The organism is Ponticaulis profundi (assembly GCF_042659465.1).
Lineage (GTDB): Bacteria > Pseudomonadota > Alphaproteobacteria > Caulobacterales > Hyphomonadaceae > Ponticaulis > Ponticaulis profundi.
In genome coordinates this window covers 288,085-344,004 of record NZ_JBHSSW010000066.1, presented here as the reverse complement: position 1 = coordinate 344,004, position 55,920 = coordinate 288,085, and the positions used below count along the sequence as shown (strand labels likewise).

53 protein-coding genes and 5 tRNA genes (2 of these 58 cut by a window edge) are annotated in these 55,920 nt (G+C 54.1%); 20 read left to right on the top strand and 38 right to left on the bottom strand.

Translation table 11 applies throughout. The annotated features are described in order from the left end of the window. The 3 genes in view from ACFQDM_RS17615 to ACFQDM_RS17605 are tightly spaced (at most 26 nt apart) and all read left to right on the top strand, a layout consistent with a single transcriptional unit that may run on beyond the window. Window positions 1-251: the 3' portion of a phosphotransferase family protein gene (locus ACFQDM_RS17615; RefSeq protein ID WP_377381499.1), read on the top strand. The gene continues 754 nt to the left of window position 1, outside the view; the window shows 251 of its 1,005 coding nt (coding positions 755-1,005); the start codon falls outside the window, past its left edge; the stop codon is at window positions 249-251. 26 nt (window positions 252-277) lie between these two features. Next, complete coding sequence (locus ACFQDM_RS17610) at window positions 278-646, top strand: DUF6285 domain-containing protein (RefSeq protein ID WP_377381498.1); 369 nt, start codon at window positions 278-280, stop codon at window positions 644-646. Next, a complete protein-coding gene (locus tag ACFQDM_RS17605) occupies window positions 624-1,484 on the top strand; it encodes a DUF3089 domain-containing protein (RefSeq protein ID WP_377381495.1) in 861 nt (286 codons plus the stop codon). The genes ACFQDM_RS17610 and ACFQDM_RS17605 overlap by 23 nt, the downstream gene beginning before the upstream one ends. Here ACFQDM_RS17605 and rfaE2 read toward each other — a convergent pair. After that, window positions 1,462-2,937, bottom strand: coding sequence for a D-glycero-beta-D-manno-heptose 1-phosphate adenylyltransferase (gene rfaE2 / locus ACFQDM_RS17600; RefSeq protein ID WP_377381492.1), 1,476 nt, complete (start codon window positions 2,935-2,937; stop codon window positions 1,462-1,464). The genes ACFQDM_RS17605 and rfaE2 overlap by 23 nt on opposite strands. A gap of 147 nt (window positions 2,938-3,084) precedes the next feature. Between rfaE2 and ACFQDM_RS17595 the strand changes: the two genes are divergently transcribed. The 4 genes from ACFQDM_RS17595 to ACFQDM_RS17580 are packed head-to-tail and all read left to right on the top strand — an operon-like array spanning window position 3,085 to window position 7,873. Next, entirely contained in the window at window positions 3,085-4,512 is a 1,428-nt protein-coding gene (locus ACFQDM_RS17595; protein ID WP_377382496.1) for a cryptochrome/photolyase family protein, read from the top strand. A 2-nt stretch (window positions 4,513-4,514) separates the two neighbouring features. Beyond that, window positions 4,515-5,843, top strand: a complete 1,329-nt coding sequence (locus ACFQDM_RS17590) for an NAD(P)/FAD-dependent oxidoreductase (RefSeq protein ID WP_377381490.1) — start codon at window positions 4,515-4,517, stop codon at window positions 5,841-5,843. A 6-nt stretch (window positions 5,844-5,849) separates the two neighbouring features. Then, complete coding sequence (locus tag ACFQDM_RS17585) at window positions 5,850-6,653, top strand: DUF1365 domain-containing protein (protein WP_377381488.1); 804 nt, start codon at window positions 5,850-5,852, stop codon at window positions 6,651-6,653. Then, window positions 6,650-7,873, top strand: coding sequence for a class I SAM-dependent methyltransferase (locus tag ACFQDM_RS17580; RefSeq protein WP_377381485.1), 1,224 nt, complete (start codon window positions 6,650-6,652; stop codon window positions 7,871-7,873). Before ACFQDM_RS17585 ends, ACFQDM_RS17580 begins: the two co-directional genes overlap by 4 nt. Window positions 7,874-7,882: 9 nt before the next feature. Here ACFQDM_RS17580 and ACFQDM_RS17575 read toward each other — a convergent pair whose 3' ends face one another. After that, on the bottom strand, window positions 7,883-8,548 hold the full coding sequence (locus ACFQDM_RS17575; RefSeq protein WP_377381482.1) for a DUF6134 family protein: 666 nt from the start codon (window positions 8,546-8,548) through the stop codon (window positions 7,883-7,885). Between the two features lie 166 nt (window positions 8,549-8,714). Here ACFQDM_RS17575 and ACFQDM_RS17570 point away from each other — a divergent pair, with 166 nt between their 5' ends. Genes ACFQDM_RS17570 through metC form a run of 3 tightly spaced genes read left to right on the top strand, consistent with a single transcriptional unit; the run spans window position 8,715 to window position 11,754 of the window. Continuing rightward, entirely contained in the window at window positions 8,715-9,716 is a 1,002-nt protein-coding gene (locus ACFQDM_RS17570; RefSeq protein ID WP_377381481.1) for a cysteine synthase A, read from the top strand. A gap of 17 nt (window positions 9,717-9,733) precedes the next feature. Further along, entirely contained in the window at window positions 9,734-10,585 is an 852-nt protein-coding gene (locus ACFQDM_RS17565) for a sulfurtransferase (protein WP_377381478.1), read from the top strand. Continuing rightward, window positions 10,582-11,754 carry a cystathionine beta-lyase gene (gene metC / locus ACFQDM_RS17560; RefSeq protein ID WP_377381476.1) on the top strand — a complete coding sequence of 391 codons (1,173 nt, stop codon included), beginning with the start codon at window positions 10,582-10,584 and terminating at the stop codon, window positions 11,752-11,754. Before ACFQDM_RS17565 ends, metC begins: the two co-directional genes overlap by 4 nt. A 7-nt stretch (window positions 11,755-11,761) precedes the next feature. On the opposite strand, the gene ACFQDM_RS17555 is transcribed toward metC, so the two are convergent. From ACFQDM_RS17555 to ACFQDM_RS17500, 12 genes are all read right to left on the bottom strand, one after another. Beyond that, a tRNA-Arg gene (locus ACFQDM_RS17555) sits at window positions 11,762-11,838 on the bottom strand. Window positions 11,839-11,846: 8 nt separating this feature from the next. Continuing rightward, on the bottom strand, window positions 11,847-12,155 hold the full coding sequence (locus ACFQDM_RS17550) for an ETC complex I subunit (RefSeq protein ID WP_377381473.1): 309 nt from the start codon (window positions 12,153-12,155) through the stop codon (window positions 11,847-11,849). A gap of 19 nt (window positions 12,156-12,174) precedes the next feature. Further along, window positions 12,175-12,251 (bottom strand) — tRNA-Pro (locus tag ACFQDM_RS17545). Between the two features lie 44 nt (window positions 12,252-12,295). Further along, entirely contained in the window at window positions 12,296-12,733 is a 438-nt protein-coding gene (locus ACFQDM_RS17540) for a PaaI family thioesterase (protein ID WP_377381470.1), read from the bottom strand. Continuing rightward, window positions 12,730-13,263: a DUF192 domain-containing protein gene (locus ACFQDM_RS17535; RefSeq protein WP_377381468.1), complete on the bottom strand. Its 534-nt coding sequence runs from the start codon at window positions 13,261-13,263 to the stop codon at window positions 12,730-12,732. Before ACFQDM_RS17535 ends, ACFQDM_RS17540 begins: the two co-directional genes overlap by 4 nt. Window positions 13,264-13,340: 77 nt before the next feature. Continuing rightward, the gene (locus ACFQDM_RS17530) at window positions 13,341-13,862 is read right to left on the bottom strand and encodes a cold-shock protein (protein WP_377381466.1); all 522 of its coding nucleotides are present in this window, start codon (window positions 13,860-13,862) and stop codon (window positions 13,341-13,343) included. An 81-nt stretch (window positions 13,863-13,943) separates the two neighbouring features. Beyond that, window positions 13,944-14,018 (bottom strand) — tRNA-Glu (locus tag ACFQDM_RS17525). A 56-nt stretch (window positions 14,019-14,074) separates the two neighbouring features. Continuing rightward, window positions 14,075-15,862, bottom strand: a complete 1,788-nt coding sequence (gene recJ, locus ACFQDM_RS17520) for a single-stranded-DNA-specific exonuclease RecJ (RefSeq protein ID WP_377381464.1) — start codon at window positions 15,860-15,862, stop codon at window positions 14,075-14,077. Window positions 15,863-15,869: 7 nt separating this feature from the next. Further along, window positions 15,870-16,823, bottom strand: coding sequence for a class II fructose-bisphosphatase (gene glpX / locus ACFQDM_RS17515; RefSeq protein WP_377381462.1), 954 nt, complete (start codon window positions 16,821-16,823; stop codon window positions 15,870-15,872). 20 nt (window positions 16,824-16,843) lie between these two features. Further along, the gene (locus tag ACFQDM_RS17510; RefSeq protein ID WP_377381459.1) at window positions 16,844-18,130 is read right to left on the bottom strand and encodes a homoserine dehydrogenase; all 1,287 of its coding nucleotides are present in this window, start codon (window positions 18,128-18,130) and stop codon (window positions 16,844-16,846) included. 5 nt (window positions 18,131-18,135) lie between these two features. Beyond that, a complete protein-coding gene (locus ACFQDM_RS17505) occupies window positions 18,136-19,335 on the bottom strand; it encodes an LL-diaminopimelate aminotransferase (protein ID WP_377382493.1) in 1,200 nt (399 codons plus the stop codon). 31 nt (window positions 19,336-19,366) lie between these two features. Next, on the bottom strand, window positions 19,367-19,696 hold the full coding sequence (locus tag ACFQDM_RS17500; RefSeq protein ID WP_377381458.1) for a hypothetical protein: 330 nt from the start codon (window positions 19,694-19,696) through the stop codon (window positions 19,367-19,369). Between the two features lie 80 nt (window positions 19,697-19,776). Between ACFQDM_RS17500 and ACFQDM_RS17495 the strand changes: the two genes are divergently transcribed. Beyond that, a complete protein-coding gene (locus tag ACFQDM_RS17495) occupies window positions 19,777-21,696 on the top strand; it encodes a PHA/PHB synthase family protein (RefSeq protein ID WP_377381456.1) in 1,920 nt (639 codons plus the stop codon). Between the two features lie 13 nt (window positions 21,697-21,709). On the opposite strand, the gene argC is transcribed toward ACFQDM_RS17495, so the two are convergent. The 3 genes from argC to rplM form a co-directional block, all read right to left on the bottom strand. After that, window positions 21,710-22,765 carry an N-acetyl-gamma-glutamyl-phosphate reductase gene (argC, locus tag ACFQDM_RS17490; RefSeq protein WP_377381454.1) on the bottom strand — a complete coding sequence of 352 codons (1,056 nt, stop codon included), beginning with the start codon at window positions 22,763-22,765 and terminating at the stop codon, window positions 21,710-21,712. Window positions 22,766-22,831: 66 nt separating this feature from the next. Beyond that, entirely contained in the window at window positions 22,832-23,317 is a 486-nt protein-coding gene (gene rpsI / locus ACFQDM_RS17485) for a 30S ribosomal protein S9 (protein WP_377381451.1), read from the bottom strand. A gap of 3 nt (window positions 23,318-23,320) precedes the next feature. Continuing rightward, complete coding sequence (gene rplM / locus ACFQDM_RS17480) at window positions 23,321-23,788, bottom strand: 50S ribosomal protein L13 (RefSeq protein ID WP_377381448.1); 468 nt, start codon at window positions 23,786-23,788, stop codon at window positions 23,321-23,323. Window positions 23,789-23,808: 20 nt separating this feature from the next. Here rplM and ACFQDM_RS17475 point away from each other — a divergent pair, with 20 nt between their 5' ends. After that, entirely contained in the window at window positions 23,809-24,837 is a 1,029-nt protein-coding gene (locus ACFQDM_RS17475; RefSeq protein WP_377381446.1) for a hypothetical protein, read from the top strand. Here the strand turns inward: ACFQDM_RS17475 and ACFQDM_RS17470 are convergent. Continuing rightward, on the bottom strand, window positions 24,834-25,877 hold the full coding sequence (locus ACFQDM_RS17470; protein WP_377381443.1) for a COX15/CtaA family protein: 1,044 nt from the start codon (window positions 25,875-25,877) through the stop codon (window positions 24,834-24,836). The two genes, ACFQDM_RS17475 and ACFQDM_RS17470, sit on opposite strands and share 4 nt — an antisense overlap. Window positions 25,878-25,957: 80 nt before the next feature. Between ACFQDM_RS17470 and ACFQDM_RS17465 the strand changes: the two genes are divergently transcribed. Beyond that, window positions 25,958-26,167 (top strand): DUF2842 domain-containing protein, encoded by a 210-nt coding sequence (locus ACFQDM_RS17465; protein ID WP_377381441.1) that lies wholly within the window; start codon window positions 25,958-25,960, stop codon window positions 26,165-26,167. On the opposite strand, the gene ACFQDM_RS17460 is transcribed toward ACFQDM_RS17465, so the two are convergent. Both ACFQDM_RS17460 and ACFQDM_RS17455 read right to left on the bottom strand, forming a co-directional pair. Then, entirely contained in the window at window positions 26,164-27,171 is a 1,008-nt protein-coding gene (locus tag ACFQDM_RS17460; protein ID WP_377381439.1) for a phosphatidylserine decarboxylase, read from the bottom strand. The genes ACFQDM_RS17465 and ACFQDM_RS17460 overlap by 4 nt on opposite strands. Window positions 27,172-27,180: 9 nt before the next feature. Beyond that, complete coding sequence (locus ACFQDM_RS17455; protein WP_377381436.1) at window positions 27,181-29,022, bottom strand: ABCB family ABC transporter ATP-binding protein/permease; 1,842 nt, start codon at window positions 29,020-29,022, stop codon at window positions 27,181-27,183. Window positions 29,023-29,116: 94 nt separating this feature from the next. Here ACFQDM_RS17455 and ACFQDM_RS17450 point away from each other — a divergent pair, with 94 nt between their 5' ends. Further along, window positions 29,117-29,677 (top strand): LOG family protein, encoded by a 561-nt coding sequence (locus ACFQDM_RS17450; protein ID WP_377381433.1) that lies wholly within the window; start codon window positions 29,117-29,119, stop codon window positions 29,675-29,677. A 5-nt stretch (window positions 29,678-29,682) separates the two neighbouring features. Here the strand turns inward: ACFQDM_RS17450 and gltX are convergent, their stop codons facing one another. The 3 genes from gltX to ACFQDM_RS17435 form a co-directional block, all read right to left on the bottom strand. Continuing rightward, entirely contained in the window at window positions 29,683-31,041 is a 1,359-nt protein-coding gene (gene gltX, locus ACFQDM_RS17445) for a glutamate--tRNA ligase (protein WP_377381430.1), read from the bottom strand. Window positions 31,042-31,137: 96 nt separating this feature from the next. Further along, window positions 31,138-32,802: an NAD+ synthase gene (locus ACFQDM_RS17440; protein WP_377381428.1), complete on the bottom strand. Its 1,665-nt coding sequence runs from the start codon at window positions 32,800-32,802 to the stop codon at window positions 31,138-31,140. 40 nt (window positions 32,803-32,842) lie between these two features. Further along, window positions 32,843-33,754: a Gfo/Idh/MocA family protein gene (locus tag ACFQDM_RS17435; RefSeq protein ID WP_377381425.1), complete on the bottom strand. Its 912-nt coding sequence runs from the start codon at window positions 33,752-33,754 to the stop codon at window positions 32,843-32,845. 213 nt (window positions 33,755-33,967) lie between these two features. On the opposite strand from ACFQDM_RS17435, the gene ACFQDM_RS17430 reads away from it, so the two are divergent. Then, window positions 33,968-34,876, top strand: a complete 909-nt coding sequence (locus tag ACFQDM_RS17430) for a cobalamin biosynthesis protein CbiG (protein ID WP_377381422.1) — start codon at window positions 33,968-33,970, stop codon at window positions 34,874-34,876. Between the two features lie 95 nt (window positions 34,877-34,971). Then, window positions 34,972-35,238 (top strand): HU family DNA-binding protein, encoded by a 267-nt coding sequence (locus tag ACFQDM_RS17425; protein ID WP_377381419.1) that lies wholly within the window; start codon window positions 34,972-34,974, stop codon window positions 35,236-35,238. Window positions 35,239-35,266: 28 nt separating this feature from the next. Here ACFQDM_RS17425 and ACFQDM_RS17420 read toward each other — a convergent pair whose 3' ends face one another. From ACFQDM_RS17420 to glmU, 5 genes are all read right to left on the bottom strand, one after another. Then, window positions 35,267-36,634, bottom strand: coding sequence for an MATE family efflux transporter (locus ACFQDM_RS17420; RefSeq protein ID WP_377381417.1), 1,368 nt, complete (start codon window positions 36,632-36,634; stop codon window positions 35,267-35,269). A 21-nt stretch (window positions 36,635-36,655) separates the two neighbouring features. Continuing rightward, window positions 36,656-38,035 (bottom strand): class II 3-deoxy-7-phosphoheptulonate synthase, encoded by a 1,380-nt coding sequence (locus ACFQDM_RS17415; protein ID WP_377381415.1) that lies wholly within the window; start codon window positions 38,033-38,035, stop codon window positions 36,656-36,658. Between the two features lie 227 nt (window positions 38,036-38,262). Next, window positions 38,263-39,645: a glutathione-disulfide reductase gene (gene gor, locus ACFQDM_RS17410; protein ID WP_377381413.1), complete on the bottom strand. Its 1,383-nt coding sequence runs from the start codon at window positions 39,643-39,645 to the stop codon at window positions 38,263-38,265. 12 nt (window positions 39,646-39,657) lie between these two features. Then, complete coding sequence (rpiA, locus tag ACFQDM_RS17405; RefSeq protein ID WP_377381411.1) at window positions 39,658-40,365, bottom strand: ribose-5-phosphate isomerase RpiA; 708 nt, start codon at window positions 40,363-40,365, stop codon at window positions 39,658-39,660. Between the two features lies 1 nt (window position 40,366). Continuing rightward, the gene (gene glmU, locus ACFQDM_RS17400) at window positions 40,367-41,713 is read right to left on the bottom strand and encodes a bifunctional UDP-N-acetylglucosamine diphosphorylase/glucosamine-1-phosphate N-acetyltransferase GlmU (RefSeq protein WP_377381408.1); all 1,347 of its coding nucleotides are present in this window, start codon (window positions 41,711-41,713) and stop codon (window positions 40,367-40,369) included. Window positions 41,714-41,797: 84 nt separating this feature from the next. On the opposite strand from glmU, the gene ACFQDM_RS17395 reads away from it, so the two are divergent. Next, entirely contained in the window at window positions 41,798-42,475 is a 678-nt protein-coding gene (locus tag ACFQDM_RS17395; RefSeq protein ID WP_377381405.1) for an HAD-IA family hydrolase, read from the top strand. On the opposite strand, the gene ACFQDM_RS17390 is transcribed toward ACFQDM_RS17395, so the two are convergent. Further along, entirely contained in the window at window positions 42,472-42,729 is a 258-nt protein-coding gene (locus ACFQDM_RS17390; protein WP_377381402.1) for a hypothetical protein, read from the bottom strand. The genes ACFQDM_RS17395 and ACFQDM_RS17390 overlap by 4 nt on opposite strands. 271 nt (window positions 42,730-43,000) lie before the next feature. Between ACFQDM_RS17390 and ACFQDM_RS17385 the strand changes: the two genes are divergently transcribed. Beyond that, window positions 43,001-43,075: transfer RNA gene (locus ACFQDM_RS17385), tRNA-Val, on the top strand. A 91-nt stretch (window positions 43,076-43,166) separates the two neighbouring features. On the opposite strand, the gene ACFQDM_RS17380 is transcribed toward ACFQDM_RS17385, so the two are convergent. The 7 genes from ACFQDM_RS17380 to ssb form a co-directional block, all read right to left on the bottom strand. After that, a tRNA-Lys gene (locus tag ACFQDM_RS17380) sits at window positions 43,167-43,242 on the bottom strand. A 135-nt stretch (window positions 43,243-43,377) separates the two neighbouring features. Continuing rightward, window positions 43,378-44,502, bottom strand: coding sequence for a tRNA guanosine(34) transglycosylase Tgt (gene tgt / locus ACFQDM_RS17375; protein ID WP_377381400.1), 1,125 nt, complete (start codon window positions 44,500-44,502; stop codon window positions 43,378-43,380). Next, a complete protein-coding gene (queA, locus tag ACFQDM_RS17370; RefSeq protein WP_377381397.1) occupies window positions 44,499-45,557 on the bottom strand; it encodes a tRNA preQ1(34) S-adenosylmethionine ribosyltransferase-isomerase QueA in 1,059 nt (352 codons plus the stop codon). The genes tgt and queA overlap by 4 nt, the downstream gene beginning before the upstream one ends. Before the next feature lie 7 nt (window positions 45,558-45,564). Next, a complete protein-coding gene (locus ACFQDM_RS17365; RefSeq protein ID WP_377381394.1) occupies window positions 45,565-46,461 on the bottom strand; it encodes a peptidylprolyl isomerase in 897 nt (298 codons plus the stop codon). Beyond that, entirely contained in the window at window positions 46,458-46,952 is a 495-nt protein-coding gene (gene coaD, locus ACFQDM_RS17360; RefSeq protein ID WP_377381391.1) for a pantetheine-phosphate adenylyltransferase, read from the bottom strand. Before coaD ends, ACFQDM_RS17365 begins: the two co-directional genes overlap by 4 nt. Before the next feature lie 17 nt (window positions 46,953-46,969). Beyond that, window positions 46,970-49,723, bottom strand: a complete 2,754-nt coding sequence (gyrA, locus tag ACFQDM_RS17355) for a DNA gyrase subunit A (protein ID WP_377381388.1) — start codon at window positions 49,721-49,723, stop codon at window positions 46,970-46,972. Window positions 49,724-49,863: 140 nt separating this feature from the next. Next, window positions 49,864-50,337: a single-stranded DNA-binding protein gene (ssb, locus tag ACFQDM_RS17350; RefSeq protein WP_377381386.1), complete on the bottom strand. Its 474-nt coding sequence runs from the start codon at window positions 50,335-50,337 to the stop codon at window positions 49,864-49,866. 200 nt (window positions 50,338-50,537) lie between these two features. On the opposite strand from ssb, the gene uvrA reads away from it, so the two are divergent. After that, window positions 50,538-53,447, top strand: a complete 2,910-nt coding sequence (gene uvrA, locus ACFQDM_RS17345) for an excinuclease ABC subunit UvrA (protein WP_377381383.1) — start codon at window positions 50,538-50,540, stop codon at window positions 53,445-53,447. A gap of 123 nt (window positions 53,448-53,570) precedes the next feature. Here the strand turns inward: uvrA and ACFQDM_RS17340 are convergent, their stop codons facing one another. Then, window positions 53,571-54,101 carry a hypothetical protein gene (locus ACFQDM_RS17340; protein ID WP_377381380.1) on the bottom strand — a complete coding sequence of 177 codons (531 nt, stop codon included), beginning with the start codon at window positions 54,099-54,101 and terminating at the stop codon, window positions 53,571-53,573. Between the two features lie 159 nt (window positions 54,102-54,260). On the opposite strand from ACFQDM_RS17340, the gene ACFQDM_RS17335 reads away from it, so the two are divergent. Then, window positions 54,261-55,361: a hypothetical protein gene (locus ACFQDM_RS17335; protein ID WP_377381377.1), complete on the top strand. Its 1,101-nt coding sequence runs from the start codon at window positions 54,261-54,263 to the stop codon at window positions 55,359-55,361. Here ACFQDM_RS17335 and ACFQDM_RS17330 read toward each other — a convergent pair. Continuing rightward, window positions 55,358-55,920, bottom strand: the 3' portion of a protein-coding gene (locus tag ACFQDM_RS17330) for a hypothetical protein (protein ID WP_377381375.1). Its footprint extends 313 nt past the window's final position; the window shows 563 of its 876 coding nt (coding positions 314-876); the start codon falls outside the window, past its right edge; it ends in the stop codon at window positions 55,358-55,360. The genes ACFQDM_RS17335 and ACFQDM_RS17330 overlap by 4 nt on opposite strands.

Sequence of the window (55,920 nt, the reverse complement as noted above, 5' to 3'; positions counted from 1 at the left end):
ACAAACGGGTTGGCGGCGTTGGTCATTTAAGTGAATTGCTCGAAGCTTATGAAGCTGCAGGTGGTGTCGCCATCACCGAGTCTGAGATCGACTATTGGGAATGCCTTGGGTCTTTCAAATGGGGCATTATGTGCACGATGATGTACGAAGCATTTCGCTCCGGCAGTGATCCAAGCATCGAACGCGGCTCCATCGGTCGTCGTGCGTCAGAAACAGAAATCGATCTCATGAACATTCTGGAGACAGTCTGATGCAGGATTCGCCTTCTTCATCTGAAATGCTGACAGCGATCATTTCGCTCCTTTCAGACCGGATCATGCCGAAAATCGAAGGCCATGATTCATACGCCTTACTTGTTGCGATAAACGCATTGAAAACAGTCAAACGCGAGTGCGATCACCGGGACGAGTTTGAATCTGCGGAAAAACAGCGGCTCACCGATTTGCTTGGTCACGACGGTAGTGTGTCTGAGCTAAACGCTGAACTCTGTGAAAAAATACGCAGCGGAGACTTCACCTTGAACGATAAGAATGTTCTTGAGCATTTAAAACAAACAGCGATTGACCAGGTCCGTATCGATCAGCCACGGTATTCTGGTCTCGCTTATGCTCTGGAACAGAAGAATGTCGGATCAACCCGAAGCTAGCCCACTCACCCGCCTTGTCCCGGTTTTCGCAATCGTCGCTCTCGTCGCTATGATTGCAGCAGCGATCTTCCATGTCGCAACGCTCAACGAAGAACCCGCGCCGGGCTTTGATCGGGCGACCGCGCCTGCCGAGCCAGACTATTCTGCGTCCACGTCCTGGCTGACGAGACCTGAGAGCGAAACGCCAGGCGGCTGGGAACGTCCGTGGGGCGTCGACGTGCTTTGGTATTCTGAACGCATAGAGAGCTATCGCGGCGGCTGGAACGCTCCCATCGATTGGGTTGGAACAGAGGAAACCGCGATGACCGGTGATGCGTGGCTAAACGCAACGCCGGATCAAGTGAAGGTATTCGCGCCAAAACGCCGCTACACATCTGCGTTCGAAACGCCGGAAGAAGACAGGCGCGCCGCTCTTGAGCTTGAAAACGAGGATGTTCTGTCGTCGTTTGACTATTACGCTGACAATGACCACCGTTTGCGTGGTTTGTTTGTCGGTGGACGTGGGAAAGGCGTCGAGGCGGCCATCTCCATCATGGAGGAGCGCATTGTTGGTACCGAGCCCTATACAAGTCTTTTTGGCGGCCTGATTATTGCGCCAGGAACATCCCTGTCCGACGACGCCAATATCGACCTACCAGCCTGTTCGAGAGAAACCCCCGCTTACCCATGTCTACTGGACTTAAGCGCTCTGGACGAAACGGCGGCGCAGGAAAGCTTCAATTCAACAATGTCGGCGTTCAGCCAATGGCTGGATGAAAACGTGGCAAAACCTGCGGCACCATTGCCGCCAATTGAGACCATCCAGATTGCGCCCATTAATCGGCCGGACGGCCAGTAGCGGACTTTTCAATCGCTCGCGTGGTGGAGCGGCCCGCGAGCAATGGTGCAATTAGCACTTCGCCGCCTGACGCTTTGACGAAATCTGAACCAACCACGGTGTCCGGCGTGTAGTCCCCACCTTTCACGAGCAAATCTGGTTTCACCTTCTCGATGAGCTCCTTTGGTGTATCTTCCTCAAAAATCAGAACGCCATCGACCGGTTTTAATCCCTGCAACATTGTGGCCCGGTCCTGTTCCCCATGGATGGGACGGGTTTCCCCCTTCAGGCGTTTGACCGAGGCATCGGAATTCAATCCGACGACAAGCCGATCGCAATGACTTGCCGCAAACTCCAGCAGGCTCAAATGCCCCGCGTGAAGGATGTCAAAACACCCATTCGTAAAGCCAACACGCAACCCGCGAGCTCGCCATGCCTCTATTCGATCGTAGAGTTCTCGATCACTTGTCGAGCCGGTTGATGAGCGTTTCTCGGTTCTCTGACGCAAAGCCGCCTGGATTTCTGATTGCGTAACTGCAGCCGTTCCGATTTTGCCAACAGCGACACCTGCGGCAATCATGGCGAATTCAGAGGCGGGTTTGAGATCTGCTCCAGACGCTATGGCCAGCCCCAGCGCAGCAAGACTGGTATCTCCAGCACCTGATACATCATAAACTTCGCGCGTTTCTGTCGGCACATGCTGCACAATTTTACCATTTTCCAGGAATGACAATCCCTTGGCCGAGCGTGTCACGAGAAGCGATGATACGTCGAGGCTGTCGAGAAGGTTTGCAAGTGCGCTCTCAACATCCGAATTTGTATCCACGGGTAAACCAGTCGCGGCCGCGAGTTCACTCGCATTCGGCTTGATCAGAGTTGCGCCGTCATACTTTCCGAAGTCGGTTCCTTTAGGGTCTACGATGAGCGGAATATTCCGCTCCTTGGAAACGCTGACACAGGTCGCAATCACCGCATCCGTTACAAAACCTTTCGCGTAGTCGGAAAGTAGAATTGCGCGGCATCCTTCGGCAGAGGCTCGGATCTTTTCACAAACGCGTGTCTCAGCATCCAGTGACAAGGCGTGTTTGTCTTCGGCATCGACACGTAGCAATTGCTGGCCGTTGGCAATGTATCGAACCTTCAACGTTGTGCGGCGGTCGGCCAGCTCGATCAGATTGCCTTCGATACCTGTCTCTCTGGAAATGCATTCCTGGAGCGCGGCTCCCTCCTCATCGGTACCGATGGCGCTGACAATAATCGCCCGCCCGCCCATGGATGCGACGTTTCGAGCAACGTTTCCGACAGCACCCAGCATGGTGAGAACATTGTCTTGTCGCAAAACCGGTATGGGCGCTTCCGGCGAAATACGGTCGACCTTCCCGTACACGAAGCGGTCCAGCATAATATCGCCGACGCAAAGAATATTCAGGCCAGAGACGGCTGTGCTGATCGAGGTGAGGCTCGCTTCTTTCAAAACAATCTCTTTCTGTAAGCTGCTGCTTCTCATATGTCAGATAAGCGCCAATTCTCAAATGCTTAGTGTGATCCAGTCTGCGGTTCGCTGCGTAAACAGAAAGCAACTGAAAAGGTGGTTCCCATTTCCAGACAGAAGATATCATTGGTGTGGTTTCGTAATGATTTGCGGCTGAAGCATAATCCCGCATTTCATGCGGCTGCGACATCCGATCTGCCTGTGCTGTGTCTTTACATCCTCGAAAACGGACGAACAGATTTTCGCGCGATGGGGGCAGCCTCGAAATGGTGGGCCGATAAGAGCATCGCATCTCTGGATCGTGCCCTAAAAGACCGCGGCGGCTCTCTTCACCTTCGGTCTTCGTCGAGTGAAGACGACACCTACGCAATTTTCAAAGACCTGACTAACGCCTTTGACGTTCAGAATGTGTTCTGGAACAGACGGTATGCAAAATATGATCGTGACTTTGATGCCTCTGTAAAATCTGAACTGAAGGATCTCGGTGTAAACGTCTGTACGTTCAACGGAAACCTTCTCATGGAGCCTTGGCAGGTCACGACGAAAGACGATCAGCCATACAAAGTGTTCACACCATTCTGGAAATCGTTGAAAGGGCAGTTTGAGCCGAACCATCCACAGCGAACACCCGATTGTGAACTCGTGAACCACAAGGGTGAAGCGCTTGAAAGCTGGAAACTTCATCCGACTTCACCGGACTGGTCGGACGGTCTGGAAGATGCGTGGACGCCCGGAGAAGATGGCGCAATGAATCGGCTATCCAGCTTTCTGGATGGAGACATCTCCGGATACCCGACCGAGCGGGACCGCCCTGACCTTCGTTCAACGTCCCGGCTTTCTCCTTATCTCGCTTTTGGGGAAATTTCCCCCCACCAGATCTGGCGCTCGACACAGGCAGCAATGGAAACTGGCAAGGTATCTGATACAGATGGCTGGGCCTTCCTACGAGAGGTCGGCTGGCGAGATTTCTCCTACTCTCTGATATTTCAGGCAGATGCCCTCCATAGGAACAACTGGAATGACCGTTTCGACGGCTTTGAGTGGGGCCGCAACGAGTCAGCTCAGACAGCCTGGCAAAAAGGACAGACCGGTTACCCCATCGTTGATGCCGGCATGAGGGAACTCTGGCAGTCAGGCTGGATGCACAATCGCGTCAGGATGATTGTCGCGTCATTTCTGATCAAGCATCTGATGATCGATTGGCGTGAGGGCGAAGAATGGTTCTGGGATACCCTCGTTGATGCCGATTGCGCGAACAATCCGGCGAGCTGGCAATGGGTCGCCGGCAGCGGCGCCGATGCTGCGCCATATTTCCGGATCTTCAACCCAATCACGCAGGGGCAGAAATTCGACCCGAACGGAGACTATGTCCGAAAATGGATTCCTGAGATCGGGAATCTGCCAACCAGGTATCTGCATGCGCCATGGGAGGCGTCTGGAGCGGTTTTGAAAGACGCAGGCATCACGCTTGGTAAAACGTATCCAAAACCTATCGTCGAACATAAGCGCGCGCGAGAACGCGCTCTAGAAGCATATGAAGCCACGAAAGCGAGCTGAGAATGAATAAAAAGATTGCCGTTATTGGCTCTGGCATTTCTGGTTTGTCTGCAGCCTGGGCGCTTCGCGATACCGCTGATGTGACCTTGTATGAAAAGGCGGACCGCCTGGGTGGACATGCTCACACGGTAGACATCGAAATCGGTGGAGCAACCCTGCCCGTAGATGTTGGCTTTATCGTCGCAAACCCACTCAATTATCCCAACTTCATGGCCTTTATGGAATCGCTCTGTGTTGAGACGATCCAGAGCGACATGAGCTTTTCTGTGAGCGATCCAAATGGATATGAATGGTCGAGCAATCCTGGTGGTTTGTTTGCACAGAAGCGAAATCTGTTCCGATTGAGCTATTTGAAGCTCCTGCAGGAAATTCTCAAATTCAACGAAACTGCGCGACGCGATGCTGATGCCGATAATGTTCCGATCGGAATGTCGCTCGGACAGTATCTCGATGGATTGAACGCGACGGAGCGCTTCCGGACCAACTATATCCTCCCGATGGGCGCCGCAATCTGGTCGACCCCGGAAGCGAAGATGCTCGATTATCCCGCGCGCTCTTTTCTGAATTTCTTCAACAACCATCGGCTGCTGCACACCGAGCGACCGAAATGGCGAACGGTGCGGGATGGTAGCATCAGCTATGTGAGAGAAATCGCAAAAGATCTGGGAGACCGCGTTCTTCTTGGAAAAGAAGTCACACAAATCCGAAAGACGCGCGATTTCATCGAAGTGTGGACGGATGACGGTGAGACCATGTTCGATGAGGTCATCCTTGCCTGCCATGCCGATGAGGCGCGCGAATTACTCGGCGATGGCTATGAGCATCAAAAGAGCATTCTTTCAGACATTCATTTCATCGATAATACCGCCTATTTGCACAGCGATCCGTCTTTAATGCCGAAACGAAAAGCTGCGTGGGCGTCATGGAACGTTCTGAAGTCCGGGCAAAAAGCGGTGAGCCTGACATACTGGATGAACAAGCTTCAGAAGCTGAAAACCGACACCCCAGTTTTTGTTACACTCAATCCTTCGCATGCTCCGGCTACTGACAAACTCTACCAAACGTTTGAGTTTACCCACCCGGCTTTCGATCTTGCCATGAATGACGCCCGGGACCTTCTTGAGCGCGCAAACGGTCGCAATGGGCTGTGGTTTGCCGGTGCATGGCTCGGTCATGGCTTTCATGAGGACGGCTTGAAATCCGGTCTACGGGTTGCGCTTGAGTTGGGGGGACGAATTCCCTGGACGCCGGTCGGTATAGCGCCCTTCCCTAAATCAGACGAAGAGACTAGTTTCAGCACTGTCGAAAACATCACAGCTGCTGCACAGTAAGCTGCAATGATGGATGCAATTTACCTCTTTAAAGGCCAAACCCGGCACAAGCGGTTCCATCCAATGGAACACGCATTTCGCTACGGTCTTACCCTGATCGATCTCGATGTAGATGAACTGGAAGCGGCTGACGGTGTTTCGTCGATTTTTTCAATTGATCGGCACAATTGGGTCAGCTTTGATTCGGCTTCACGCGGGTCACTTGGTGAGGAGCCACTGGGAACATGGGCGCGTCGAGCCTTTGAAAATGCCGGCATTTCATCAAACGAATGCCAGATTAGATTGCTGACATTTCCAAGAACCGAATTCTACAGTTTTGCGCCGATATCTGTCTGGCTTTTGCTGGACCGGAATGAAACCCTTCGTGGCCTGATCTACGAAGTGAACAACACCTTTGGAGAGCGCCACAGCTATGTCGCCCGTGCAGAAGGGCATGTGAGCCGCCATGAAGCGCAGAAATCGTTTCACGTTTCTCCGTTTTTCGATGTCACCGGTTCGTATCGTTTCTCCGTGAAAAATGAAGAAGATCGTTTCTCTCTCACAATCGAGAACATCGTCGACGGCGAGATAACGCATATCGCTACGCTGTCCGGTGAGAGACACAAAGCAACAACTTCGCGTTTTATCGCGTTGCTATTGGCTTCGCCTTTTTCGGGGTTTGGTGTAACATTAGCCATCCACTGGGAAGCATTGAAGCTTTGGTTGAAAGGCGCAAAGTACCGCTCGAAGCCTCCAGTGCCAGACCGGCCGATAACGAAAACCCGGTCCTGCAATGAGGCAGTTGCGGCCTGCAAGAGGAACGCACAATGACTGCTACACACGTAAGAACGACAAAAGATGTTCGGTCGATCGCGAATCTTCCCACTTCCGTTAGGCTGGCCTTTCTGGCGCTGACGAAAACGAAAATTGGTTCGCTCATTATTGAACTTCCAGATGGACGCAGCTTCCTGTTTGATCAAGGCAAGGCCGGTCCCTCCGGAAAGATATGTGTCAGAGATACAAAAATGGCGGGCCGCGTTCTGAGTGGCGGGGATGTCGGTTTTGCTGAAAGCTATATGGATGATCAGTTCTCGACACCGGATCTTGCTGCCGTTCTGGAATATTTTGCCGTCAATTTCGAAGCAGCTGGTCGACTCTCAAGAGGTTCGCCGATCCGGAACGCGGTCACAAAAGTGCTTGATGCACTGCTGAAAAAGAACACCAAGCGCGGCTCGAAACAGAATATCCTCGCACACTATGATCTCGGCAATGAGTTTTATGCCAAATGGCTCGACCCGACCATGACGTACTCGTCTGCCATCTATACGCCCGGTGAAGACATGGTGCCGGCCCAGCAGCGCAAATATGAATCTATTGCTCAGAAGATCGAAGCGGGTCCCGATGCCCACATTCTGGAAATCGGTTCTGGCTGGGGTGGGTTTGCGGAGCATACGGCAAAAGAATTTGGCTCTCGTATTACGACGATTACAATCTCCGATGCGCAGCATGCCTATGCGAGCAAGCGGATCTTCGAAGCCGGCCTGGCAGAACGTGTGAAGGTCGAACTGAGAGACTATCGTGATGTCGATGGCCAGTATGACGGTGTTGCGTCTATCGAGATGTTTGAAGCAGTCGGAGAGGAGTACTGGCCGGGCTATTTCGACAAGGTGCGATCTGTACTCGGCGACGGAAAGCGTGCTGCACTGCAGATCATAACGATCGATGATGCCTTGTTCGAGAGCTATCGCAAACGTGTCGATTTCATTCAGCGTTATGTGTTTCCAGGCGGCATGCTGCCGAGCATTGATGCCTTGAAAGATCAGTTCAGCCGCGCCGGTCTCGCCTTCGAGCAGGCTCAGATGTTTGGGCAATCCTACGCTCAGACACTCAACAGCTGGGCGACTTCATTCCGCGATGCATGGCCGGAAATCGAACGCATGGGATATGACCGGGCGTTTCGAAATCTCTGGGAGTATTATCTGTGCTACTGCGAAGCTGGTTTCAAAACCGGCCGAACAGATGTCGGCCAGTTCGTTGTCAGGCGCTCCTAGCGCCTGACCCTACCCTTTGAGGTGATATTCGATCGATTGCCCGCGGGCCTCGAACTGACATTTTACCCAACGACCAGATTGATCATACCAGAGGTCTACGGTGAGGTCTGACACAAGTCTGTAGCGGTCAGCCGTCAGGGTCTCGTCACCGACTTTGACGGTTTCCGTACCGACTTTTTCGACTTTAACGTCGAGGATTTCACCATTTTCAGAAGACAAAATCTTTTGAGATTTGATCTGGTTCAGATTCCAATGGCTCGATGGCACGATGTCCGAGGGAACCTCGCCTTCATAACCAGACCCGTCTACCAGGAGAACGTCACCTTGTGCTTCGACATCGAGGGTGAGTGTATCGCCATCCTTTTTTGTGACGCCGTCCATCTGTGACAGGCGGCCATTGACCCATATTTCATCGCTTTCATGGGCATAGTAGAAAATGCGGATTGGCCCCAGAGATGCTTCCAGCTCAATGTCATTTCGTACTTTGATTTCGCCATCTGACACAGCGAAACGGACGGTATGCTCACCGAAGGACTTCCCATTTCGAGTCACGTCAAAATCAAGAACTTCACCATCTGAGGGAGACCAGGGAAGTTGTGAATCCGGCTCGGCGAAAGATTGCGGTGCCAGCGCGAGAACGAAGGCGGCGATAACGGGTCTTAAGGCAGGAAGCATCTGATTCTCCTGATGATTAGAGGATTTCTAAACTCTCTTTAGAGCGGGTTCCTTTGACGATGCAGCTTCCTATCTTCTACGAAACCAACGCGCCTCTGGATTGGTAAATTCCATTGATAGGGCCGTTCACTCGCACTAGTCTGACGGAAACAGGGAGACGCTGAAGATGACCATCCACCAAAGTGTCGTTGACGCAATCGGCAATACGCCACTCATCAAGCTGAAACGCGCATCGGAGGAAACTGGTTGCACCATTCTCGGGAAAGCTGAGTTTTTAAATCCCGGCCAATCCGTCAAAGACCGTGCAGCACTTGGCATTATCCGGGATGCCGAGGCGTCAGGCCGTCTTCGTCCGGGCGGCACCATTGTCGAGGGAACCGCAGGCAATACCGGAATCGGGCTAGCACTCGTAGGAAACGCGTTGGGCTATAAGACCGTCATCGTCTTCCCCCGTACCCAATCGCAGGAAAAGCGAGACGCGATCAATATTCTGGGAGCGACCCTGATTGAGGTCGACGCCGTCCCATACGCAAACCCAAACCATTACGCGCGCTATTCCGGTCGGTTGGCTGAAGAGCTGAATGAGACTGAACCAAATGGAGCAATCTGGGCGAACCAGTTCGACAATACAGCAAATCGCAAAGCGCATTATGAGGGCACCGGCCCAGAGATCTATGATCAACTCAATGGGAAAGTAGATGGGTTCATTTGCGCCGTTGGATCTGGTGGCACATTGGGCGGTGTTTCAATGGCGCTCAAGGAACGGAACAAGGACATCAAGATCGGCATCGCTGACCCGGGCGGCGCTGCGCTCTACGGCTATTATAAGGATGGCGAACTGAAATCCGAGGGGACGTCCATAACCGAAGGCATCGGTCAGGGACGTATTACAGGCAATCTGGAAAATGTAGAGGTCGACCTCGCCTATCGTATTCACGACGCAGACGCGCTGAAAATACTGTTCAGCATGGTGCAGGAAGAAGGTCTCTGCCTTGGGGGCTCTGCCGGTGTGAATATTGCCGGTGCGATCGAAATGGCAAAAGAGCTCGGGCCTGGCCACACCATTGTAACGGTGCTGTGCGACTATGGTAACCGGTATCAGAGCAAACTGTACAACCCAGAATTCCTGCGCTCGAAAGATCTGCCTATTCCGCCCTGGATGGCCTAAACCGGAAAGGAAAAGCCATGCCCATTGAAGATCCTATGGTCTCTGCCGACTGGCTGAAATCTCATCTGGAATCGCCAGACATTCGCGTCATTGATGCCAGCTGGATCCCGCCATGGTCTGAGGCTTCTGCTCCCGGCGCTGCCAAGCGTCTTTATTCACAGGCGCATATTCCGGGTGCGGTCTATTTCGATATCGATGACATCGCAGACGAAGACAGCTCCCTTCCGCACATGTTGCCGAGCCCCGAAAAGTTTTCCTCCCGCGTCAGAAAACTGGGCCTTGGCGATGGGCACAGGCTTGTCGTTTATGACCGGTCGGGTTTTATGGCCTCTGCCCGCGTGTGGTGGATGTTCCGGGTGATGGGACATTCCGATATCAAGGTCCTCGATGGCGGCTGGCAGGCATGGGAAGCGTCAGGCGGCCCTGTTGACGACATGCCGCCTATTCCAGGCGAACGACACTTTACAGTTCGGTTCCAGAACCAGCTCCTGAAGAATTTCACTCAGGTCCAGCAGGCCTCTTCGGACGAGCAAACGACCATTCTGGATGCGCGTCCTGAAGGACGTTTTTCTGGCAAGGATCCAGAACCTCGTGAAGGTTTGTCCTCCGGCCACATTCCGGGATCTTTCAGCACACCGGCAACCACACTGGTCGACAGCTCAGGCTGCCTGAAATCCAAACAAGAGCTCGAAGACATTCTTGGATCGCACTTGTCGGCGCCGCACCTTGTTACAAGTTGCGGTTCAGGCGTCAGCGCGGCTCTCATACTCTTGGCGCTGCACCGATTGGGGCGCGATGATGCTGCACTATATGATGGCTCCTGGACGGACTGGGCTTCGCAGCCGAACCCGGATATCGCGACAGCATGAGCGCTGACGGGAAAAAACTTTCGACGCGACTGGTTCACGCTGCAAGATCTGCGGACGCGTTTGATGGGGCCGTCAATCCGCCCATTCAGCGTGCCTCAACGCTTCTCACTGAGGACGTTGATAAACTCTATTCAGGCACAAAGTCTTTGTACGGACGAATGGGCCTGAAATCTCATCAGGTTCTTTCTGATGCGATGAGTGAACTTGAAGGCGCGTCCTACACACAGCTGGCAAGTTGCGGCTTAAATGCCTGCGCCCTTGCGCTCGCTGCCGCGGTCGAAGCGGGCGACCATTTGATCGCGTCTGATTCGGTCTATGGGCCCACACGGCGTTTCTGCGAGCGACGTCTCAAGGCGATGGGTGTTGAAGCAAGCTTTTTCAATCCGAGAGATCTCGAACAACTCAAAAGCCTGATCCGCCCAAATACAAAAGCCATCTTTCTGGAGGGGCCTGGCTCGCTCACATTCGAGCTGCATGATGTCGAACCGATTGTTGAACTCGCACGCCAGGAAAATATCTTCACCATCTTTGATAACACCTGGTCTGCGGGCGTCTTTTTCAAGCCGCTGGACTGGGGGCTCACAGCTTCAGTTCAGGCGCTGACAAAGTATGTCATAGGCCATTCCGATGGCTTTGGCGGAGCTGTCATGACAAACGACCGGACGTTCGAAAGACGCCTGTTCGAAACAGCCTCTGACTGGGGCATTTCCATGTCACCCGATGACGTCTATCTCGCCCAGCGTGGTCTACGCAGTCTGGAACTACGGATCCGGGAACAAGGGCAAAAAGGCATCGACCTCGCTCATTGGCTGGAAAAGCACCCAGCTGTTGAAACCGTACACCACCCGGCTTTGGCATCACATCCCGATCACGAGATATGGACACGCTATTATAGCGGCGCCTCAGGCCTGTTTGGCTTCACGCTCAAGCCCGCTGAAAAACCTGCATTGAAGCGCTTTTTCGATTCGCTAGAGCTTTTCGGTTTCGGTTTTTCATGGGGTGGCTTTGAAAGCCTCATGATCCCGTGTGACCCTCAGTTGAAACGAAGCGAGTCGCCGGACTGGAAAAGCCGCGACCGCGGCGCGCTCATTCGCGTCAGTGTGGGGCTGGAATCAATCGATGACCTGAAAGCTGACCTGCGACAGGCGTTTGACAGAATGGCGTCGTAGCCGCGCATGGCGACCCCTGCAGGACTCGAACCTGCAACCGTCGGATTAGAAGTCCGGTGCTCTATCCAGTTGAGCTAAGGGGCCGGAGCGACCTAATGCGTCCAGGGTTGTTTTCTGTCCGCAGAAAAATTGGCGCTGTAGGATTTCACCAGGCGCTTGGCATCACGTGGCTCTTCCACTGAGAAAACGAGATTCTCACGCTTTGCGTAGGCAATTGCCTCATCGCGCGTGTCGAATGTGAGTTTTACCTGAGAGCGCGTGTCGCTGTTGGAAACCCAGCCCATCAGTGGGTCTGTGGTCCGGCTGGACGGCGGCGTAACGTATTCCAAAATCCAGTCTGTCGACTTTGCCTTGCCAGATTGCATGGCGGTCTTAGCTGGTCTGTAGATACGCGCTTCCATACCTAACCTCTAAATCTAATGGTCGGAGTGGAGAGATTCGAACTCCCGACCCTCTGGTCCCAAACCAGATGCGCTACCAGACTGCGCTACACTCCGACGAGGCGCCCTGAATAATGCGGTCTGGCGCCGAACTCAAGGGGTCATTTTGCTTTTCGGCGCAGAAGATTGAAAACACCCACTGCATGGGCCGCAATTTGTTCGTTATTACGCAGAAGATCTGCCTCCACGTGAACAATTTCGCCCCTTGTTTCAATGTGTTGGGGCTTGGCGACCAGCCAATCACCGATTCGGACGGTTTCCAGAAAATCGAGTGACAAACGCATCGTGACAGACGAGCGCTTGGTTGCTTTCCAGACGGCCCAGGCCAGCGCACCATCGGCAAAGGCAGAAATCATACCGCCGTGCAAAAAGCCCAGTCCGTTACAGTGACGCTCAAGAATATGAAGTCCGACTTCCAGTGTCTGGCCGTCATCCTTGCGATAGATCGGGCCATTATGCGTTGTGAACGGACCGCGACCTGCATCCGCAAAAAAGCCTTCTGGCGGCACAAATTCTATGTCGCCTGACGGATCGCTCATTCGTCTGTCACATCGATGTCTGACGTGTCAGATTCCGGCTCAACGACATCCAGATCGATGATGTCTTCGCTCACATCTGAATTGAACATTGGATGCTGAACCATATCGCCCGGCTCAATGGCAAAGGCTTTCACCTGCCCTGCAGCAAGTTCCAGAACCCCTTTCACAGGTATGCCAGGATTGATGAGGCGCTCTGAGTAAGGCTGAACATGTTGTGCGATCGCCAGAACTTCGCCGTCTTCGTCAAGAAACAGCATATCCAGGCCGAAGGAGACATTCCGCATATACATATTGGCTTCACGCGGATCACCAAAGTCAAACAGCATGCCGCGATCCGCTGCAATTCCATCGCGGTACATCAGGCCCGTCGCCAGTTCGTCTGGATCGTCAGCCAGTTCGACGGTGATCGTCGTCTCAGCGTCGTCCGTGACGATCACAAGTTCGGATTCCGGCAAGGATTGCGCCTGGTCCTGGGCAAACGCACCAAACACCAGACCGGATGACAGCAACAGCGGCAAGACGTATTTCATGACTGATCCCTAGCGCGAAGGCCGAATGCCAGCAAGCATTCTCAGCTGCTGGCTATGGTGCTTTCTCTTGGTCGCCTTCAGGACGCGAGCTTCAGAAACTCGACATGCTGGCCCTTCGGGCCGTCAAGAATCTGTGCCTGAAGCAGCTGACCCTCCTGAAGGTCTTCAAGACCGGCCTTTCGGACGGCGACCATGTGGATGAAAATGTCTTTCTCGGCTTCGTCCGGACGCACGACGAAGCCGTAACCTTTTGCTCGGTTAAACCATTTCACCTGCACCGTTTCGAGATCACTTTCCCCGGAAGAGATCGTCTCGATTTTTGCAGGTTCGTAGGATCGAATCTCAACCGCCTGCAAGCCGCGTTCACGCCGGATTGCAACGCAAGACAAGCGACTTCCTTCGACCATTGATGATAATCCAGCCTGCCGCAAACAACTGACATGCACCATGACGTCTTCACCACGTGCAACCGTGGGAGCCGGATCTGGTGTCAGGAACCCATACCCCTTGACGGCGTCGAACCATTTCACAACGCCTGAAAGTTCCAGTTTTTCGGTGTCAGTTGTTTCGGCTTCCTGATCAGGAAAGCCTTCCTTCATAGCCCCACTTACTACCCTCTAAGTCCGCAATGGACCAAGGTTAGCACAGCTTGTTCGGATGACCAGAGAGAAAGAGAAAGTTGGCACGCCCTAGGGGAATCGAACCCCTCTTTCCAGGTTGAAAACCTGGCGTCCTAACCGATAGACGAAGGGCGCGCTCGGTGGAGAACCGGGATATATAGACCTGCTTTCTGGGATGCAAGCCCTATTTTTCACTTTATGTGAATTGCATCGAAAATTTCGAACTGAACACTGCTTCGCCCCTGCCAGGTGTTGCGTTCAACATAGCCCAGCACATCGATAACGTTGTCTTTGACGAGCACATCACCCAGTGGGCGACCATCAACCCGCCAGGCAACAGCGTCGATTTTCCCGGTCCCGTCATGCAACAGGACTTTTTTGTGATTTTTTCCGATGATTTTCGAAAATTCGACCCGGGCATTCCTGATTCTGATCAGTGGTTTTGGCGATTCAGCGCCGTATGGCCCTGCTTTTTCGATGATTTCGATGAGGTTCATGTCTAATGCCGATCCGAATACGTCGACATCAATCTGGACCTCGCGGGCCTGAGCCAATTCTTCTGTGAATAACTCTGGGTTCTGATTCAGATAGCCCCGCAGTTCATCGATTCGATTGCGTTCAACGCTCAGGCCGCCAGCCATGGCGTGTCCGCCGCCAGCGGCAAGAATGCCTGCCTCAGCAGCTTTCGAAATGGCGCTGCCGAGATTGATACCAGGAACAGAGCGGCCTGACCCTTTTGCAAGTTCACCGAACTCCTCTCCCCAGCCGATCACGATAACGGGGCGATGAAACTCATCCTTCAGACGGCCTGCCGTGATACCAATCACTCCCGGATGCCAGCCTTCCCCTGATGCAACGAGGATTTGTGTGTCAGGTGCCTCTGCCAGCGTATTTTCGATCTGGTGACGCGCTTGCTGCAGAATGTCGTGCTCGACCTGCTTGCGGATTTCGTTGAGCGAGAAGAGCTGTTCAGCGATACCAAGAGCTTCATCCATGCGCTCCGACGCAAGAAGACGCGTTGCTAGCCAGGGATCACCGATTCGTCCGCCAGCATTCATCTGCGGCCCTATACCAAAAGTAAGATCGGTGACGCTGCGCGGCGCGCTTCGCCCTGAAACCTGAGAGAGCGCCAGCAAGCCGACACTTTCATCGCGTTGAAGGATTTTGAGCCCCTGCACCACGAAGGCTCGGTTCACGCCTTTCAGAGGTGCCATATCGCAAAGCGTACCCAGCGCGCACAGATCAAGAAACGAGAAGAGGTCCGGCAGCTCGGATGGTGCTTTGCCTCTTTTGCGAAGTTCACGGTTCAGCGCGGCAAGAAGCACGAACACGACGCCTGCTGCTGCCAGATGCCCCTGCCCCGACGCACAATCAGGTCGATTTGGATTCACGAGCGCTGCGCAGGCCGGAACGGCTCCATGCATCAGATGGTGATCCAGCACGACGACAGGCAGGTCGATACGATCCGCATGCGCAAGCGCATCGAGCGCAGCGGCGCCGCAATCGACAGTGATGACCAGGTCCAGCCCTTCATCCTTCAGATGCTGAAATGCATCCGCAGAAGGCCCATATCCTTCCTTGATACGGTCCGGCACGTAAAGGACGAGCTCTTGCCCAAAGTGGCGAAAATACTTGATCAGCTGCGCCGCGCTGGTCGCGCCATCGACATCATAATCCGCGAATACCGCGATACGCTTTCCCGACAGCAAACCGTCAATGATCAAGCTGGCCGCTTTATCCATATCCGCAAAGCTGGAAGGATCCGGAAAGAGTGCCTTCAGGCTTGGGTTCAGAAACCCATCGACATCGGCCGAAGATACGCCGCGAGACAGGAGCAACGCACTCAGGGTGTCATCAAGTCCACTTTCGCGGGCGAAGGTGGATACAGATTCCGGGTCTAAGGCAGGTCCGTTCCAGTAAAGACCACGACAGCTAATCGTTCGGTCATTCGAGACACGTGATTCGTTTTCAGCATTCATGCTATTGTTATAGCGGACGGCTGGTCCTGACGCGACGTGTCGCCCCATCATAAGACGTCATGATGAGCGTTTCGGTTTCAACGCGGCCATCCTTTCGAATGACACCATCCAGCAAACCGCCACGTGTTACGCCTGTGGCACAGAATACCGTTGGCAGTGAAACCATCTCATCCAGTTTATAAATCCGGCCAAAGTCCTTGATTCCGGCGCGGGCGGCTCGTGCTTTCTCGTCTTCATTGCGGAAAAAGAGACGTCCCTCCATCTGGCCGCCAATACATTTCATGGCAGACGCAGCGAGAACGCCTTCAGGTGCGCCGCCCTGACCAAGATACATATCGATCCCGGTCGCTTTGTCTGTCGTGTTGATCACACCGGCAATATCACCATCCGTAATCAGGACGACTCGTGCGCCCACTGATCGACATGATTCGATGATTTTCTCATGGCGCGGACGGTCGAGAATGCAGACGCTGATATCTTCAGGCGCGACACCTTTGGCCTTTGCCAGAGCAAGCACATTGTCACTCGGCGACTGATCCAGGGTGACAAGGCCCGGCTCATAACCCGGTCCAACCGCAATCTTGTCCATATAAACGTCAGGCGAATGCAGCATGCCGCCCCGAGGCGCGATTGCGAGCACAGAAAGCGCATTCGGCATGCACTTTGCTGTCAGCGTCGTTCCTTCGAGTGGGTCTAGCGCAATGTCGATTTCCGGGCCGTCGCCCGTGCCAACCTCTTCGCCAATGTAAAGCATGGGTGCTTCATCGCGCTCGCCCTCGCCGATAACGATGCGCCCCTGCATCGGTATCTGATTGAGGGCTTCACGCATGGCGTCGACAGCTGCCTGATCGGCCTGCTGTTCGTCTCCACGTCCCGCAAGATCGAAGGCCGCGATTGCTGCGGCCTCGGTTGCGCGGATGATTGCGTTGGCAAGAATTGGGTCCATGAATCGTTCAGGCATGATCGCCCCGTGATTGAAACTTACCCTGCTTCGATACGGATCGTTCGCGCTGGGTCAACCACCGCAGGAAGTGAATCGATACGTTTCTTGGCATCATGCACAGCGGCGTAGGTGCATTTGTGGGTCTTGATCGCAATCGGAGCATACTCCTGATCGCCAGCCGAATCCTGAAGTAACTCGTCGACGGAAACATCTGACACAGCAAGAGCGTCGGTCAGGCTGGCCAATGCGCCGGCACGGTCAGCGAGGTCGACGCGAATGAGATACTTCGACTCAGACTTCGAGACATCTTCAGGCGCACACAGAGTCGTATTGAGCGATCCAACATCATGACCGAGCACCTTACGGTTATCGCCGGCAATCAAAGCAGAGATGTCACCAAGCACCGCACTGGCTGTCGGACCTGCGCCCGCACCAGGGCCTGTGAAGGTCATTGGTCCGGCGTGAACCGTTTCGACCATCACGGCGTTCAATGGCCCGTCAATCTGAGCGAGAGGCGACTTCATCGGCAAGAGAACCGGTTCTACCCGGCAGATAACACCATTCTCAGTGTTCACGCCCTCGGCAATCAGCTTGATCTTGTGATCGAGCTTTTTGGCGAACTGGAGATCTTTAAGCTGGATTGTATCAACGCCGCTCAGACTGATTTTTGAGAAATCCAGTGGAACTCCAAAAGCTATCGTCGCCAGAATGGCGATCTTGTGAGCCGCGTCGGTGCCAGAGACATCCAGGAATGGATCAGCTTCGGCATACCCGAGCTTCTGAGCATCAGAAAGGACGTCAGCGTACGGTGCGCCAGTGTTGAGCATTTCGGTCAGGAGATAATTGCACGTGCCATTCAGAATGCCACGGACAGACTTGATCTCTGCACCTGCGAGCGACTCACGCACAGCACGGACAATCGGAATGCCACCGGCAACAGCCGCTTCAAAAAGCAGTGGCGCGCTGTTTTCTTCGGCCAGTTTGGCGAGCTGTTCACCATACTCAGCGATCAGGGCCTTGTTCGCCGTAACAACGGGCTTTCCAAGTGAGAGTGCCGCTTCGACGGCCAACTTTGCCGGACCGTCCGAGCCGCCGATCAATTCAACGAAAACGTCGACATTGTCATCTTTGGCAAGCGCGACCGGATCGTCAAACCATGGATACGGATCGATCGGGACCGGGCGTTTGCGCGACCGATTTCGGGCGCTGATGCCTGCAATTTCGACGACCCCGCCGAGCCGGAGTTTTTCCTGTTCAACGAGTCTTTCGATAAGACCTACGCCCACATTGCCGAGACCAGCAATGCCGAGTTTCAGAGTTGTCATGTCTTCTATCCTGTTGCGGTCTTTTGGTCGCTGTACTTCGACAAGAACTTACGCACATTGCGCGCGGCCTGCCTGATACGCTGCTCATTTTCGACCAGGGCGATGCGAACATACCCTTCCCCGTGTTCACCGAACCCAATGCCAGGAGCAACGCTGACATGTGCTTCATTCAAAAGGGCCAGTGAGAAATCCAGTGATCCCATATGGCGGACTGATTCCGGCAGCGGCGCCCAGGCGAACATGGACGCATCTGGAACCGGTATGTCCCATCCAGCCTGCCCGAAGGATTCAACCAGTGCATCACGACGCGAGCGATATGTTGCGCGCAGTTCGTCAATGCAGGTTTGATCGCCGTTCAGTGCTTCACAAGCTGCCACCTGAATCGGCGTGAAGGCGCCATAGTCCAGATAAGACTTCACGCGTGCGAGTGCACCGATGAGGCGCTCATTACCCGCCGCAAAGCCGACGCGCCAGCCAGCCATATTATAGGTTTTACTGAGTGTGGTCGTTTCGACGCAAATATCCTTTGCGCCGTCGACCTGAAGAATGGATGGAGGCGGATCTCCGAAGTAGATCTCGTTATAGGCGAGATCCGACAGGATCCAGAGCTCATGCTTACGCGCGAAAGCAACCGCTTCCTTGTAGAAATCGAGGTCTACGACATGCGATGTTGGATTGCCGGGATAACAAAGAACCATCGCGGTCGGCGCGGGAACACAGTAGCGCACTGCCCGCCCTAGGCCGGACAAATACTCTTCAGGAGATAAGGCTCGCACGTGCTGGACGGTAGCCCCTGCAATGATGAACCCAAAGGAATGAATTGGATAAGAAGGGTTCGGCGCAAGAATCACGTCGCCAGGTGCAGTCATCGCCTGCGCAAGGTTCACGAATCCTTCTTTCGACCCGAGAGTCGCAATGACTTCGCGATCAGCATCGAGTGTCACACCGAAGCGGCGTTTGTAATAGTTTACATGTGCACGGCGCAGTCCCGGGATACCGCGGGATGCGGAATAGCGGTTCGTCTTCGGCTTCTGAGCGGTCTCGACGAGCTTCTCAACGATATGAGGCGGTGTCGGGAGATCCGGGTTGCCCATTCCGAAATCGATGATATCCGCGCCAGCCGCGCGAAGGGCGGCTTTATTTCGGTTCGTTTGTTCAAAAACGTAAGGAGGCAGGCGACGGATTTTGTGAAATTGAGTCGGGATCATGTTCTGAAAATTCTGTTTGAGATCGGCTTTAGTAAGGCTCTTCGCCCTGGGCGACAAGACGCTGTTGCTCTCGTGCCCACGCGCGCATTTCTTCCGCGGAAACAAAGTCTACCGGCCCTGTCTCCGCGATCATCGCTCGTTGCGCTCGCGCCAGATCTCTTTGCATGGATTCCCATGGTGCCAGACTGTTTGCTTCGAAGTTTTGCTTCGATACACGCTCAAGATCCGGATAGTCCGAACCGGCCAATGCCTCTCTTCGTGTTTCAAACCATTCAGGGCCTGTTGCACTCGCAATGGACGACGCAGACTGACAGGCGCTCACGCCCATAGCAGCGGCAAAAATAAGCACTAAACGCATGCAACTGTCTCCGGCTAAGTCTTTTAGTCATCTCATTCTGATATTATGCTTACTCGTGGGCCATAATGAGGCAAAAGACAATGGCGAGGAAAGTCGACAAGCCATCTCCCGGGACAGCTGACGCGCCGGAAAAATCAGCCAATGAGTCTTCGGCTTCTGCACAGAACAAGGCAGCCGACACTCATAAGGCGCCGGATAAACCGAAGAGTCTCAGCGACATTCTTGCTGAGGCAAGCCCTGCGAAACTGGAAGCCTTATCCAAGAATCTTTCCGATGCCCTGCTGGAGAGTCAGCAGATCCTCATGTCGATGGGATCCTATCAGGCGAAATCTCAGCTTGGCGCGCAAACGGCAGATCCATTCGGCTTTGGCGAAGCCTGGTCGAAGATTGGTGCTGAGTTTGCCCGGCACCCTGAAAAAATGTTCTCCGCACAGATGAATCTCTGGGAAGGACACCTGAACATATGGCGCTCTTTTCTGACCCATCACGAAGAAAAACCCAGCGCTGACAAGAAGTTTTCGGACCCTGAGTGGAACACCAATCCGTTCTTCGAGATGATCCGAAAATCATATGAACTCAACAGTCAGTGGATGCTTAGCCTGGTCTCCGCATCGACAGAAATTGATGAGCATACACGGCGCAAAGCCACCTTCCTCGCCCGGCAAACTGCAGAAGCTTTCTCCCCAACAAATTTTTTCTCAACCAATCCTCAGGCGCTTCGAGCCATGCTGGAAACCGGCGGTGAAAGCCTAATTCAGGGTTTGCGTAACATTCGCAAGGATATTGCGCGCGGCCATGGCCGACTGCTGATCAGTCAGACAGATGCCAGCGCCTTTGAAATCGGGAGGAATATAGCGACGGCGCCCGGCAAGGTCGTTTTCAAGAATGAACTTCTCGAACTCATCCAATATGCACCTACGACGGAGACGACTTTCGAAGTACCGCTGGTCATCTTCCCGCCCTGGATCAACAAATATTACATTCTCGACCTGAAAGAAGAGAACTCAATGATCCGCTGGCTGACCAGTCAGGGATATTCTGTGTTCATCGTTTCCTGGCGATCTGCTGACCATTCTATGAAGGATGTCACCTGGGACGATTATGTGAAGCTCGGTGCGTATGATGTGACACGTAAAGTGTGCGAGCTCATGTCCGTCGAAAAGGTCAATGTCGTTGGGTATTGCATTGGCGGCACAATGCTTTCCTCCGCGCTGGCGCATATGGCAACACATGGCGAGGATCATATTGAATCTGCAACCTTCTTCGCCTCTCAGGCCGATTTCGAAGAAGCTGGCGATCTGCGTGTGTTCACCGACGAGCACGCCCTCTCCTATATCGAGAGCCGAATCGATCTGCATGACGGTATTATGGCTGGCGAAGATATGGGCGAGACGTTCAATTATCTGCGTCCGGCGGACCTCGTCTGGCGTTATGTGATCGACAATTACATGCTCGGCAAAACGCCGAAACCGTTTGACCTGCTGTACTGGAATTCAGATCAGACGAATATTCCGGGCAAGACCCACAAAACGTATCTGGAATGTCTGTATCGCGACAATGACTTATCAAACGGTCAGTTCAAGGTGCAGGGTGAGAAGGTCTCTCTTGCCGACATTCAGCTCCCCTGCCTATTCCAGGCCGGACGGGATGATCACATTGCACCATTTCGTTCTGTCTATCGCACAGCAAAGCGCTTTGGCGGAGACTGCGAACTCGTTCTCGCTGGCTCTGGCCATATTGCGGGTGTGGTGAACCATCCAGACGCGAAAAAGTATCAGCACTGGGTAAACCCGGACCTCGGCGACTCGATCGAGAGCTGGCTGGAACAAGCCGAAGAACACAAGGGGTCCTGGTGGCCGCATTGGGGGAACTGGCTTGAGAAACGCTCAGGCGATCGCATTGCGGCACCCAAGGTAAAGGATGCGGGTCTCGGAGACGCACCTGGCGATTATGTCCGGATGCGCCTTGAAGATCTGGGTGTGGGCGCCTCAGCGAAATAGGCGCCTCACGTCATTACGGGAAGAGCGGCGTAAGGAAGTCGAGCCCCTTTGTTTCATCCAGGCCAAACATCACATTTGCATTCTGCAGGGCCTGACCGGAAGAGCCTTTGATCAGATTATCGATGGCGCCGATAATGATCACGCGACCTTCGGCACGATCCTTGAAGACTGCGATGTCGCAACGATTCGTGCCGCGTACATGACGCGTGTCGGGCGGCAGGTCTCCCAATGGACGGACGCGCACAAACGGTTCATCTTTGAACTGTTCGCTCAACGCTGCGTGTACGGTTTCCACAGTCTCGCCAGCTGACAATTCGGCATAGATGGTAACCAGCTCACCGCGCGTCATCGGAACCAGGTGCGGCGTGAAGGTTACAGTCAGGTCTGCGTCGAATCGTGTCGCGAGCTCCTGCTCAATCTCTGGAGCATGACGGTGCGTACCAACGGCGTAGGAGTGCAGCCCTTCAGCAGCTTCACAGAAGAGATTGCCTTCCTTGAGGCCGCGACCTGCACCGGAAACACCCGATTTGGCATCAATAATGATGTTCTGCTTCGAGATGACACCTGCTGCGGCAACCGGCAGAAGACACAATAGCGTCGCGGTTGGATAGCAGCCAGGACAGGCAACAAGCTCTGCATCCTTCAGAGACAGCCTCGCAAACTCGGTCAGACCATAAATGGCACTCCGAGTCGCTTCGGCATTCAGATGCTCGCGGCCATAGACCGAAGCATAGAGGTCAGCATCGCGAAACCGATAATCTGCCGACAGATCGACGACGCGACAGTTGGACGGTAATTCAGCGATCGCATCCTGGCTCGTGCCATGTGGCAAACAGCTGAAGGCAATGTCCACGTTTGAGAAATTTGCATCTTCCAGACGGACCATCTCGCCATCAAACACACCATTCAGATGAGGAAAGACACTTTCCAGTCGTCGACCCGCCAGAGAATTGGCCGTCGCCGCTGTAATCGTCATATCGGGATGCATGGCCAGAAGGCGCAGCATCTCTGCTCCAGTATAGCCGCTCGCTCCGAGCACAGCAGCGTTCAACTGAGCTGTCTTTCCCATGGTATTTGCTCCAATAAAAAAGGCGCTTCGTACGAAGCGCCTTTGGTAATCGTGTGAATGTCGCGATTAGCGCTTCGAGAACTGGAAGCTGCGGCGCGCTTTTGCACGGCCATACTTCTTACGTTCAACGACGCGAGGGTCACGAGTCATGAAGCCGTAAGGCTTCAGAACAGCACGAAGACCTGGCTCATAAGCGACGAGCGCACGTGAGATACCGTGACGAACCGCACCAGCCTGACCAGACAGACCAGAACCCTTCACTGTACAAATCACGTCAAACTCAGTGCGACGCTCAGCAGCATTCAGAGGCTGCTCGATCACCATCTGGAGCACTGGACGGGCGAAGTACTCAGCCTGGTCCTTGCCGTTTACAGTGATTTTGCCAGAGCCAGGTTTGATCCAAACACGAGCAACAGCAGATTTACGGCGGCCTGTGCCATAAGCACGACCAAACTCGTCGATCTTAGGCTCAACAGGCGTCGCATCAGCAACTGCACCGGTTTCGCCGTTCAGCGTGTTCAGATCTTCAAGGGTCTCAACGGTATCAGACATATGTTAAGCCGCTTTCAGATTCTTAGAGTTCATGGATTTGAAGTCGACCACTTCAGGCTGTTGCGCCTCGTGCGGATGCTCTGACCCAGCATACACGCGCAGTTTTGAAAACTGCTGACGAGCGAGCGAGCTCTCGCGTGGCATCATACGTTTAACGGCGAGTTTCATAACACGCTCAGGAAAACGTCCACGGAGAATGGCATCAGCAGAAAGCTCTTTGATACCGCCCGGGTAACCCGTGTGACGGTAATAGTTTTTCTGCTGGCGCTTGCGACCAGTGAAAACTGCCTTGTCGGCATTGATCACGATCACATGATCGCCGCAATCAACATGCGGTGTATAGTCAGCGCGATGCTTGCCGCGCAGGCGTTTCGCGATGTATGACGCAAGGCGTCCGACAACAACGTCGGTGGCGTCAATCACGACCCACTTGTTTTCGACTTCCGAAGACTTGACCAAATAGGTTTTCATTGCTCCACCCGGAGCCTTTCTTGAGGTTTGTTAAAATGGCAGAGCGCGCGTCACTAAAGCGTACTTACTCACTTGTCAATCGAGTAGCAGCATTCTCTACATTTTTTATTCTAGCATCATGCGGTAGCGGCTCTGAGAAATCTGAAGTTTCCAGCACGAAGAATATCAATGTCCCGATCGTCTGGCAAACATCCGATTTACCGGAATCACTTAGCGGCTTTTCCATTTCGGATGAAGCGCCCGTTCAGATACTCATCGGCATTGGCGGCGAAGTCCGACTTATTGATGTTGATGGCGCACCGGTCGCTCAAAATGGCCCTTACGGCGCAGCCGCTTTCGGAAGCGGTGTCGAAGCTACGATCGAAGACGCTCAGCTTCGTATGTTCCCGGCAATTTCCGCCTCCAATGATGAACTCACACTATATACATATGGTGCAGGCCTCGTTGCGCCTATTGAACTTGAGCTTAATCCCGGCCTGGAAGACAAAATCAAAGGCCTGTGCGCTGCGCCGGCAAATGATGGCTCAGCTCTTCTTCAAACAGCGCACTGGACGGCGCTCGATCCGGCAACGCTCGTATTGGGAGAGATTCGAAACGAGGACGGCGCCATCAGCTACCAGCGCGGCGCAACCATTCCTTATGAGAAGTATATAACGAGCTGCGACATCGATGGCGAATACGTCGCAACGGGTGGCGGCTTCGGTCTAGCGATCCAGAAGGTTGGCGAAGAACCTACGATGATCAACGCGCCTGGTGTTCCAACCCATGTCGCCCTTCAGGCTGATGAAGAATCAGCGTTCGCGATCATGACCCTGTCCGGCGGTAAAGTGATGGCATCGAATCTTGATGGACAAATGGCGTCCATCAATTTTGCTCCAGGTCTTTCAAGTCACCCTCTGGAAGAAGCAGGCGCTCTTGCGGTCAGTTCTGTCGGCACAGTCGGCGGTTTGCCAAACGGCTTCGTAGCGATCGAAAACCAGAAGGGTGATTCGACCCAAATCATTTACAGCGATCTGGGTCTCATCAAAGAAGCACTCTCCAGCGATTAGTAAGACTGCGCTGATCGCCAGACAGCTCGAACCGAGCTCAACAACACCAAGACGCCTAGCCCCTGGTGAACCAGCGCCAGGGGCAAAGGTGCCGCATGAACAAGCGTATAAATGCCCCATGCGACCTGAAGCGCGACCAATCCCAGAACGAGACCGAATCCATTTCTTGCCCGATCTGCTAATGACTGGAACGCAATCCAGAGGGTAGCGACTGTAATCACGTAAGCAAGAATGCGGTGATTGAACTGGGCTGTGGCAACATTTTCAAAAAGGTTGCGAATACCAAGATCCGACTGCCAGTAGCCGGTTGGAACGAACTCGCCAGCCATCATAGGCCAGTCTGTATACGTTCGTCCGGCATCAAGCCCGGCGACAAGCGCTCCCGAAGCCATCTGCAGGAAAATCAAAGCCGCGAAGACACCGAGCACGAGCGACGCATTCGTCTTTGCTGCCTGCACCTTTCGGCCAAGATCGAGCCAATACCAAAGAATGATCACGAGAATCAAAAGCGCGAGACAGAAGTGAGTCATCAAACGATAGGGAGCCACATCCACGCGAGTCGTCTCTCCAATGCCACTTGCAACCATCCACCAGCCGATTGCCCCCTGAAGACCACCAAGCGCGATAAGAACGATATATTTCCAGCCAAGCCCCTGCTTCAGCCAACCAAGTCGCCAAAATGCGATAAGGCCGATAATGGATATGAGACCAATGAGCCGGCCAAAGAGTCTGTGCCCCCACTCCCACCAGTAAATGTACTCGAACTCGGCCAGAGACATGCCGGCGTTCTGTAATTTGTACTCGGCTGTCTGCTGATACTGTTGAAACAGGCTCTGCCATTCAGCGTGAGACAGAGGCGGTAGCGCGCCGGAGATCGGTCGCCATTCTGTAATGGACAGTCCGGAATCGGTCAGACGTGTTGCGCCACCGATCAGGATCATTCCGTAAACGAGAACACCAAGGAGCAGCAACCACGCTCGCATCCAGCGCCGCGCACTCGTCGATAAAACTGGATCACCAGTGTGGATTTCAGTAGTCATGCGCTCTAAATGCTTGAACACCACAATTTGGCAAGTGTGGTTCTGTCGCACCGCCCCCAATAAAGGCTCCTGAGCGCGCTATGAGAAAGTTCCTGGCCATGTTGGCCGTTTGCATCATTATCGCAGTTTATGCGGCAATTGCCGCTACGATCGGCGGCAAACTCGTCGGTCTGCCGCGCTGGCTTCAGATTGTGTATTACGCGATCGCTGGCGTCCTGTGGGTGCTTCCGCTCAAGCCTCTGATGTCTTGGATGAACAAAGCACCCCAGAAGGACAGCCCAACAGATTAAGCCTTCGGCTTTGGCTTCGTGGTGCGCGCACGAGGCTTGCGCTTAGGCTTCGGTTTTTCTTCCGCGACAGCGGGCTTTTCTTCTTCAACCGGCTCGCTTGCAACGTCGCCTGGCTCAGCATCCGGAGCGACGCTATCTAGAACTTCCGGCGTTTCTGGCTCGACTTCAATCGCTGTCGCCTTGCTGTCGCTTTTTTCCGGTTCTGCAGGATCCACATCCGGCGCAACAGTTTCCAGCACAGAGTCTTCTGCAACAGGCTCTTCAATTTCCGCAGGAACGGTTGGTGCAGGCGGCGTATAAGGTGTGTGCTCATAGGCCACATATTCGAGCGAAGAAATAATCGTTTCACCGCCAATAACCGTCTGCCCCGTCAGGAGCCGCGTCTCGGCGCCTATCGGCAGAAATACATCACACCAACCTCCGAGACGGCGAACGCCAATCTTCCGACCGATACGGACATTGTCTCCTGCTTCCAGATCAATATCGAGGCGTGGACCAAGCCCACCAGTCGCGAGCCGAACACCTGCAACACCGTCATCGCCGGTCACGAGAATGAAGGCTTCACGCAAATCAGATTCATCTGGATCTGAAGCAAGCGCCGAAGGCGCGCCCTCTTCCTCAATGAAGCTCTCAACGGAGCCGCTGAGCGGGGAACGCATACCGTTTGCCGTAAATGGGGATGACGCAATGCGGATACGGAAGACTTCCGGAACATCCCAGCGAAGCTCACGAGGGGGCGCAACTGTTGCCACATCGGTCACAATACCATCGCAAGGTGCCACGACGACTTTTGTCATGTCGGGCGGGGTTCGTTCAGAATCTCTGGAAGCCAGCAGAATGGCGACCAGCGCAATCCAGCATATCAATGAGAGAAGCCATCCGATCAGTGGAATGCCACTCACAATGATGGCCAATGCGAGCGCAAGACCACCAAAACCGAGACCCTCAAGATCGAATTTCGCTTTGTACCAGATTGGTAGAGAGTTGGAATTCTTCTTCGCCATCGTATTCCCCTAGTCTTCTGAGACTGCCAAACTTTGATACTCGGCTACCGTGTTACTCTGCTTTCTCCACATATCAGCATAGAGCCCATTTTGCGAGAGAAGCTCGGCGTGATTGCCGCGTTCTACTATTCGCCCATCATTCAAGACCAGAATTTGATCAGCATGGATAACGGTCGACAAACGGTGCGCGACTGTCACACTTGTCCGACCTGCTGACGCATTCGCTATCGCTTGCTGCACGAGGCTCTCCGTCTGGCTATCGAGCGCAGAGGTTGCCTCATCAAGGACCAGAATTTTGGGGTTATTCACGACAACGCGCGCCAGACCGACACGTTGCTTTTCTCCGCCAGAAAGTTTCAGACCACGTTCGCCGACACGTGTTTCCCATTTCTGCGGCAGGCTTTCCACGAAATCGAGCAGTTGTGCTTTCGCTGCAGCAAGGCGCAGCTCGTCTTCTGTGGCATTGGGATTGCCGTACAAAATGTTGTTCCGGATCGTGTCATTGAACAAAACCACATCCTGCGGAACGAGTCCCATTTGCTGGCGCAAGCTGGTTTGGGTGACGTCCCGAATATCCGTGTCATCTATTCTGACGGCGCCATTGCTGACATCGAAGAAGCGGAACAAGAGCTTCAGAAGTGTGGATTTCCCCGCGCCAGACGGCCCCACAATGGCAAGGTGCTGACCGGGTGTCAGCGCAAAGGAAACATCGTTCAATCCGTCCGAACGGCCTTCGTGCTGATAGGAAACATGATCAAATTCGAGTGCGCCTTCAATATCAGAAAGTTTGCCCGCATGCGGCTTGTCCTCAACTTCAGCCTTTTGCGACAATAGGCCGAACACCTTTTCGAGATCGATCACGCCTTGTCTGATCTCTCTCCATCCCCAGCCAAGAATATTCAAAGGGCGGTACAGGTTCAGCAGCATGGCAAAGACGGCAGCGAGCGCGCCGACTTCAAGTTCGCCTTGCGCCACAAGCCAGCCCGTCACCACCAGCATGACGCCCAACCCGGCGTTCATGATGAACTCCTGCCCCGTATTCAGAAGGCTCAGGGATCGGGCGGTTTCAATATAATTGTCCGAATAGGTGCGGAACGCTCGATCGAAATTGTCCGTTTCTCTTTGCTCAGCCGCAAAAGCCTTCACGGTCTCGAAATTGGACAGGCTATCAATGGAACGCGCGCGGAGCTCAGTATCCGCCACGTTCAGCGTACGACGCTGACGTGCTCTCCATTCGGTCACAATGCCAGTGAAAATGACGTAGACGATGATCGTCGCAATCGCGATCAGAGAGAGGATGGGTGTGTAGGCGACAGCAAGGACACCAGCCGCGAGAATCAGCTCAATCACCGTTGGCGAGATGTTGAAGACGAGGAAGCGCAAAATCACATCGACAGCGTTTGAACCCCGCTCAATGATCCGGTTCAGAGCACCAGAGCGCCGTGTCTGGTGGAAGTTCAGCGAAAGCGACTGAGCTTTCTCGAACGTCTTCACGGAAATGAAGCGCTGAGCATCCTGACTGACCGGAGCGAAGATGAGATCTCTCATCTGCGGAACGGCCGACGACAGGAATCGGACACCGGCAAACAACGCAATGGCGCTGATCAGACTGACGATGGTGCCATCAACGTCCTGTTGAGACGCCAGAGTGATGGCTTCGCCGAGGAACAATGGCGCGGACACACTCAAAAGCTTGGCACCAATCGTGAGGACGATCGCAACCACAATCCGAAAGCGCCATTTCGCCAAGTCTTTCTCGAGAAGGATCTGCGCCACTCGCTTGAGGGCTGCAGGAATTCCACCGGATGCCGTTTCGATCTGATCGGTGTCTGCGCTTGAAAAATGCTTCATGTGTCTGAGATAGTCTCCTGACCGCTGACTTGCCAGACGGTTCAAATCATGCCCATGCAATTTCTGCATTTTTCTTGAGGAAACGGGAAACGAGATGCCTGCACTGAAGTCGATTTGCCTGTTTTGCGGCTCATCCAATGATGTGGAACAGCGGTTTCTGGACCTGGCGACTGCGCTGGGTTCTCGTCTTGCTGAACGTGGCTATCGTCTCGTCTATGGTGGTGGTGGCGTGGGTCTTATGGGGGCTGCGGCTTCTGCAGCCCATGAGGCAGGCGGCGACGTTCTCGGCATTATGCCGCGTTTTCTTTTGTCGAAGGAACGGATCTTCGACTCGGTCGAGCACCGCATCGTGGAAACCATGCACGAACGCAAGCAGATGATGTTCGAAGAGAGCGATGCCTTTATCGTTCTGCCTGGCGGCATTGGTACACTCGAAGAAGCTGTCGAAATCCTATCCTGGGCGCGCCTCAATCTGCACGCTAAGCCAATGGCTTTTCTGGACGAAGGTGATTTCTGGAAACCGTTTTTCGAATTGATGGACCACATCGTAAAAGGCAAATTTACCCCGGAAGAGTTCCTGGAGCAGTTTGCCCACACGACGACGCCAGACGCAGCAATCGACGCACTGGAAGATCGCTGCGTTCAGCTGCAGTAGAACGACTAGTTCAGAGCGGCCTGCATGCGTGCGCGAGCGCGCTCAGCGCCCATCAGAATCAGGACTCGATCCATTTCAGGCCCGTGCTCCTGCCCGGTCAGCGCTTTGCGAAGCGGCATGAAGAGCTTGCGCCCCTTCCGCCCGGTTTCTGACTTCAGATGAGAGGTCAGCTCACCCCAGCTTTCTTCTGTCACCGTCGTTTCCGGTAGAGCTTTCAGTGCTTCGGCGATGAAATCTTTGTCTTCGTCATCAACGATGCCGGATTGATCACCATACAGAATGTCAGCCCATCCGGCAGCTTCTGATACCGTCGTCACATTGGCGCGAATGGTTTCCCAGAACAGAGGCAGGTTATCGCATGCTTCGAGCTGAGCGATACCGCCAAGGCGGGTTTTCACATCGTCGATAGACATGTCCGCAACCAGCATTGCATTCAGCTTATGCAGTTCTTTTTCGTCGAAACGTGCAGGTGCGCGACCGATTTTATCGAATGAGAACTCATCTGAGAGCCGTTGCAGGCTTTCGCGAACCTCAACGTTATCGCTTGTCCCGATTTTTGCGAGCAGAGAAGCGATCGCCATCGGTTCAAAACCCTCGGCGCGCAACTGATTGATCGACAGAGAACCGAGACGCTTTGAAAGCCCCTGCCCGTCGGCACCGATCAGCAATGGCGTATGAGCCATGTCAGGTGCACTTCCGCCCAGCGCCATGAAAATCTCGATCTGCGCGCCAGAGTTCGTGACGTGGTCTTCGCCACGGACGACATGCGTGATGTTGTACTCAATATCGTCGACAACGCTCGGCAAGGTATAGAGATAACTTCCGTCACCACGCACAAGAATCGGGTCGGATACAGAGCTTGTGTCGATGCTTTGCGGCCCACGTACGAGATCGTTCCACTCAACGCGGTTGCCAGACAGTTTGAAGCGCCAGTGCGGTTTGCGACCTTCTGCTTCAAAAGCGGCGACCTCTTCGGCAGATAGGTTCAAAGCTGCACGATCATAGACTGGCGGACGACCTCGGCTCAGCGCGATCTTGCGCTTGCGCTCGAGTTCTTCCGGCGTCTCGTAGCACGCATACAGCAGCCCTTTTTCTTTCAGCGCTTCAACGGCCGCGTCATACTTTTCGAAACGGGCTGACTGATTGAACGTGTCATCCCAGGAAAGTCCGAGCCAAGTGAGGTCTTCACGAAGCCCGTCTTCATATTCCTTGGTTGAGCGCTCAAGGTCTGTGTCGTCTATGCGGAGCAGGAATTGACCACCCTGCCCCTTCGCAAACAACCAGTTGATGAGCGCGGTGCGCACATTACCGACATGCAGTCGGCCAGTTGGAGAAGGTGCAAATCGTACGATGGGTGTTGTCATCACTTCAGCTCGATTGGTTCAGGCCAGAACAGCCCGGGTTTGATTGAATAGACGGCTAGAACAGCTTTTCTGCGCTCAACGCAAGAATTGTTATGCTCAAGATTCGAAATTCCGGTCGCGCCAGCCTGATGTAATCGGATAACGCCGGTCACGTCCGAAGTTTCTTGGACCGATTTTCGGGCCTGGTGGCGCCTGTCGACGTTTATACTCAGAAACATACAGCAAGTGCTCGATCCGCTTGACCGTTTCCAACTCGTGCCCGCGCGCACAAATTGCCTCCACCGACAGTTCGTAATCGACCAACCCCCGCAGGATATCGTCGAGCACCTCATAAGCGGGAAGACTGTCTTCATCTTTCTGGTCTTCGCGAAGCTCAGCACTCGGCGGCTTGGTGATGATCCGTTCCGGGATCACACGCCCCTGCGGCCCCTTAAGGCCTTTCGCATGGCCTTCGTTCCGCCACCTGCAAATATCGAACACTTCTGTTTTGTAGAAGTCTTTCAGCGGATTATAGCCACCACACATATCGCCATAGAGCGTTGCATAGCCAACCGCCATCTCAGACTTGTTTCCGGTCGTGACAACCATCTGTCCGAACTTGTTGGACAATGCCATCAGGGTCACGCCGCGAAGCCGCGACTGAATGTTTTCTTCTGTCAGGTCGTGGGGCTGGTTTTCAAACGCGGGACCCAGCATATGCTCCAATGCGTCAACGCCAGGCGAGATACCAATCGTGTCGTATCGCACACCCAGCATCTCTGCACATGCCTTGGCATCTTCAAGGCTGTGATCACTGGTATATTTCGACGGCATCATGACACACCAGACGCGGTCGGCGCCGAGCGCATCGACGGCAATCGCCGCTGCGAGGGCGGAATCAATACCGCCAGACAGACCAATCAGAACACCTTTAAAGCGGTTCTTCCGAACATAATCGCCAAGTGCGAGAACGGCTGCCTGATAGTCTGCGGCAGACCCCTCAAGCGGGCCTTGCTCTGAATCCCCGTCGAAGGTCGCGGTTTCGAAGTCATAAGAAATGGTTCGAACGCCCGGCTCAAAATCTGGAAAGAGCCATTTGTGACGTTCACCTTCCGTCCAGGCATAGCTCGCACCGTCGAAAATCAGTTCATCCTGAGCACCGAACTGGTTGATGAACAGATATGGCAGCTCGGCACATTCCCAGATCGCAAAAGCTGTACGTCGCTCTCTATGAATGGTTCGACGCCACGGCGACGCATTCACCGCCAGCATAAAGTCTGCACCTTCCTCTTTTATTCGGGAAGGAATGTTCTTGAACCAGATGTCCTCGCAGATGGCGACGCCGATTTTCTTGCCCTTGAGATCGAAGCACAGATCATCTGCACTCCCCTCAACGAAAACGCGCTTATCGTCAAACACACCATAGTTGGGCAGTTCGTGTTTATCGAAACGTTTCTCGACACGACCATTTCGCAGCAGGAAGACACTGTTAAAGACGCCGATTTCCGCACGTCCCGGAGCACCGATGAGAACAGCCGGATCGTTCGGACCGAGCTGACTTGCAAGTGACTGAATGGCGGCTTCGCAAGCGTCCAGCACCGCCGGCTTCCGAACGAGATCTTCTGGCGGATAAGACAATAGAAAAAGCTCGCTGAAGACGACGATATCCGAACCGTCTTCTCTTGCTTTCGCAAGCGCGTCTTCAGCTAGCTTGAGATTGCCCGAAACATCGCCGACAACCGGATTAAGCTGCGCAACTGTAAATTTGAGGGTCTTATCCATAAGGGCGCAATACACTCAGAGCGGAAAAGAGCAAGCCCCATCACACAAGGGCGATGGTCTCTGCTGCCTCCGCCATGGCGACAGCCGTCACGGCACCATGCCCCGGAATGGCGCTATTGGTTTCACCAAGGCATGCCGAAAAGAAGCTCTCATCGGCCGCGCCCAGCGGGTCCGGCAGTGTTGCTGAGACATCCACCTGAATGTCATACGGGGTCGTGTTAATCACTTCGCGCGTCAGAAAGTCGACGCTGATTTCTCCCGACGGGTATACGACACGCATTGTTCGCTCGCGCGCCTCTGCCGCACGGCTCGCTTTCAGAATGGCTTTCGCGCCACTTGAATAGCTGAACTCGGCTTCGGCCACATCAAGGTGATCGGAATGGATTTTCCGTCCTTTCGCCTTCACGCCTTCGAAGCGTCCTTCAATCAGGCAGCCTGCCAGATCGAGATCATGGATCATCAGATCCCAGATGACGGATACGTCGCCTGCACGCCCTTCAGGCGAAGGTGGCGAGTAGCGAACCGATTCCATCAGGATCGGCGCTTCCTCGATCCGGAACATCCCCATGGCTTTGGCAACGAACCGCTCCTGGTGTCCGACCTGTAGGATTTTTCCACGCGTAATGGCTTCACCTGCGAGACGACGCGCCGTTTTTGCTCGCAATGCTAATGGCTTTTCAACAAGCACATGCCGATCAGCGATCAGCGCCTGCTCGGTCAGTTCAGCATGATATGTCGCCGGGACCGCAACGATAATCGCATCGCTTTGTTCGATCAGTTCTTCAAACTGTGAATATGCGGCCACGCCGAAACCTGATGCGCGTTCTTCCGCGCGGTTGATATCGACGTCGAATATGCCTGTGAGTTTGGTACGTGCGGATGCCGCAGCTTTCTGCGCATGATAATTTCCGAAAACGCCAGCACCGGCGACGCCAACCTTCAAGGCATCCATGAATCTACTCCACTGAATCAGTCCGATGCGCAGTATCAGCACCCGTCACGGGAACCCAATCACACTCTATTGCATATTCCTACACAGTTGATTGGAACAAATCCCCATAGGGACCCGTGAAGCGGTTGAACCGAACCGAATTGATACTTACTCATAGTGTATGTTTGACCGGGCGCTGTTTGCAGGCCCGGTTTTCTTTTTGGGCTACGAGTTATGCGTAAGATTTTTGATAGCTACATTATGGTGGACTGGAGCGCCGCTTCCAAACCGACCACCGGTTCTGATTCCATCTGGATTGGCGCGCTCACACCGGACGCCCGGATGAAACTGAAATTTTCATCCAGCAACCCCGAAACACGCGAGAGAGCCGTTCAACAGCTAAAGGCCGCAATAGAGCGTCTCACAAAACGCGGCGACCGGGTGTTGGTCGGTTTCGATTTCTCTCTGGGGTTCCCAGGAGGTACGAGCGCGGCTTTGAACATCAGTTCAGACGAGCAATCCCCATGGGAAGCGCTGACGACCTTTCTTTCACGGGAAATGAAAGATCGTCCCGATAATTCCAACAATCGGTTTCCGCTCGCCGCTAGAATGAACCGCCTGATATCTGACGGCCCGTTTCCGTTCTGGGGCTGCGCCAGAAAAGACGAACTGACCACGCTTACGGTCAAGAAAGCGCGTGATCACCAGGAAGACGATGTGCCAGAATTTCGTCTGACCGAGACACGTTGCATCGAGCAAAAACGAGGTCGACCGCAACCTGTCTGGAAGTTATCTTATGCGGGTGCCGTTGGAGGGCAGACTCTGACCGGCATTCCGCGCGTTCTGGAGCTCAGAAATCAGTTCGCCGACAATTCTGCGATCTGGCCACAGGAAACCGGATGGATCGACAGCGCGGACCAGTTTCCGCAGGTTCTGTTCAGCGAAGTGTACCCATCACTGGTGCAGGCAAAACCGCGCGCCGGCCAGACAAAGGACGAATCTCAGGTCGAATCACTGTGTTTCGAATTCTCAAAATTGGATGAAAACGGGAAGCTTTCTGAGCTATTTCGCCAGCCGGAGGCAATAAATGAGGTGGAATCTGAGGTGATTTGCAGGGAAGAAGGCTGGATTCTGGGGATTTAAGGCGTTTTTTCGCGGTTCCCGCCTTGCCTTTCGGTGAAAGATTCTACTTGGCTTACGTCAAGGCACCACAGCGTGCTTTCATGAGGAGTGTAATTATGAACAAATCAGAGCTTGCTAAGGCTATCGCTGAAAAGACCAGCATGCCTCCGAAACAGGTTGCGAGCGTTCTCGACGCAGCATTTGACGAAATCATTTCTGTCCTGAAGGCGAAAGATTCTGTCGCGATTGCTGGCTTCGGCACATTCGCAACCAAAGACCGCGCAGCTCGAGAAGGCATCAACCCTTCTACGCGCGAAACAATTCAGATTCCTGCGAAAACCGTTGCTGTTTTCAAGCCTGCAAAAGGCCTCAAGGAAATCTAAGGTTTGTTGGCAAGCTGATGCGAAATGCTCAGCTTGCCGCAACTTTTCTCCGGGACAGATATTCCAGCAAGATAACTTGCGTAATGCCTGCGAGACACGAAGCAATCAGCACACCCATCACGACGCCGCCGACACCTTGCTCAAGGTGCAAACCGAAATACCAGGCGAGCGGCAGCATGATGAAGATATAGCTGGTGATGTGCACCACGGATGGTGACCAGACGGCCCCAAGCGCGCGACTGGCCATTGACGCAACGTTCTGCAATCCATCAAAAATGACCACCATTGCCGAGAATGCGACCAGTCCACTTAAAGCCGGATGCAGCTGAACGGCGTTGAGAACCTCGTCCGTGCTGACGAACACATTCGCCACCCTATCTGAACCGAAATACATCACAAGCGCACACATGGCACCGACAAGTATGCTGGTCACGACACCGAGACGCGCTGCATTCTGGGCATTCTGTGACTCGTTCCGACCAAGTGCCTCCGCAACGCGTACAGACGTTGCCGTCCCGATCCCGAGAAACGCCATGAACACAAAACCAATTGTGTGGATCACCATGCCATAAAGCGTTCCGGCCACGAGGCTGATCCAGGTTGCGATCACAAAGGTAAAGTTGAAGGCACCCCACTCAGCGATGCTGCTCGCCGCCATTCCATAGCCGAGCTCGATCTGATGGCGCGCTTCTCCTTTCGGCGCGGGCTTTGACCGTTTGAAACCCGGAGTCGCCAGGAAGACAGCGACAAAGAGCAGCGCAGTGATGAACCACCTCGTCCCTGATGTCGCGATGGCAACACCATCAGCGCCAAGCTGCGGCATGCCCCAGAAACCCGAGACAAAGGCGAGATCGAAGCCCAGGTTTACGACGACGCCGAAATACATCACGACACTGACGAAGATCGGACGTCGCAAAGCTTCCAGGTAATTGCCTGCGGCCGTGGACAGCATATGCGCAGCGATTCCGTACGCCATGATCTCACTTGCTGACGTCACACCGGCCAGCAAAGCACCTTCGAAGCGAAGCGCCTGAAAAAGCGGACCTGCTCCAAAATAAACGACGACGGTCGCGATCCCACCAAAGAAGAGCGACAGCCAGACACCGCGTCGGAAAATGCGGCCGGTATCCTCCTGCTCTCCCCGGCCCGCCATCTCGGCTGTCAGAATGGAGACACCAAGCAACAGGCCTATGGCGACGCCAAGGCAAATGCCGAGCGGCAGCCAGGAGTTCAGAATATATGGAAGCTCTTCGGGAGCATTGCGCGATAGCACAATCGTATCCGTCAGACCCATGAGCATCATGGAAGCCCGAGATACGGCAATAGGACTTGCCAATCGCAGAAGATCGACAACATCAGTTGGCCGCGCCCAGGCGGGCCAATCCCACCTGGACATGACCTGTTTTCCTAAATCAACTTACGCAGACGCAGCGTTCTGCAGAACCTGGCCCTTATTCATGGTCTGCAGCTTTTCTGCAATCATGAATGCGAGCTCCAGGGCCTGTTCACCGTTCAAACGTGGATCACAATGTGTGTGATAGCGCGAGGACAGATCCTGCTCTGAAATGGCCTGAGCACCACCAATGCACTCCGTAACATCCTGACCGGTCATCTCGAAATGCACACCACCTGGATACGCGCCTTCACTCGACACGATGTCGATGAAATCCCGAACTTCCGAGAGAACGAAATCCACCGGGCGCGTCTTGAAGCCACTGTCGGTCTTAAGCGTGTTGCCGTGCATCGGGTCGGAAGACCACACAACGGTTTTGCCTGCATTCTGGACGGCACGCACGATTGGTGGAAGGCCTTTTTCAATGCCCTCTGCACCGAAACGAGCGATCAGCACGATACGTCCGGCCTCGTTCTCCGGATTGAGCGTATCGATCAGGCGCAGCAATTCGTCTGTTTCCAGACCTGGTCCGCACTTGATGCCGATCGGGTTCTTCACACCGCGACAGAATTCGACATGCGCATGATCCACCTGACGCGTTCTGTGGCCAATCCAGAGCATATGGGCTGAGGTGTCATACCACTCGCCCGACGTTGAATCGACGCGGGTCATCGCCTCTTCATATCCGAGAAGCAGAGCCTCGTGGGACGTGTAGAACTCGACCTGCTGCAGCATTGGCGACTTTTCAGGTGTCACGCCGCAAGCGCGCATGAACGCCATGGACTTGGAAATCTGATCTGCAAGTGCCTGATAATGCTCACCCTGAGGCGAACGCTCAATGAAGCCCAGCATCCATTTATGAACGTTGGTCAGATCGGCGTAACCACCCTGAGAGAAAGCACGAAGCAGGTTCAGCGTCGCTGCGCTCTGAGAGTAAGCCTGCAGAAGACGAGTTGGATCTGGCAGTCGCGCTTCTTCGGTGAATTCCATACCGTTGATGATGTCACCGCGGTAAGAAGGCAGTTCGACACCATCAATGGTTTCGACCGGGCTCGACCTTGGCTTGGCGAATTGTCCGGCAATACGACCAACCTTCACGACAGGCTTCTCGGCTGCGAACGTCATGGCAACCGCCATCTGCAGGATGACCCGGAACGTGTCGCGAATATTGTTCGGATGAAACTCCTTGAAGCTCTCCGCACAATCGCCACCCTGAAGCAGAAATGCATTGCCAGCAGCCACATCCGCAAGACGTGATTTCAGACGACGCGCTTCACCTGCAAAAACCAATGGCGGATAAGATGAAAGCGTCTGCTCCACCTCGGCCAGTTTTGCAGGATCTGGATAATCCTCTGGAATGTGTTTCGCTGGCTTCGAGCGCCAGGATGATGGCTGCCAAGTCATACTCTTCTCCTTGAAGGGCGCGAAAAGACCACAAAGGTTGCGGCCAAGCAAGTTTTTTTCGCAAAGGGCGCCATAGCCCTCCCGGCCCGCAAGTTTCTTGCTCAAACCGGACGAATTCGAACTAACCTAAGTTCGGTTCGCTTATGATTGATCGACCGAGAATGTCAAACATCAAACACACGACATTCGCATGTTCTAGACGTTTGCTACTTCACCCTAGATGCAGCTTAAGACAGCTCAGGTGGAATGTATTTCTCGCGCATTGTCACAAGCTCTTCGGCCGTCGAAGGATGAAGCGCGCATGTCCGGTCAAAATCGTCCTTGGTGGCACCCATTTTCACGGCAATCCCAACAGCCTGAATGATCTCAGGCGCATCCGGTCCGACAATGTGGCAACCGACAACGACCTGATCTTCTTCACGAACGATCAGCTTCATCAGCACCCGCTCTTCACCACCTGAAAGGATTTCTTTCATCGTACGGAATGTCGTCTTGTAGATGTCAACTTTTCCGTATTTGTGGCGGGCCTCTTCTTCCGTGATGCCGACGGTGCCCACAGGTGGCTGAGAAAATACAGCCGTCGGAACATTTTCGTATTCAAAATAGGACGGATTGTCGTTGAATACAGTTTCCGTGAACGCTTGTCCTTCGCGTATCGCGACCGGTGTCAAATTCATCCGGTCCGTCACATCGCCGACAGCCCAGATGTTATCTACATTCGTCTTGGAATATTCGTCGACGATGATCGCGCCGCTTTCCGCTTGCTTCACACCAACGTTTTCAAGACCAAGTCCGGCAACCGCTGGCTCGCGACCAACGGCCATCAGGACGACATTTGCCTCAATGTGAGCGTCATTGCTCAGGGAAACCCGGAAATTGTTCTCACCCGTTTTCTCGATTTCGGTGAAGATCGCCTGCGTGACCACATGAACGCCCTTGCGCTTCAGCTCTTCATGAACATGCGTACGGATGTCGGCATCAAATCCACGAAGAACGGTCTCACCTCGGTAAACCAGAGTGGTCTCCACACCAAGGCCTGCAAAAACGCCCGCAAACTCTACCGCGATATAGCCACCGCCAGCGATAACGATTTTTTCGGGCAATGCTTCCAGATGAAACACTTCATTTGACGTGATCGTATGCTCGACCCCCGGCAGATCCTCTTCGCTGGGACGCCAGGGCGTGCCGCCTGTCGCAATCAGAATTTTTTCCGCTGTGACGGTCTTTCGCGCGTTTACGAGTTTCAGCGTGTGCTCATCTTCAAAAACAGCGCGGTCTTCAATGACATCGACACCCGCATTACGCAGATTCCGTGTGTAGATGCCTGAGAGACGATCGACTTCCTCGTGCAGCGCTGTCATGAACTTTGCGTGGTCATAGCGCACATTATCCACGGACCAGCCATAGTGCTTCGCGTGCTCAATCGAGCGGCCGAATTCGCTGGCATAGACCATGTATTTTTTAGGAACGCAGCCGCGAATGACACATGTGCCGCCTGCGCGATATTCTTCGGCAACCGCGACCTTCACTCCCGCCATGGCTGCACGACGCGCTGCTCTCACGCCACCAGAACCTGCTCCGATGACGAAAAGATCATAATCATAAGCCATGAATGGGTATCCTTAGTATTCAAATTCCAACAGTTCCGCGCCTTCTGAGTCACCCAGAATGACGGTACGCGCCATGTTGAGAAACAAGCCGTGTTCCACAACGCCCGGAATTACAGACAGAGCAACCGCTGTTGCCCGAGGGTCTGGAATAACCTGACACGAACAATCCAATATGTAGTTCCCGCCATCCGTCACAAGAGGCGTTCCCTTGGACGGCAGTTCACGAAGTTTCACTTTTGGGCGCGTGATACCTGTCGCACAGAGCGCGTCATAGACTTTTTTCGCGGTTATGGTGAAACCGAATGGCGTTACCTCGACAGGCAAAGGGAATGCACCGAGCTGTTCGACAGCCTTACTTGCGTCAGCAATGACGACCATATGATCTGAAGCGTTTGCTACGATCTTTTCGCGCAGAAGCGCAGCGCCGCCGCCTTTGATCAGATTTGCACCCGGGTCTATTTCGTCAGCGCCGTCTACGGTCAGATCAATGCGTTCCACCTGCTCGATCGGCAGTATCGGGATACCATGCGTTTCAGCGAGGCGACGCGTCGACTCCGAGGTTGGAACGCCTCGCACAACGAGCCCGTCTGCAACTTCTTCAGCAAGGAACTCAACAAAAAAGGCAGCCGTTGAACCGGTACCGAGGCCGAGGGTCATGCCATCTTCGACATAATCGAGCGCGGCAGCGGCAGCGTTTCTTTTAGCATCCTCGTCAGACATCTTATTTTACCTGCTTCTTCGATTTCATCTCGATATGGTACTGGTTTGCCCAACCTTCGCGAATAACCTGACGCGCGCGACCAAGCGCCAACGCACCATCCGGAATATCTTCGGTAATGACGCTGCCCGACCCTGTCATGGCATTTGCGCCAACTCGAACGGGCGCAACGAGCGACGAATTAGAGCCAATGAAAGCATTCTCTCCCAGCACCGTTCGATGCTTGAAGTAACCATCATAATTGCAAAAGATCGTCCCCGCGCCGATGTTCGCACCCGCGCCCACATCGCCGTCACCGAGATAAGCGAGATGGTTTGCTTTCGCACCCGCGCCAATCTTCGTATTTTTTACTTCGACAAAATTGCCAATATGGACGCCATCATCCAGCACCGCGCCCGGTCTTAACCGCGCAAATGGCCCAACGGTCGATCCGGCACCAAGGCTTGCGCCTTCGATGTGCGAGAAGGCTCGAATGACAACGCCAGACTGAACCGTAACACCCGGACCAAAGACAACATTCGGTTCGATCTCCACGTCTGCTTCAATCTTCGTATCAAATGAAAAGAACACAGAGGAAGGATCGGTGAGTGTCACGCCAGCATCCATCATAGATTCGCGTGTTTTGGTCTGGAAGACGCGTTCCGCTTCTGCGAGCTGGCTGCGGGAGTTCACACCAAGAACATCCGTCTCATCACACTCGACAGCGCGCGCTGTGAGGCCTTTTTGACGGCCCAGCGCAATAATATCGGTAAGATAATATTCGCCCTTGGCATTGTTATTGTCGACCTGATCCAGAAGCTGAAACAAGTGTTCTGACTTCACAGCCATGACGCCTGAATTGCAAAACCGAACGCTCAGCTCTTCCGGCGCGGCATCTTTGGCTTCGACAATTCTGAACAGGCTGCCATCTTCGCCAACAATCAAACGTCCATAGCCGCCAGGTTCTTTGGCATTGAACCCAAGGACCGTGATGTCAGCCCCTTCATCCAATGCTCGGAAGGCATTCTCTACGGCTTCCACAGGAAGCAGAGGCGTATCGGCGTAGAGAATAACGATATGCCCTTCGAAACCTGCGAGATTTTGCTTTGCACATTGGACCGCATGTCCGGTGCCCATAGGAGGGTCCTGAATTGCAACGCCGCTGTCTCCGACCCGGCTCTTTGCGAGCTGAAGCAGCGGTTCTGAATGCGTACCGACAACCAGCACCTGGCGGTCGCACCCAAGATCTGACGCCAGAGCGAGCGACCAGTCGACCATCATCCGCCCTGCAACCTTGTGCATCACCTTCGATTTCGTCGATTTCATGCGAGTGCCCTTGCCGGCGGCAAGGATGATAGCGGCGCGCTGCATTCACGGGCTCCAGGTGATCAGAGTAAGTTTGCAAACGGCAATACACGCTATATGCATTCGGTCAAACTATCGGAGATCATTTGCATGACGCGCTGGCACGACAAGACCGTTCTTTTCGACCTTGATGGTACTCTGATTGATACGGCGCCCGACCTGCATGCATCGCTTTGTTATGCGTTCGACAAGGAAGGACTCGCAGCTGTGGACCTCCCGACAGTTCGTAGCGCAATCGGGCACGGTGCCAGAGCCATGATCCAGCAGTCGGCTGACCGATCGGGCACGACGCTAAACACGGCCTTGCTGGATCTGCTGCACCAACATTTCCTGGACTATTATGTCGAGCATATCGCCGATCACAGCAAGCCATTCGATGGCATCATCGAAACGCTGGATGTTTTGAAAGAACGCCAAGCGAAGATCGCCGTATGCACCAACAAAACCCAAAGCCTGGCGGAGCACCTTCTGGGCGATATCAGGATGGCGGACTATTTTGATGTGATCGTCGGTGCCGATCGCGCCAGTGAGAAAAAACCGTCCGCAAAGCACATCATCGAGACGGTCGAACTTGCAAACGGGACAATCGAAGATGCGGTGATGATCGGCGACTCCTCAACAGATGCCAAAGCCGCTGCCGCATCGTCCGTTCCCTTCATTTACATGACATATGGCTACCCGGACGCAGTCCTCGGGGATATGAACATCCCCCACAAACTAGATACGGCCAGGAACATCCTGGCCGTACTCGAAGATATTTTCAGTTAGGCCCAGCCGGCCACTCTTTCAGCGCCCATTGGCTTTTTACGCGCCACGAGATCACGACTGGCTTTCCCTTCGTTTCGGGATGGCATGCCGTTGACCATATTGCTGCGAACATCTGTACGACCTGAGCGCATAGCGGCAACAAAGCCTGCGTCTACTAGATCAATATTCACATCAAATCCGCGGTCTTTCCAGTAAGCTTCAATTTTCTGCTTGAGCTTCAGCGCGCCTTCGTTTGTGCAAAAGTCTCCATTCATCTCTAATCTCCTGGATCAATCGTCGTTTAAGTGTGTCCTTCTCGATTCATCCGATTTTTTATTCTGTTTCAGTAGAGAATATGCAGAAAGCCCTCTCGATCAATACCCAAACCAATATTACCCAATCTCTGACACATTTTTTCTTATTTTCCTGAACACCTATTCATATTCTATACTTGATGAACGATTGTTCATATTTAATCTCGATCAATTTTTATATGTATTGACGAAGCCTCCCGCTCGCATTAGAGAGCGTCTCCCACTTATTTGGGGGCGATTAGCTCAGCGGGAGAGCACTGCCTTCACACGGCAGGGGTCACTGGTTCAATCCCAGTATCGCCCACCACGATTTCCAGTAATTATGTAAAGAAACACAACGCACTAAGCGGCATCGACGTTTTCACGTCGCGCTCAGTCATTTCGGTATTTTGGGAAGATGGTGTGCCCAGTAGGGTTCGAACCTACGACCTACTGATTAAAAGTCAGTTGCTCTACCGACTGAGCTATGGGCACGTTGGAGTTGGGCTAGATAACGGGACAGATCTTCCGGGTCAATGAAAAGAACGCAGTTTTTTCGACTTTTTTGAACTTTCTTTTCAAAGCCGGTTTTTCCACAGGCTCCCGGACCAGTTCTTCAGTGGACGCACCTTATTTTTCGACGGTTTTCCGCCATTTCCCGTTCAGCTCGCGTCTCAGCGATTCGAACTCGCCCGCTTCGATCGATAGACGAATCCGGCTCATGAGGGACTGGAAGAACGCCGTATTGTGCCAGGACAACAGCATTGGGGCGAGATATTCGCCTGCTTTGAACAAATGGTTCAGATAGGCCTTGGAGTAATCCCGGCTTGCTGGGCAATCAGATGTCTCATCAATAGGGGAATCGTCTTCAATGAAGCGCGCATTCTTGAGATTGATCGGACCATCCCACGTCCAGGCCTGGCCATGACGCCCGGACCGGGTTGGTAAAACGCAATCAAACATATCAACGCCATGCGCAACGGCCTCGACGAGATCAATTGGCTTGCCAACACCCATCAGATAGCGCGGACGATCTTTCGGCAGATGAGGCTCGGTAAAACTGATAACCTCAATCATACGATCATGACCCTCACCGACGGCCAGTCCACCAATCGCATATCCGTTAAACTCAATCTCTCTCAATTGTTCGGCCGATTGTTTCCGCAGATCCTCGAACGTCGATCCCTGAACAATACCGAACAGATTCTGTGTCTCGCGTTCGCCAAAGGCATCGCGGGATCTTTGCCCCCAACGAATGGACATCTCCATTGAGGACCGGGCTTCCTCATACGTAGCGGGGAAGTTGGTACATTCATCGAGCTGCATGGAAATGTCGGCACCCAAATGATCGGCCTGAATCTCGATCGACCGTTCCGGAGAGAGAAAGTGACTGGACCCGTCTATATGCGATTTGAAGGACACGCCCTCCTCAGTCATTTTCCTGAGGCCCGTAAGAGACCAGACCTGAAAGCCGCCCGAATCGGTCAGAATAGGCTTGTCCCAGCGCATGAACTTATGGAGCCCGCCAAGGCGTGCAACCCGGTCACTGCCTGGTCGAAGCATCAAATGGTAGGTATTGCCGAGCAGAATATCCGCCCCGGCCTCTTCCACCTGCGAGGTGTACAGCGCCTTTACAGTGCCTGCCGTGCCAACCGGCATGAAAGCCGGCGTTCGGATATCGCCGCGACTGGTCGACAAAACACCCGTTCGCGCCCGCCCCTCGGTCTTTGTGATCTTGAATGGAAAATCTGTCATGATGAGCGCTCCAGAAAGCACGCGTCGCCATAGGAATAGAACCGGTATTTTTCCTGAACGGCGTGACGATAGGCAGTTTGCATTGCCTCAACACCCGCCAGAGCACACACCAGCATAAACAGGCTGGAGCGAGGCAAGTGGAAATTCGTGATCAATGCGTCAACATGTTTGAACGCGTAGCCCGGACGAATGAAAATGTCCGTCGTGCCGGACAAGCCTTCATCATCACTGAGCGTTTCCGGAAGCGATTCCAGCGTCCGCAATGCCGTTGTTCCAATCGCAACCACGCGGCCCCCGCCAGCCTTTGTTTCGTTTATCTTGAGAAGCACATCAGCCGAGACGTCAAACCATTCCTCATGGAGACGTCCGCTTTGCAGATTTTCGTCGGTCAAACCTGCAAACGTTCCCGCACCAACATGCAGCGTTACGGTCTCAAACCCGACACCGCCTGCCTTTAGCGCTTCGATCAGCGCATCTGTGAAATGCAATCCTGCGGTTGGCGCAGCAACCGACCCTTCTTTATCAGCAAAGACCGTCTGATAATTGGTAAGATCCGTTTCGTCCGATGGCCGTTTCTTTGCGATATAGGGCGGAATCGGCATCGCGCCGATCGCGTGAAGCTTGGTCCAGAAGCTCGTTTCATCGCCTTCAAACCGGAGCACGACCTCGCCGCCCGGCCGTTTATCAGCGACATGCGCCACCAGGTTTGCCGGAAACGCGATCCTGTCGCCCTCTTTCAAACGGCGCCCCGGCTTACACAAGCAAAGCCAGCTGAGATCGCCCAGCGCCTCAAGCAGATTCACTTGAACAGTAACGTCAGAGGACGTTTCATCGCGCGATGGACGGGTGCCGAACAGTAACGCCGGAATCACCCGCGTGTTATTACCAATGAGCAGATCACCCGGACGCAGAATGTTTCGCAGATCGCGAAACACACAGTCATCAATTCCGTCCGACCCGACTTTCAATAGACGGCATGCATCGCGTGGCTCCGTTGGCCGCAATGCAATCAGGTCTTCCGGTAAATCGAAATCGTACCGGTCAAGTTCGCTCATATTCACGTCAGTAAGAAACGATCGCTGGCACCGGCGACAGTGTGCAAACATTGGCGCCTGCATTCTCCGTCAGAACGGTTTCAAACAATGGGCCATCGGTTCTTTGCACAAGCACTCTTGGACGCTCGTCTTCGGACATATCTGAGGCCATGATCGCTTTGCTCAGGACATCCGGGCGACGAACGGGTTCCCCTGTCTTGATCGCATCGACGACATCCTGGCCTGAGATGATCCGGCCCCAGGACGTGTACTGCCGATCCAGGTGCGGAGATGTTTCTCTCATGAGAAAGAACTGGGTCTGGCCAGAGTTTGGATCAGACGTGCGCGCTGTTGAAACCATGCCCTTGCAGTGCGGCATCCAGCTTTCAACAATTCCGTCTTCTGTCAGAGCTGCCAGGAATTCAGACTGCGTCTGAATGGGGAAACCTAACGCATATCCATTCGTCGCTGTGTTCGCTTCACCGAGATACTGAACGGCCGGCTTGTCATCTGACGCATCGTTTGGTTTGCGCTGGAATACGAACTCGCCTGGAATGTTCGGCCAAGGCTCGGCTTCCGGCTTCATGGCGGCAACGTCGCCGCCCTGCGCCATGAAGTCATCGATGACACGATGAAAAATAGTGCCATCAAAGTCGCCGCTCCGGACAATCTTCTTGAACTGGTCAACGTGCTGAGGCGCTGCAAAAGCCGCCGTTTCGATAATCACCCGGCCACGCGTCTCGCCTGCTGATGTGGCAATATCAAAGACGATCAGATTTTCCGGATCGACTTCGCGCCAATTGGCCGTGTCCGCCAGGGCTTCAGCAAACGACAATTCCATCGTGTCGGTTTGGGCAATTGCGGCTGTGCCAGACAAAGTGGCCAGACCAACACTCGCGAGCAGCGCTTTCAGCAGAGACTTCATTTACCCAGCTTATCCTTCAAACGTTTTTCAATGCTTGGAGGCACAAAGTGTTTGATCTCGCCATCCAGCATCGCAATTTCCTTTACGAGGCGCGACGCAACAGCCTGATACTCGGGTGCTGCCATCAGAAAGACAGTCTCAACGTCGTCATTCAGTTTCTGGTTCATCGCGACCATCTGAAACTCATATTCGAAGTCAGAAACGGCGCGAAGCCCCCGAATGATTACAGATGCATCAATGTCTTCGGCAAAGTGCATGAGCAGATTGTCGAACGGACGAACCTCAATCTCACATTCGGCCCGCATGGGCTCAACGGCCTCGAGCACCATTTCGACGCGTTCTTCAAGCGAGAACAAAGGTCCTTTGGCTTCGTTGATGGCCACCCCAATGACGAGCTTGTCTACAAGCTTGACTGCCCGTCCCATGATATCCAGATGTCCGTTTGTCAGCGGATCAAATGTGCCTGGATACATTCCTACTCGTTTGGCCATCAAGCCCTCCCCTCAAATCATGTTTCAGGGGCGTTCTCGTCACCCCCGTCTTCTGCCTCTGATTTGTCCTCTTGTTCGGCCAAACGCTCGACAGATACAACCTTTTCTTCGCCTGACGTCCTCAAGACACGTACGCCTTGTGTCGCACGACCGGCAATTCTGATCTGATTTACGGGACAACGAATGAGTTGGCCACCATTTGTCACCAACATGACATCATCCGATTCATCGATCGGGAAAGACGCGGCGATCTTCTGATCGCCGGTAAGTTTATGGGCAATCAGACCTTTGCCGCCGCGTCCTGTGACACGGTAATCATAGGCCGAAGCACGCTTGCCCATGCCGTTATCCGTCAGCGTGAGGATAAACTCTTCTGCAGCGCCGAGCTGGGCAATGCGCTCCGTGCTCAGAGCGACATCTTCAATCGCTTCATCTTCCGGCTCGGCACTGACCTCGCCATCGTCTGCACTTTCATCCAGAGCGCGGCGCATGGCGGCTGCATGCTTCAGATACGCGCGAGCTTCTTCTGATGTCACATCCACATGGCGTAGAATGGACAGCGAAATAACGCGGTCATCACCGCCAAGGCGAATACCCCTCACACCGGATGAGGTGCGTCCGGAGAAGACCCGGACATCATCGACACGGAAACGAATGCATTGCCCGTTTGACGTTGTCAGCATGACATCATCGCGTTCGCTACAGATCTGAACGCCAACAATACCGTCGCCTTCATCAGGCTTCATCGCGATCTTGCCGTTGCGATTCACCTGAACGAAATCACTGAGCTTGTTCCGGCGCACACCGCCCATGCGGGTCGCGAACATGACATCCAGCCGCTGGCGTTCTTCTTCGTCTTCCGGCAGCAACATGACGTTGGAAATATACTCGCCGGCATCCAGAGGAAGAATATTCACGAGCGCCTTACCGCGTGCCTGCGGATTTCCAAGCGGCAGTTTGTAGACCTTGTGTTTGTAGACCATACCTGTCGACGAGAAGAACAGGACTTCAGCATGTGTGCTCGCAGCAAAGAGCCGCGTGACGAAGTCTTCATCCTTCATGCTCATGCCGGACCGGCCTTTACCGCCGCGGTGCTGAGAGCGGTATGTCGACAATGGCGTGCGTTTCACATAGCCGCCATGGGTAAAGGTGACGACCATTTCCTCGCGCTCGATGAGGTCTTCATCGTCAATGTCGAGATCGCTTTCCACGATCTCAGAGCGGCGCGGAACAGCAAAATTGTCTCTGACTTCGTTGAGCTCAGCTCGAATGATATCCAGAACGCGCGCACGGGAGCGCAGAATATCGAGGTAATCAGCAATTCGTTCAGCCAGACCTGTCGCTTCATTGCCGATCTCATCACGACCAAGACCCGTCAGGCGGTGAAGGCGAAGTTCGAGAATGGCGCGCGCCTGCTCATCAGAAAGACGCGTCGTGTCTTCATCAGACATCACCGTACGGCGATCAGCAATCAAACGGATCAGCGGAGCCATGTCGGCGGCCGACCATGTTTCAGCAAGCAGCTGCTCTCGCGCTGTGCTCGGGTCCGGCGCCTGGCGAATGATCCGGATGACTTCATCAATGTTTGCGACAGCCAGAGCGAGACCAACCAGGACGTGAGCCCGGTCGCGTGCTTTGTTGAGCTCGAATTTGGTTCGGCGGGTCACCACCTCTTCCCGGAAACGAATGAACGCCTGCAAAATCTGACGCAGGTTCATCTGTTCCGGAGTGCCGCCGTTCAGCGCCAGCATGTTCACACCAAAGCTCGTCTGCAGTGACGAGAAGCGGTAAAGCTGGTTCAGAACGACATCTTCAGAGGCGTCTTTCTTGACTTCAATCACAACGCGGATGCCGTTGCGATCACTTTCGTCGCGAAGTTCAGCAATGCCTTCCACGCGCTTGTCACGGACAAGTTCGGCGATTTTTTCGACCAAGCTGGCTTTGTTCACCTGATACGGAATTTCCGTAACGATGATCGCTTCGCGGCCATTTCTCATGGTTTCAAAATGCGTACGCGAGCGCATGATAACGGAACCACGCGCGGTCAGCAGGCCGTTTCGCGCCCCAGCGCGCCCCATGATCAGACCACCTGTCGGGAAGTCCGGGCCAGGTACGATTTGAAGCAATTCTTCATCGTCGATCGTCGGATCATCGATCATGGCAAGCGTTGCCGTCACAACCTCTCCGAGGTTATGCGGCGGGATATTCGTCGCCATACCAACGGCAATACCGCCAGCACCGTTTACCAGAAGATTTGGAAACTGAGCCGGAAGCACAATCGGCTCACTCTGTGAGCCATCATAGTTGTCCTGGAAATCGACAGTATCTTTGCGAATATCTGCGAGCAGATACGTCGCCGCCTTGGCCATGCGGCTTTCTGTATAACGCATGGCGGCTGGTGGATCGTTATCGATCGAACCGAAGTTACCCTGACCCTGGATCAGCGGCAGTCCCATCGCAAACGGCTGCGCCATACGAACAAGTGCGTCATAGATCGCCGAGTCACCGTGCGGGTGATAATTACCCATCACAGCACCGACAATGTTCGCAGACTTACGGAATGGTTTATCCGGCGTATTGCCGCCTTCATGCATCGCATAAAGGATGCGCCGGTGAACAGGTTTCAGACCGTCTCGAACGTCTGGCAGAGCCCGGCTGACAATAACGCTCATGGCATAATCGAGATAGGAGCGTTTCAGCTCATCTTCGATCGTGATCGGATCCACACCATCTTCTGGCAGCTCTTCTGGCGTATCGTTTTCTGACGACAAGACGTACTCTCTGAAACTGTGTCAGAGCCGCGACACAGTTCGCGACTCAGTGATGATCAAAGAAGAAAGGTTAGCACCTGGCTGCGGAGCAACCAAGCACTTCACCTCGCTTCCAGGAGCTAACGTGCACCAAATGGCGCCTAGAACGGGATTTCGTCGTCCAGATCCTGTGAAAAGTCCTGACGCGGACCTTCCATCTGGCGTGGTTCGCCATAGCCACCCGATTCCATGCGACCGCCACCGCCGCCACCGGATGGACCATCGCGGCCGTCCAGCATCGTCAGAGCCGAGTTGAAGTTACGAAGCACGACTTCAGTCGTGTACTTTTCCTGACCGCTTTGATCTGTCCATTTGCGGGTTTCAAGCTGCCCCTCAATATAGACTTTCGATCCTTTGCGAAGATACTGCTCCGCGATCTTCACAAGACCTTCGGAAAAAATGACAACGCGGTGCCATTCGGTTTTCTCGCGACGCTCGCCAGAGCTGCGATCGCGCCAGCTTTCCGACGTCGCAATGCTGAGGTTCGCAATAGAACCGCCATTGTTCATCTGGCGGATTTCCGGATCGCGACCAAGATTGCCGACCAGAATGACCTTATTCACTGAGCCTGCCATGTCGCCCTTCCCTTTCGTTCATCAAGCACTATGATTCTGTAGTGAGTTAACCCATTTTACGAGACAAGTACGAGCCCCATCTCACCCCTACCAACAGGCTTCACAAGACCGGGGCAGTATGTTCTTTTTTTGTTCTTGATGTCAAATCAGACTCTCGATCAACTTCGTAACCTGAATTAAGGCCAGAGCAGACCACGTATATGACGGACAGCAATTTTATTCGCGTGCGCGGCGCGAAAGAACACAATCTGAAAAATGTTGATATCGATATCCCGAGAGGCGAACTGGTTGTGATGACCGGATTGTCCGGTTCGGGGAAATCGTCTCTCGCCTTCGATACCATCTATGCCGAAGGCCAGCGCCGCTATGTCGAAAGCCTTTCTGCCTATGCCCGTCAGTTTCTGGAGCTGATGCAAAAGCCCGATGTCGATAGCATTGAGGGACTGTCACCGGCCATTTCGATTGAGCAGAAAACGACAAGCCGGAACCCGCGTTCAACGGTTGGTACCGTTACGGAAATTTACGACTATATGCGCCTGCTTTGGGCGCGTGTCGGAACGCCATACTCGCCCGCGACCGGATTGCCGATTGAAAGTCAGACCGTCAGCCAGATGGTCGACCGGACGCTGGCGCTTGAGGAAGGCACTCGCCTCTATCTCCTCGCGCCGATCGTGCGCGGTCGGAAAGGTGAGTATCGCAAGGAATTCGCGGAACTCCTGAAGAAAGGCTATCAGCGGGTCAAAGTGGACGGCGAGTTCTATGATCTCGAAGATCCGCCGACACTCGACAAGAAATTCAAGCATGACATCGATGTCGTTGTCGATCGCATCGTCGTACGGGAAGGCATGGAACAGCGGCTGGCAGAGAGCTTTGAAGCCGCGCTCGATCTTGCTGACGGGATCGCTGTCGCCGAACTGGCAACGCGAGAGGAAACCGAGACACCCGAGCGGATTATCTTCTCAGCCAATTTTGCATGCCCCGTATCCGGGTTCACCATTCCGGAAATCGAACCCCGACTGTTTTCGTTCAACAACCCGTTCGGTGCATGCCCGACATGTGATGGCCTGGGCGAACAGCTGAAAATAGACGCTGCGCTCATTGTACCGGAACGCGATAAATCTCTTCAGGACGGCGCGATTGCCCCCTGGGCAAAGTCGACCTCACCCTATCAGACCCAGACACTGCAGGCTCTGGGCAAAGCCTATAAGTTCAAACTCCAGACAAAGTGGACGGAGCTGAGCGACGAGGTTCAGAATGTCATCCTGCATGGCACCGGCGGAAAAGAAGTTCCGTTCGTCTATGATGACGGAATGCGCCGCTATGAGGTGAAGAAACCGTTCGAAGGCGTCATTCCAAATCTGGAACGCCGCTGGCGCGAAACGGACAGCACCTGGGTCCGTGATGAGATTGCCAAATTTCAGTCTGCTCAGCCTTGCCCTGCCTGCAAGGGAAAACGTCTGAAACCGGAAGCTCTGGCCGTCAAGATCGGCGGGCTGGATATCTCTGAAGCGACCGCGTTTTCAATCCGGAATGCGAAAGACTGGTTTGCTCAGGCTGAAGACCACCTTTCGCCGCAGAACGTCGAAATTGCGACGCGGATACTGAAAGAAATCCGAGACCGGCTGATCTTCCTCAATGACGTTGGTCTCGACTATCTCAACCTGTCTCGCGCTTCCGGCACACTTTCCGGCGGTGAAAGTCAGCGCATCCGCCTTGCAAGTCAGATCGGTTCTGGCCTGACCGGCGTTCTTTATGTGCTTGATGAGCCGAGTATTGGCCTGCACCAGAAGGACAATGAACGCCTGCTCGAAACGCTGAAGCGTCTGCGGGATCTCGGAAACTCGGTCATTGTCGTCGAGCATGATGAAGATGCGATCCTGACAGCTGACCATGTCATCGATATGGGACCAGCCGCAGGTGTTCATGGCGGCCGCGTCGTGTCTCAGGGAACACCGGCCGAAATCATCGCCGACGAGAACAGTCTGACAGGCGCCTATCTGTCCGGTGAGCGTGAGATCCCGATCCCTGAAAAACGCCGCTGGTCGAAAAAGACGAAATCGATCACGCTCAAAGGCGCAACGGGCAACAACCTCAAGAATGTGACCGCAGAAATTCCGCTGGGTACGTTCACTTGCGTCACGGGTGTTTCCGGTGGTGGCAAATCCACGCTCATCATCGAAACGCTCCAAAAGGCGCTCGCCAGAAAGCTGATGAAGGCGCAGGCGGTTCCCGGCCCGCACGAAGCCATTGAAGGCCTTCAGCATCTCGATAAAGTCATTGATATCGACCAGTCTCCAATCGGTCGGACACCGAGATCAAACCCGGCAACTTACACCGGCGCCTTTGGCCCTATTCGCGACTGGTTCGCCGGCCTGCCTGAGTCGAAACAGCGCGGATACAAACCGGGTCGCTTCTCCTTCAATGTGAAAGGCGGACGGTGTGAAGCCTGTCAGGGCGACGGCGTCATCAAAATCGAAATGCACTTTTTGCCCGACGTTTATGTGACCTGCGACACCTGCAAGGGCAAACGCTATAATCGCGAGACGCTGGAAGTCCTCTACAAAGGCAAATCGATCGCTGATGTGCTCGATATGACCGTTGAAGAAGCCGAAGAATTCTTCGCAGCGGTGCCGTCCATTCGCACGAAGATGGAAACGCTGAACCGGGTTGGTCTTTCCTACATCAAGGTTGGTCAGCAAGCGAACACCCTGTCTGGTGGTGAGGCACAGCGGGTAAAACTGTCGAAAGAACTCTCAAAACGCGCGACCGGCAGAACGCTGTATATTCTCGATGAGCCGACCACCGGACTTCATTTCGAGGACGTCCGCAAACTGCTTGAAGTGCTTCATGAGCTTGTCGACAATGGCAATACGGTCGTCGTGATTGAGCATAATCTCGACGTCATCAAAACCGCCGACTGGGTGCTGGACCTGGGGCCTGAGGGCGGCGATGGCGGCGGACGCATTGTGGCAAGCGGCACGCCAGAGGATGTTGCAAAAACTGACGGCAGCTGGACCGGCCACTTCCTGAAAGAGACATTTGAGCGTCATGAAGAGCGCCGCGCCGCCCGCGCCAAACGCCGTATCAAAGCGGCAAAAGCTGCGGGGTGATGTGCGGGGCGTAAAGCCCCGCATTGCGCGCAAAGGCATGCGCCTTTATCGCCGCAGAGGGGGCTCTGCCGCGCAAATGATAAGGTTTGGGAATTTGTAAGGGTCGGGTCAGGACGAGCCGACCTATGCGTCGCGACTTGAACGGTCAGGTGGTGGCCAGGGATCTGGCGTAGGTCCGTGAGTGCGCGGTGAATGGCTGACCGGTCTTAGCTCGATAAGCAAAAGATAAGGCGAGACGGGCTCAACCGGGATTGTATGGCCCAGCGCGCAGGTGATCATGCAGGCAAGCTGGTGCGCCAGCACCTCAGCCCGCTCGAACAGGGCCATGCTGTCTTCAAGCTGCCGCCTCAGCTCAGTTGGTGAGTGAGGTTCGTCAATCCTGAGAGGCACAGCCATGTCGTGATGATGGTGCCAGTCTCGCAGGATATTTGCGGCATCAGAATACCCTGAAGACGAAAGCTCCGTTGCGGCCAGACTGCGGATAAAGGCAAACACCATTACATTGGCCGAGCCCACCATGGACGTGATGTTCGCAGGTGCATCTCGCATTCCCGATGTCTGAAGACGCGCGACCTCACCAAGCAGCCGCGCCAGATACAAGCCGATCGCGCAGAACGCGTGACAAGTGATGTGAGAGGCGGGCGCGTGGGTCATAAGCCGAGTATAGGCTCGCCCATCGCCCTGTCGGATAAGTTTTGGGGAATTTCGACGTCCGGGCAGCGACCCCGACCCCGGCCCGATCCGTAAAATTCCACCGCCAATCCTAAACCCGAATTAAGCGCGTTATGCTCTAAACTCCCTCGGGAGATTTCCATGAGCTATACCGCAGACCAGCGCGCCCCGGCCGCATCTTACTGGCAGAAGATTGCCAATTGGGCCGCGCCGCTTTTTCAGAAGAAGTTTTGCATTATCGGTCCGCGTGCCGATGCGCTGATCATTTATGGTAGCCCGCTGCTTGGCGTTCTTGTCCTGCTCTCTCTGTCCAATACGGGCCTTTGGTACACGATTGCCGCCTTCAACTATGAAGAGGGTATTCTCAGCTTTGTGTGCGGTGTACTGACGACCGCCCACCTCCTTGCCGTCGGATTTCGAAGCCATTTGAACAAAGAGGTGTTCAGTCGCTGGCCATTGCGATTCACGGTTATTCCCGTCCTGTTGTTTGTCGCACTGTCCGCAAACCTCTGGTTTCTCGTCATCGCATCGGTCGTTGCCGTGATCTGGGACGCGTATCACGCGGGGATGCAGAACTTCGGACTGGCACGCATTTACGACATGCGTATGGGCAATGACGCACATGCTGGTCGACTGCTGGATTCGATGATGAACCAGGTTCTGTACGCAGGTCCGCTTCTTGCCGGCGTGACACTCGCCTTTCACGTCGACAGCATCAATAATTTCGCAGAAGTCGGCGCCGCCGCGCTCACGACACTTCCCCAGAATGTTATGGGGCACGCCCAGCTGATCCGCTGGATCGTGATCCCTGTCTGCCTGCTGATTTGCGCCATCTATGTGATTGGGTACTGGCGCCTTTCGAAGAAGGGCTATCAGATATCCCCGCAGAAAGTACTTCTCATGTTGTCCATGGGCGTCGCTTCCATCATTTCATGGGGCTTCAACCCATTTGCGACGGCTTTCGCGGCCATGAATGTCTATCATGCGATCCAGTATTTCGGCATTCTCTACGCCCGCGAAGGCAATGCCATTGCGAAGACGTGCAAGATCGACAGAGCCCCTCCGAAACTCAAACCCTGGCTCATCATCGCGATCCTGCTGGTTCCCACCTGTGCTTACGGAATATGGGAAATGCTCGCGACGCCGGGATGGGACCGGGTTTTCGCGCTGATCCTAACCGTCACCCTGCTCCACTACTGGTATGATGGTTTCATCTGGAGCGTGCGCAAAAAGCAGGTCTAGTCCGAAAGGTCGGGATCAAATCCACGATACATGAAGGCGGAGAGCCCGGCTGAAACGAGGCTCATCGGTATCGAGAAAAGTCCCGCCATTCCGCCGATGATAAACGCCTGCAGTCTTGTGACGCTGAGGATCGTCTCTTCATTCCAGAACATCATCCATGGCAGATCAAATATCGCCGTCGCGAGCCATTGGCCAAACTGATATACAAGCCAGAACGGTCCGATGGCGACGATGATGGCTCCGATGATGGGCAGAGCAACGCCCTTGGTCCACTTCCAGGTCTCAAAGATCATGATCTTGTTGCGGGCAATCGTTGCCGCCGGAAACGTGACCAGACGCGCGCTCAACCACAGCACTGGCAAAGCGACGAGCGCTGTTGAGATCACGCTCGTGAATTGACCCAGCGGCGTCTGAAGGGATGCTTCAGCGGCTTGCGCCATGGCTTCAGGATCGTTTTCAATGGCGGCTGTGTCGACGACTTGCGAGGTCACAAAGACGAGGACCACCAAGGTCGCCAGAAATGCCGCGATGATAAACACCATGAACATCATGCCGGCAT

What these genes read in the sequence shown, in the direction of transcription:
- ACFQDM_RS17495 (WP_377381456.1), top strand. Translation starts at nt 19,777, where the DNA reads ATGGCGAGGAAAGTCGACAAGCCATCTCCCGGGACAGCTGACGCGCCG.
- ACFQDM_RS17510 (WP_377381459.1), bottom strand. Translation starts at nt 18,130, where the DNA reads ATGACAACTCTGAAACTCGGCATTGCTGGTCTCGGCAATGTGGGCGTA.
- ACFQDM_RS17590 (WP_377381490.1), top strand. Translation starts at nt 4,515, where the DNA reads ATGAATAAAAAGATTGCCGTTATTGGCTCTGGCATTTCTGGTTTGTCT.
- glpX (WP_377381462.1), bottom strand. Translation starts at nt 16,823, where the DNA reads ATGCCTGAACGATTCATGGACCCAATTCTTGCCAACGCAATCATCCGC.
- rpsI (WP_377381451.1), bottom strand. Translation starts at nt 23,317, where the DNA reads ATGTCTGATACCGTTGAGACCCTTGAAGATCTGAACACGCTGAACGGC.
- ACFQDM_RS17500 (WP_377381458.1), bottom strand. Translation starts at nt 19,696, where the DNA reads ATGCGTTTAGTGCTTATTTTTGCCGCTGCTATGGGCGTGAGCGCCTGT.
- ACFQDM_RS17450 (WP_377381433.1), top strand. Translation starts at nt 29,117, where the DNA reads ATGCCTGCACTGAAGTCGATTTGCCTGTTTTGCGGCTCATCCAATGAT.
- ACFQDM_RS17440 (WP_377381428.1), bottom strand. Translation starts at nt 32,802, where the DNA reads ATGGATAAGACCCTCAAATTTACAGTTGCGCAGCTTAATCCGGTTGTC.
- ACFQDM_RS17580 (WP_377381485.1), top strand. Translation starts at nt 6,650, where the DNA reads ATGACTGCTACACACGTAAGAACGACAAAAGATGTTCGGTCGATCGCG.
- ACFQDM_RS17540 (WP_377381470.1), bottom strand. Translation starts at nt 12,733, where the DNA reads ATGAGCGATCCGTCAGGCGACATAGAATTTGTGCCGCCAGAAGGCTTT.
- metC (WP_377381476.1), top strand. Translation starts at nt 10,582, where the DNA reads ATGAGCGCTGACGGGAAAAAACTTTCGACGCGACTGGTTCACGCTGCA.
- ACFQDM_RS17435 (WP_377381425.1), bottom strand. Translation starts at nt 33,754, where the DNA reads ATGGATGCCTTGAAGGTTGGCGTCGCCGGTGCTGGCGTTTTCGGAAAT.
- recJ (WP_377381464.1), bottom strand. Translation starts at nt 15,862, where the DNA reads ATGAATGCTGAAAACGAATCACGTGTCTCGAATGACCGAACGATTAGC.
- ACFQDM_RS17415 (WP_377381415.1), bottom strand. Translation starts at nt 38,035, where the DNA reads ATGACTTGGCAGCCATCATCCTGGCGCTCGAAGCCAGCGAAACACATT.
- ACFQDM_RS17570 (WP_377381481.1), top strand. Translation starts at nt 8,715, where the DNA reads ATGACCATCCACCAAAGTGTCGTTGACGCAATCGGCAATACGCCACTC.
- ACFQDM_RS17610 (WP_377381498.1), top strand. Translation starts at nt 278, where the DNA reads ATGCTGACAGCGATCATTTCGCTCCTTTCAGACCGGATCATGCCGAAA.
- uvrA (WP_377381383.1), top strand. Translation starts at nt 50,538, where the DNA reads ATGACGGACAGCAATTTTATTCGCGTGCGCGGCGCGAAAGAACACAAT.
- ACFQDM_RS17550 (WP_377381473.1), bottom strand. Translation starts at nt 12,155, where the DNA reads ATGGAAGCGCGTATCTACAGACCAGCTAAGACCGCCATGCAATCTGGC.
- ACFQDM_RS17335 (WP_377381377.1), top strand. Translation starts at nt 54,261, where the DNA reads ATGAGCTATACCGCAGACCAGCGCGCCCCGGCCGCATCTTACTGGCAG.
- ACFQDM_RS17390 (WP_377381402.1), bottom strand. Translation starts at nt 42,729, where the DNA reads ATGAATGGAGACTTTTGCACAAACGAAGGCGCGCTGAAGCTCAAGCAG.
- ACFQDM_RS17455 (WP_377381436.1), bottom strand. Translation starts at nt 29,022, where the DNA reads ATGAAGCATTTTTCAAGCGCAGACACCGATCAGATCGAAACGGCATCC.
- ACFQDM_RS17460 (WP_377381439.1), bottom strand. Translation starts at nt 27,171, where the DNA reads ATGGCGAAGAAGAATTCCAACTCTCTACCAATCTGGTACAAAGCGAAA.
- argC (WP_377381454.1), bottom strand. Translation starts at nt 22,765, where the DNA reads ATGGGAAAGACAGCTCAGTTGAACGCTGCTGTGCTCGGAGCGAGCGGC.
- ACFQDM_RS17575 (WP_377381482.1), bottom strand. Translation starts at nt 8,548, where the DNA reads ATGCTTCCTGCCTTAAGACCCGTTATCGCCGCCTTCGTTCTCGCGCTG.
- queA (WP_377381397.1), bottom strand. Translation starts at nt 45,557, where the DNA reads ATGAGCGAACTTGACCGGTACGATTTCGATTTACCGGAAGACCTGATT.
- tgt (WP_377381400.1), bottom strand. Translation starts at nt 44,502, where the DNA reads ATGACAGATTTTCCATTCAAGATCACAAAGACCGAGGGGCGGGCGCGA.
- ACFQDM_RS17395 (WP_377381405.1), top strand. Translation starts at nt 41,798, where the DNA reads ATGACGCGCTGGCACGACAAGACCGTTCTTTTCGACCTTGATGGTACT.
- rplM (WP_377381448.1), bottom strand. Translation starts at nt 23,788, where the DNA reads ATGAAAACCTATTTGGTCAAGTCTTCGGAAGTCGAAAACAAGTGGGTC.
- rpiA (WP_377381411.1), bottom strand. Translation starts at nt 40,365, where the DNA reads ATGTCTGACGAGGATGCTAAAAGAAACGCTGCCGCTGCCGCGCTCGAT.
- ACFQDM_RS17465 (WP_377381441.1), top strand. Translation starts at nt 25,958, where the DNA reads ATGAGAAAGTTCCTGGCCATGTTGGCCGTTTGCATCATTATCGCAGTT.
- glmU (WP_377381408.1), bottom strand. Translation starts at nt 41,713, where the DNA reads ATGCAGCGCGCCGCTATCATCCTTGCCGCCGGCAAGGGCACTCGCATG.
- ACFQDM_RS17430 (WP_377381422.1), top strand. Translation starts at nt 33,968, where the DNA reads ATGCGTAAGATTTTTGATAGCTACATTATGGTGGACTGGAGCGCCGCT.
- gor (WP_377381413.1), bottom strand. Translation starts at nt 39,645, where the DNA reads ATGGCTTATGATTATGATCTTTTCGTCATCGGAGCAGGTTCTGGTGGC.
- ACFQDM_RS17425 (WP_377381419.1), top strand. Translation starts at nt 34,972, where the DNA reads ATGAACAAATCAGAGCTTGCTAAGGCTATCGCTGAAAAGACCAGCATG.
- ACFQDM_RS17565 (WP_377381478.1), top strand. Translation starts at nt 9,734, where the DNA reads ATGCCCATTGAAGATCCTATGGTCTCTGCCGACTGGCTGAAATCTCAT.
- ssb (WP_377381386.1), bottom strand. Translation starts at nt 50,337, where the DNA reads ATGGCAGGCTCAGTGAATAAGGTCATTCTGGTCGGCAATCTTGGTCGC.
- ACFQDM_RS17420 (WP_377381417.1), bottom strand. Translation starts at nt 36,634, where the DNA reads ATGTCCAGGTGGGATTGGCCCGCCTGGGCGCGGCCAACTGATGTTGTC.
- ACFQDM_RS17585 (WP_377381488.1), top strand. Translation starts at nt 5,850, where the DNA reads ATGATGGATGCAATTTACCTCTTTAAAGGCCAAACCCGGCACAAGCGG.
- ACFQDM_RS17530 (WP_377381466.1), bottom strand. Translation starts at nt 13,862, where the DNA reads ATGAAGGAAGGCTTTCCTGATCAGGAAGCCGAAACAACTGACACCGAA.
- gltX (WP_377381430.1), bottom strand. Translation starts at nt 31,041, where the DNA reads ATGACAACACCCATCGTACGATTTGCACCTTCTCCAACTGGCCGACTG.
- coaD (WP_377381391.1), bottom strand. Translation starts at nt 46,952, where the DNA reads ATGGCCAAACGAGTAGGAATGTATCCAGGCACATTTGATCCGCTGACA.
- ACFQDM_RS17340 (WP_377381380.1), bottom strand. Translation starts at nt 54,101, where the DNA reads ATGACCCACGCGCCCGCCTCTCACATCACTTGTCACGCGTTCTGCGCG.
- ACFQDM_RS17605 (WP_377381495.1), top strand. Translation starts at nt 624, where the DNA reads ATGTCGGATCAACCCGAAGCTAGCCCACTCACCCGCCTTGTCCCGGTT.
- ACFQDM_RS17535 (WP_377381468.1), bottom strand. Translation starts at nt 13,263, where the DNA reads ATGAAATACGTCTTGCCGCTGTTGCTGTCATCCGGTCTGGTGTTTGGT.
- ACFQDM_RS17470 (WP_377381443.1), bottom strand. Translation starts at nt 25,877, where the DNA reads ATGACTACTGAAATCCACACTGGTGATCCAGTTTTATCGACGAGTGCG.
- ACFQDM_RS17365 (WP_377381394.1), bottom strand. Translation starts at nt 46,461, where the DNA reads ATGAAGTCTCTGCTGAAAGCGCTGCTCGCGAGTGTTGGTCTGGCCACT.